Raw genomic sequence first — 56,448 nt, forward strand, 5'->3', positions numbered from 1 at the left:
GAGCCGGAGGTCTCGTCGAAGCGGTACGACACCAGGTCGCCGGGCCCGGCGGAGGTCTCGGCCGCGAGCCGCGGCAACTCCGCCGCGGCTGACGGGACACCGTCATAATGCGGGGGTGACGCACCCCTCCCCCCACCCCAACTCCGCGCCCGAGGAACGCCGTACGGTCGTCGTCGTGGGCGCCGGGCCCGCCGGGCTCACCGTCGGCACGATCCTGCGGGACGCCTCCGTCGACTGTGTGGTCCTGGAGACCGAGAGCAGGCAGTTCATCGAGACCCGGCCGAGAGCCGGCGTGATCGAGGAATGGGCGGTGCGTGAACTCGCCCGGCGCGGCCTGGCCACGAACCTGCTGGAGCGGGCCCAGGTGCACGACACCTGCGAGTTCCGCTTCGGCGGCGAGCGGTTCAGGTTCTCCTACGGCGACCTGACGGGCCGGCACCACTACGTCTACCCACAGCCGTTGCTGGTGACGGACCTGGTGCGGGAGTACGCCGACGTACGTGGCGGCGACATCCGCTTCGGCGTGCGCGACGTACGACTGCACGACCTGGACTCGGACCGGCCCGCGGTGTCGTACCAGTGCCCGGAGACCGGTGAACGGCGGCTGCTGCGCTGCGAGTTCGTCGCGGGCTGCGACGGCGCGCGCGGGGTGACCCGGGACGCGATGCCGCCGGAGCGGGCGCGGATCGCGCGGCAGGACGACGGCATCGGCTGGCTGGCGCTGCTCGCCGAGGCCCCGCCCTCCTCCGACTGCGTCCTGTTCGGCGTCCACCCGAACGGCTTCGCCGGGCACATGGCCCGCAGCCCCGAGGTCACCCGCTACTACCTGCAGTGCCCGCCCGGCGACGACCCCGGGAACTGGCCGCACGAGCGGGTCTGGGCCGAGCTGCGCACCCGGCTCGGCGCGGCCGGCGCGCCGCCACTGACCGAGGGCCGGCTGATCGAGAAGCGCGTGCTGGACATGCACCACTACGTCGTCGAACCCCTCGTCCACGGGCGGCTGTTGCTGGCCGGAGACGCCGGTCATCTCACGGCGCCGATCGCGGCCAAGGGCATGAACCTCGCCCTGCACGACGCGTTCCTGCTCGGCGACGCGCTCGTCGGGCACCTCACCCGGGACGACGGGAGCGGTCTGGACGGCTACTCGGAGGCGTCCTTGCGGCGGGTCTGGGACTACCAGGAGTTCTCGCAGTGGCTGTCGGACGTCTACCACGGGGTCGCCTCCGGAGATCCCTTCCGGGCCGGAACCACGATCGCCCGGCTGCGCCGCCTGTTCACCTCGCCCGCCGCCGCGGCGGCCTTCGCCGAGCAGTACCTGGGCTCAGCCGCCGTGTTCTGAGCACGCGGCGGCCGCATCAGACGGCGACGGCTGGGCGCGGGCGGGCGAGGTAGAGGGCGCCCCCGCGAGAGCCATGGCCAGGTGGAGGCCGGCCGGCGAAGTGGTGCCCCCCGCTCGGTCAGGGCGGTGGCCGCCGCGCTGCCGGCCCTGCTGGACCGGCTCAGCGCTCTGTTGCGGTGACCCTTTCGGCGATGCGGTGGTCGGCCACCTTCAGCGCCTCGTCGACCAGGCGGCGCAGATGGCCGTCGCGCAGCGCGTAGACCACGCGACGGCCCTCCTTGCGGGTGCTCACCAGGCCCGCGAGGCGCAGCCGGGCCAGGTGCTGGCTGACGGCGGGGCGGGCGGCGCCGCACGCCTCGGTGAGCGTGGTGACGTCGGCCTCGCCGGCCGTCAGGGCGTGCAGCAGGGTGAGGCGGGTGCGGTCGCCGAGCAGGGCGAGGAGTTCGGCGGCCACCGCGAACTGCTCATCGCCCGGGGTACGCGGCTGCGCATGGTGCGCAGGTGATAGGTGCATGCGTGCGCTCATACGCACATAATGGCTCCGTGGGCGGCGCGCGTCCATTCCCACCTGCGCGTCCGTCCCCACCCATCGGAAGGGGATCCACGTGAGCGACCAGCACACGCACGGGCACGGCCAGCAGCCCCATGGTCATCACCACGACCATGGTCATCACGACGACCGTGGCCATCACCACGACCAGGGCCATCACCACGACCATGGTCACCGCCATGCCCATCCCCACCCCTCCCCCGGCCTGCGCCACCGCCTCACCCATCTCCTCACTCCGCACTCACACGAGACCGCCGACAAGCTCGACCCCGCCCTGGAGTCCTCGGCGCGGGGGATGCGGGCGCTGTGGGTGTCACTGGCCGTGCTCGGGGCGACCGCGCTGGCGCAGGCCGTGGTGGTGGTCCTCTCCGGGTCCGTGGCGCTGCTCGGGGACACCGTGCACAACGCGGCCGACGCGCTGACGGCCGTACCGCTGGGCATCGCCTTCGTGCTGGGGCGGCGGGCGGCGACCCGGCGGTTCACCTACGGCTACGGGCGTGCCGAGGATCTCGCGGGGCTGGCGATCGTGCTGACCATCGCCGCCTCCGCCGCGTTCGCGGCCTGGGCGGCCGTCGGACGGCTGCTCGACCCACGCCCGGTGGAGCATCTGCCGGCGGTCGCGGTGGCCGCGCTGGCCGGGTTCGTGGGCAACGAATGGGTGGCCCGATACCGGATCCGGGTCGGCCGGGAGATCGGCTCGGCCGCGCTGGTGGCCGACGGGCTGCATGCACGGACGGATGGATTCACCTCACTGGCCGTGCTGCTCGGGGCCGGCGGGTCGGCCCTCGGCTGGCACCTGGCCGACCCGCTCGTGGGGCTGGCGATCACCGTCGCGATCGCGCTGGTGCTGCGGGACGCGGCGCGGGAGGTGTTCCGGCGGGTGATGGACGCCGTCGACCCGGAGCTGGTGGACCGGGCCGAGGGGGCGGTGCGTGCGGTGCCGGGCGTGCGCGAGGTGGGCGAGCTGCGGCTGCGGTGGATCGGGCACCGGCTGCGGGCCGAGCTGGCGGTCGTGGTGAACGGCGAGGTGTCGGTCCGCCAGGCGCACGCGATCGCCGTCGAGGCCGAACACGCCCTGCTGCACGCCGTACCGAGGCTCACGGCCGCCCTGGTGCACGCCGACCCGGCGCCGGTGCCGGGCGAGACGGACCCGCATCTGGCGCTCGCCCATCACCTGACGGCCTGACCTCAGGCGGCCCCGAGCCCTTCGAGCACCACGGCACCGGGCAGCTCCGCGAGCGCCTTGCCCGGGACCAGCAGCTTGCCGCGGCGGCGCCCGCTGCCGACCAGGACGTAGGGCAGGTCGACGACGGCCGCGTCCACCAACACCGGCCAGTCGGCGGGCAGTCCGACCGGGGTGATACCGCCGTACTCCATGCCGGTCTCGCCGGTCGCGGTGTCCATCGCGGCGAACGAGGCCTTGCGGGCGCCGAGTTGGCGGCGCACCACGCCGTTCACGTCGACCCGGGTGGTGGAGAGGACCAGGCACGCCGCGAGGGTGGTCTCGCCGCCCCGCTTGCCCGCGACCACCACGCAGTTCGCCGACCGCTCCAGCAGGTCGCGGCCGTAGTGCTCGACGAAGAGGGCCGTGTCGGCCCAGCGCGGGTCGGTGTCGACGTAGATGATCCGGTCGGCGGGGACGCTGCCCTGCCAGCGGCGTACGGCGTCGGCGACCGGGGCGGTCAGTTCGTCCAGGCAGTCGGGGGCGGGGGTGGCGGTGTCGAAGTCTCCGATGGGTGCGCGCATGGCCGCACGCTAGCAAGGCCCGCCCGCCCGTCGTACGGGCATCTCAGTGCACGGGCGGCACCGAGACCGCCATGACCATCTCCATCGGTACGTCGCCGGTGTTGCCGTACACGTGCGGGAGGTTGGCCTCGAAGGAGGCGCTCGCGCCGGTCGGGACGCGGTACTCCTCGCCGTCCACGGTGAGCGTCAGCTCGCCCGCGGTGACATGGACCAGTTCGACCGTGCCGCCGGGATGCGGTTCGGAGGGGCTGCGCTCGCCCGGCATCAGCCGCCAGTCCCACATCTCCAGCGGTCCGGGCGCCTCGGTGCCGGCGAGGAGCCGGTTGTAGCTGCCGGCGTCGGTGTGCCAGAGCCGTACGGCTCGTTCGGCGGGGACGATGCGGACCTTCGGGCCCTGCTCGTAGTCGAGGAGGGTGGTGATGCTGACGCCGAGCGCGTCGCCGATCTTGACGACGGTGCCGATGCTCGGGTTGGTGCGGGCCTGCTCGATCTGGATGAGCATGCCGCGGCTGACACCAGCCCGGGCGGCGAGCACGTCCAGGGTGAAGCCGCGCACCGCGCGCCAGTGCTTGACGTTGCGCGCCAGGGACTGGGTCAGGAGTTCGAGGTCCGACACGTTCCGTCCAAGGGTTCAATATTCTGGATGACAGAGTTCACTGAATCGAACTACGGTGGGGTGCACCCGCTCGTTCACCAAACTGTACTGCGAGGCATCAGTGACAGCGTTCTTCGCCCTGACCACCAGTCTCCTGTGGGGCCTGGCCGACTTCGGTGGCGGGCTGCTGACACGCCGCACGCCCGCGCTGACGGTGGTGGTCGCCTCCCAGGCGATCGCGGCGGTGGTGCTGGGCGCGATCGTGGTCGCGACCGGCGGCTGGAGCGAGGCCGGGCCACGGCTGTGGTTCGCGGTCGCGGCCGGCCTGGCCGGCCCGCTGGCCGTGTTCGCCTTCTACAAGGCGCTCGCCCTGGGCCCGATGGGCGTGGTCTCCCCGCTGGCCACACTCAGCGTGGCCGTCCCGGTGGGTGTGGGCCTGATTCTCGGCGAACGCCCGGGGGCGCTGCAGGTCGCGGGCATCGCGGTCGCCGTCACCGGTGTCGTCCTCGCGGGCGGCCCCCAGCTGCGCGGAGCGCCCGTGCAGAGGCTGACGATCCTGCTCACCCTGGTCGCGGCGCTGGGCTTCGGGACGGTGTTCGCCCTGATCACGGAGGCCTCGACCAACGTCACCGGCCTGTTCCTCTCCCTGTTCGCGCAGCGCGTGACGAGCGTCGCCGCCGGCGGCGCGGCCCTGTACGCATCGGTCCGGCGGGGCAACCCCGCCCTGCCGGAGGGCGGCCTGCCGCAGGCCTCGCTGCCGGCGCTGGCCTTCGTCGGCCTCGCGGACGTGGCGGCCAACGGCACCTACGCGGTCGCCGCCCAGCACGGACCGGTCACGGTGGCGGCGGTGCTCGCCTCCCTCTACCCCGTGGTCACCGCGCTGGCCGCGCGCGGCTTCCTCAGCGAGCGGCTGCGCGCGATCCAGGCCGCGGGCGCGGGGCTCGCCCTGCTGGGGACGCTGCTGCTGGCGACCGGCTGACTCAGCCCTCGGCCTCCAGGCGGGCCAGCCGTTCCACACCCTCCTCGTCGAGGCCGGCCAGCGCGCGCAGTTGCTCCGGCGTGACCCCTTCCGGGAGCGGCACCGGCGCGGGGCTCCTCAGCGGCGGCTGCCAGCCGCCCTCGGGTGTCCAGCGCCGTACGACCCGGGCGGGCGCCCCCGCCACCACGGCGTGGTCGGGCACGGTCCCGCGCACCACGGCGCCGGCCGCCACGACCACGTTCCGGCCGATCCGCGCCCCCGGCAGGATCACCGCGCCGGTGCCGATCCAGCAGCCCGGACCGATCTCCACCGGCTCCATCCGCGGCCACTGCCTGCCGATGGGCTCGTGCGGGTCGTCGTAGGAGTGGTTGGTGGAGGTGACGTAGACGTACGGCCCGAAGTAGCAGTCGCGGCCGATCGTGACCGTGGTGTCGGCGATGACATGGCTGCCCCGGCCGAGGACGACACCGTCGCCGATGCGCAGGATCGGGTCCGGGCCGAGGTCCAGGTCCGGCATCAGGCCGGCCGTGAGGGTGACCTGCTCGCCGATGATGCAGTGGGATCCGAGGTGGATCCAGGGCTCGCCGAAGACCGTGCCGAGCGGAAAGGCCAGCCGGGTGGCTTCGCCGATCGAGCCGAAGTGGAGGCGGCCGGGGTTCTCGGCCGTCACCGATCCCGTGCGCTGCACCCACGCCCAGCCCGCGTGGACGGCGCGTTGCGCTGTGCGGGCTCGCCAGGATGAGAACGTGTTCTTGCGCTTCGGCACGGGGTCACGTTACTCAGCGGTTGCCATCAGCGAGAGGGCGGGCTGCTGTGATCTTTGCCCCACTCCATGTCGTACCGTGCGTCGTACTACGGACATGAGGAGACGGTGATGACGCAGCAAGCGCTGATCGTGGGTATCGGGGGCAAGGAGCCTCAGGTCGATCCGGGGGCGTTCGTTGCGCCCACGGCCGCCGTGATCGGGGACGTGACGCTGCATGCGGGAGCCAGTGTCTGGTACGGGGCGGTGGTGCGCGGTGATGTCGAGACGATCACCGTGGGGGCGGACGCGAATGTGCAGGACAACGTCACGCTCCATGCGGATCCCGGGTTTCCGGTGAGCGTCGGGGAGCGGGTGTCCATCGGGCACAACGCGGTGGTGCACGGGGCGACCGTGGAGGACGACTGCCTCATCGGGATGGGGGCGACCGTACTCAATGGGGCCGTGATCGGGGCGGGGTCGCTTGTCGCCGCCCAGGCGTTGGTGCCGCAGGGGATGGTCGTGCCGCCGGGGTCTCTTGTGGCGGGGGTGCCGGCGAAGGTTCGGCGGGAGCTGTCGGAGGAGGAGCGGCAAGGGGTCACCCTCAACGGCACCATGTACGCGGAGTTGGCCAAGGCGCACAAGGATGTGCATCGCTAGGAGCATGTGCGAGTGCGGGTGTGCGGGGGTTGCTCGCGCCCACGCGGCGGAGCCGCGGATCGACACAGCGCCCCGCGCCCCTTGGGGAGTTCTACTCCCCGGCGCTCACAGGTTCTGCCTCTTGCTGTGCCGACTGGGCCTTCTTCGCCCTGCGCTTGATGAGCAGCATGGAGGTCAGGCCGATCAGGACCGCTGCCGCCAGGCCCAGGTAGGAGAAGCGCTTGAGCCAGTCCTCGGCCACTACGCCCACGTAGTAGATGACCGCCGTGGTGCCGCCCGCCCAGCAGATGCCGCCGAGGACGTTGGCGGTCAGGAACTTCCAGTACGGCATGTGGAGGACGCCCGCGAGGGGGCCGGCGAAGATGCGCAGGAGGGCGACGAAGCGGCCGAAGAAGACGGCCCACATGCCCCACTTCTCGAAGGAGCGCTCCGCGGTGGCGACGTGGCCCTCGCTGAAGTGTCTGGGGAACTTCTTCCCCAGCCAGGCCAGCATGGGGCGTCCGCCCTTGCGGCCGATCGCGTAGCCGATGGAGTCGCCCATGACGGCACCGGCGGTCGCGCACGCGCCGAGGACGATCGGGTTGATTCCGGAGTGCTGGGAGGACATGAGCGCCGCCGAGACCAGGACGATCTCGCCCGGCAGCGGGATGCCCAGGCTCTCCAGGCCGATCACCAGAGCCACCACCGCGTAGACGGCGGCCGGGGGCACCGTGTCGAGCCATTCCTGGACGTGCACCGCCGGTTCCTCCCGTGTCGCCTGCCTTGCCTGTCGGGGCGTGGCTTGCGCAGCGCGCCCCATGGGAAGGCTACCTGGTCGGCGGTGAACGACGGCTCCCGCGGACACCCGGCGGCACCGTCCCGCCCTCACTCCTTCGGCTTCCGGACATCCAGCTGTCACGCGGGAGGGGAAGGCTCTCGGCGGTTTCGCCGCCCCGCTTCCCCCAGGTCCCCCGCCAGGGGGCCCGATGCGGAAGGACGACGTCCCCGTGTCCTCATTGTCCCCGCTCTCCCCGCTGTCCCCACCTGCCTCGCCTGCTCCGCCTGCTCCGCCTGTCTCTGTCTCGCCTGTCTCTGTCTCGCCATCGTGTCCGGAGTCCGTGGTTCCGGTGCGTCGGGGCTCGCCCATGGCGGCCCGGCTGGTCCGGCTCGCCCTCTGTCTGGCTCCCCTGCTGCTCGCCGTGGGCTGGGCGCTGGCCCACCGGCCCATGGCGTACGACGGTGTCACGCGGCTGCTCGCGGCCGACCCCTGGTGGCTGCTGGCCGGGGTCGGGTTCACGTGTCTGACCTGGGTGGTGGCCTCCTGTGTCCGTCAGGGCGCGCTGCCGGACCGGGTGCCGCCGGGGCTGCTGCTGGCCTCCCAGTTCGCCGCCGGTGCCGCGAACCAGGCGCTGCCCGCCGGCCTCGGCGCACACGCCGTCACACTGCGGTTCCTGCGCACCCGAGGCGTGCCGCTGCATCGGGCGACCGCCTCGATCGGCCTGTACTCGCTGGCCAGGTCCAGCGCGAAGACTCTGGTGCTGCTGGTGTTCCTGGCCGCCTCGCCCGCCTGGCGGCGGCTCGGGGACCTGCTCCCGGACGGTCGGCTGCTGGTGCCGCTGGCCGCCGTCGCGGGCGGGGTGCTCGCCGTGGCCGGGGTGCTGCTGACGGTCGTACGGCCGTTGCGGCGCCCGGTGACCGGGCTGGTGCGCTCCGCCCTCGCCGATGCGCGGGAGGTGCACGGCCGGCCCTGTCGGGTGCTGGCCCTGTGGGGCGGTGCAGCCGCGATGCCGCTGGTGCAGGGAGGCGTGCTGGTCTGTGTGGGTGCGGCGCTCGGCCTCGGGCTGCCCTGGGAGCAGGTGGTGCTCGCCTCTCTGGCCGCCGGTACCGCCGTCGGGGCCGTACCGGCGCCCGGTGGGCTCGCGGTGGACGCGGCACTGGTGTGGACGCTGGTCGCCTTCGGTGCCGAGCCGGCAGCGGCCACTGCGACCGTGATCGGGTACCGGGTGCTGACCGACTTGCTGCCGCTGCTGCCGGGCGCCCTGGTGCTGTCGGCACTGATCCGCGCCAAGGTGTTGTGAACGTGGTGAGTGCCGAAGTGTGCTGAGCCCGGTCACTCGCGGCGGGCCACCAGACGGTACGCGTTGGACAGGCCGAGGCGCTGGGCGAGGGGTCGTACCGCGAAGCGGTCGAGCAGGGTGGCCGCGAGCAGGGCGGGGACGCCTGACAGGAGGAGGGCGGTGCGCAGGGCGCGGCGGAGGGCGCCGGGAGGTTCGGGCAGCCAGGGCGCGTCGTCGCGCGGGGTGGTGTGGTCGAGGGCCAGCCAGACGGCGGCGAGCAGGTCGACCGGGTCGTGCGGCTCGGCGTGCTGCTCGGCGACCACCGTGAAGCCGAGTTCGGTCAGTCGCCGGCGCAGGTTGGCGACCGGCATGAAGTGCAGGTGCTGGGGCTGGAGCCAGGGCAGCCACCAGCGGCCGAGGAGGCGGGCGTACCGGCTCTCCGGGTCCGGTACCTCGATGAGCAGGTGGCCGCCGGGGCGTACGACCTCGTGGGCGGCGCGGAGTTCGCGGTCGGGGTTGGTGCTGTGCTCCAGGTAGTGAAACATGCTCACCACGTCGTAGCGGGCGACGAGTTCGGGTGCGAGGTCGGGGAAGGCGCCGCGGTAGGCGTGCTCCACGCGGCCCTCGCGGGCGGCGAGTTCGACGCCGTCGGTGAAGTCGAGGCCGTCGAAGGAGGTGCCGGGCAGGGCGGTTCGGGCGGCCTCGCAGAAGTGGCCGTGGCCGGTGCCGACGTCCAGCCAGTTCTTCGGGGTGGGGTCGTGCGGTGCCATCGCCTGCGCGCGGTCCCGGTACATCGCGGTGCGGCCGCCGAAGGTGCCGCTCATGCGCTGTTCGCCCAGGCCGTCGTAGAAGTCGCGGTAGTAGAACTCCAGTCCCTCGGAAGTCAGTTGGGGGTTCTGGAAGGTGTGACCGCAGTCGGTGCAGCGGTCCAGGGTGAAGTGGCCTGGCTTGTGCTGGAGCAGGTCGGTGGTGTGCAGGCGGGTCGTCAGGCTGCTCGACGTGCACCAGGGGCAGGTGGTGCGGCGGGGTGCGAAGAAGCGTTCCGTGCCGTCGGCGAGGTCGGCCTGGTAGGCGGGGCGCAGGGCGGCGATGCGCTCGCTCTTGTCATTGGGGTCGCTCATCGGTTCTCCCTTGTCCCTCCGCTGCTCTGCGCTGCCAGTCGTTCGAGGTGCTCTGCTGCCGCGCGGGCGCCGCCCGCGGCGCGGAACGCCGTGCGGACGCGCACGGCGGCGGCCCGGTGGGCGCGATCCTGCAGGACGGTGTCGAGGGCCGCGCCCAGCCGGGGTGCGGTGACCCGGCCGAAGCGGACGCGGACGCCGGCGCCCGCGTCCACGACCTGGGCGGCCACCACGGGCTGGTCGTCGCGGATGGGCGCCACCACGAGCGGCACACCGTGCCAGAGCGCCTCGCACACCGTGTTGTGCCCGGCATGGCAGACGACCGCGTCCATCCTTTCCAGCAATGAGAGTTGGGGCACGGACGGCAGGATCAGCGCGTCCTTGTCGGAGAGGCCGGCGGGCAGGGTGGCGCCCGGGTCCACGAGCACCGCCTGCACCCGGTCGGCGCGTTCGCGCAGCGCGATGCGGCACTCGGCGAGGAAGCGGCCCCCGGCGTCGGCGTTGGCGGTGCCGAGGGTCACCAGGACCTTCGCCCGGCCGGCATCCAGCCAGTCCCAGGGGAAGCCGGGCCCGGCCGGGCGGTCGGCGAGGGACGGGCCGACGTAGTGGATCCGCTGCCCCAACGGCGCCTGCGAGCCGATGAGTTCGGGCGTGCTGAAGACGAGCAGCAAATGGGGCGAGTAGCGCGGGTCGGCGGTGCCGGCCGGGTCGCCGATCCGGGCGCGCAGCTCGGCCAGGCGCTGCCGCAGCCACTCGGCGACCTTGGGCATGCCGTCGTAGGCGCCGGTGAACTCGGCCGAGGTGGTGGCGGAGGTCGCCCAGGGCAGGCCGAGGCGTTCGGCCACCAGGGCACCGGCGAAGGCCTGCTGGTCGGCGACGGCCACGTCGGGGCGGAACCGCTCGACGGCCGCGCCGACGCCCGCCGCCATCGCGTCGGCGAGCGGCACCAGATACGCCTCCCACAGGAACTTCAGCGCCTCCGCACCCCGCAGGTCGGGCGGTCGCACGGCGCCCTCGGCACCCGGCACCGGGCCCGCGCAGGCGAACACCTCCGCGTCCTCGCCCGCGAGCCGGCGGACCAGCGCCGGGTCGGCGCACACCCAGGCCACCCGGTGTCCGCGCGCGGTGAGCCGGGCGGCGACGCCGACGGCCGGGTTGATGTGCCCGACCAGGGGCGGGACGACGAACAGGAACCCGCTCACCGGACCCCCGCCCGCACGCCGCCGACGGAGTGGATCAGGTCCAGGATGTGCCCGCCGACGGCCGGGGCCGCCTCGACCAGCACCGAGTGCTCGTGCCCGGGCAGCACGACCGGCCGGAAGCCGGTGAGCAGCGCTTCCTTCAGCGGCACCAGGTCCACCAGGTCCGAGTCGCCGCCGTACACGCCGAGGACCGGGCAGCGTACGGCCCCGATCTGCTCCTCGGTCAGCACGCGGCTCGCGGGGATGTCCCGGCCGAGGGTGGTCTCGCGGGCGAGCCGGGCCGCGCCCTTGGCCAGGCGGGCGGTGTTGTGGCCGCGGTGGGCGGCGATCCAGGCGAGGGCGTCGGGCTCGTTGTGCGCGAGTTCGGTCAGCACCCGGCGCAGGATGCCGCCCAGTTTCACCGCCCAGGCGGCGGTCGCGGGTTCGGACTCGATCAGGGTGAGGCTGGCCGTGCGGTCGGGGTGGCGGGCCGCGTGGCCGAAGGCGATGGTGCCGCCGTAGGAGTTGCCGACGAGGTGCACGGGCCCGGTGATCCCGAGCCGGTCGAGGAGTGCCTCCAGGTCGTCGATGTTGTGGTCGAGGGTGTACCCGTCCGGTGGGCGTTCGCTGCGGCCGTGTCCGCGCAGGTCGTACATGACGACGTCGAGGCCGGCCGCCGCGAAGGCGGGGGCCACGGTGAAGTAGTAGCTGGCCAGGCTGTCGGTGAGCAGCCCGTGCACGAGCACGACCGTGGCGTGCGGGGTACGGCCGTCCGCGGGCCCCATCCGCTGGACGTGCAGGCGGATTCCGCCGGCGTCGATCATCGCCATGGCTCAGCCCGCCTTCGTGGTCTTCAGGCTCCACACCACGTACTCGACGAGCCGGCCCACGGTCAGCTCGATGATCTCGTCGAACTCCATCCCGGCCAGGAACTCGGCGAGGTTGACCCGCCGGCCGTACCGCTCCTCCAGCAGGCCCGCCAGGGTGACGAGGTCGATGCTCTCCAGTTCCAGGTCGCGGTTGAAGGTGGTGGACATGCCGATCACCACCTCGTCCTCGCCGTACTCCGCGAGGAGGGTGCGGAGCATGCCGGTGATGTCGGCGAGCACGGTGTCGGTGGTGGGCTGCGCCGGCACCGGCTGGGTGGGGTTCATCGGGGGTACTCCTCGGCTGCTTCGTCTACTTGTCGATCGCCTTGTCCGTCGCCGTGTGGATCGCCTTGTCCGTCGCCGGACCCGGGTCCCGTCGTCCAGGCCACCACGTAGGCGCGTCGGGGCAGGGCGGGCGGATTGCCCGCCGGTGCGCAGCGCACGGTGCAGGCGCGTTCCAGCCGCCCGGAGACCTCCAGCCGACTGCCGTCCGGGGCGGCCTCGCGCACGGCGAAGTCCCTGGGGCGGCCGCCGAATCCGACGCCCTCGGCCTTCGCCACGGCCTCCTTGGCGGCCCAGAAGCGGGTGAACCACAGATCCTCGCCGTCGGGGCCGTCCGCGCAGAGCGCGCGCAGAAGCCGCAGTTCGTCCGCGCCGAGGGCGGTGGCGAGCGTCGCCGGGTCACGCGGGGTGACCTCCTCGATGTCGATGCCGAGGCCGGGGTGAGGAGTGTGCGGCCGTACGATCGCCACGCCCGCCTCGGCCCGGTGGGCGAGCGAGACGTCCAGCGGGGGCAGGGTGCGGCCGTGCACGCCGGTGACGTACGGGCGGCCGAGTCCGTCGTTGTGCACGCGGATCTCCGCCGGGAAGACCGGCCCTTCGCCCTGCTGCCACAGCCACTGCCGTACGGCGTCCTTGACCGCGATCCGGCCCAGCAGCCACTGTCTGCGGCCGCGCGGCGGACGCTCCGCGTACTCCGCGCGCTCCGCGCCGCCGAGCGAGTTGCGCATGATCAGCTCGCGCGAGGCCAGGTCGGGCCACCGCTCGTGCACCAGCGCCCAGCCGCCGGGCCGGGCCTCGGAGAGGGTGTGGCGCTCGGGGAAGCGTTCCACGGGGCGGGTCTGCGGGTCGTTGTCGAAACGGCGGTCCTGCCAGCCGCTGAGCACGGCCCACACCTGCCCGTCGATGGTCAATTCCGCGTCCGCCTCCAGGACGGTGTCGGTGAGCGAGGTGATCCGCAGCAGGCAGTCGACCCGCGTCCCGGGGGCCGGCTGGGGCCCGTGGAAGCGCATCTCCCGCATCTGGACCGGGAACACGACCGTCCGCTCGGTGCGCGTCGACATGATCCAGTAGCCCAGCAGCTGGCCGACGTTGTCGAGCAGGGCGCCGGGCGCCGCGGGTGCGGTGATCACTCCGCGGATGTGTCGCGCGCCGATCGCGGTCAGCTCGGTGAGGCCCTGGAAGGCGGGGCCGTGGAACATCCAGCGGTCGCGGTAGATCTGCGCTGCGGTGTGCTCGGGGACGCGTTCGGGGGCGTCCGGGCGTGGGCTCGGCGGGGGCGGTGCGGGGTGGTGCGGGGCGAGTTCGACCACGGCACGCGCCGTGGGGCCGAAGGCGACGGCAACACGGTCCGGGTGCCCGGGGTCGGGGGTGACGGTGACGGGCACGTCGACGGGGGGTGTGGCGGTCAGCCAGCGGTCGAACCGGGCAGCGTGCACGGCGACGGCGCGCAGGCCGGGAGCCGCGTCCTGCGCCGCGTCCATCATGTGCCGGACGATCGTGGTGGCGGGGACCACCGGCCAACGGTCCTCGATGTCCGGCCAGTTGGGGCGTTGAGGGAAGAAGCAGTGGTCGAGGAGGTGGGGCATGGAGTGGGGGGAGATGTGGACGGCTGTGGTGGTGGGGGCGGGGGTGTGGGGTGGTGTGACGGCCGGGTGTGCCGAGGCCGGGACGGCGGCTCGGGTGATGGTGCGGGGCGCGGAAGCGGGGGGCGTCGCGGCGGCGGTGGCATGGCCGGTGGCCCTGAGCGGTCCTGGTGCGCCGTCGCTTCGGCCGCTTCGGCGGCCATGCGCCGCGATCAACTCCGCCGCGGTGTCCGCGGTGTCCCGCAGCAGGGCGGTCAGCTCGGCGGCGGCAGGGAAGCGGGTGGCGAGGTCGTCGAGGGAGGACGAGCCGGGGCGGGGCGGCTGCGAGGGGTGCACTGCCTGTCGGCTCGGCCGCAGCTCCGACCGCAGCGCGTCCAGGTCCGGCCCGGCCAGGGACACCAGGGCAGCGTCCAGATCGAGGCGGACGGCGGGGCGCGCGGGTGCAGCCTCGAACGCGTGGGTGCTGAGTGCGCTCCCGGATGCCCGCGCGCGGGGCACCGGCTCCGGCGCGTCGGGGCGGCCCGCCGCCCCGCGTGCCGGAGCAGGCGGCAGCGCCGGTGCCACCCGCGCCCCCGCCGCCCACAACGCCGTTGCCACACAGCGCAGTTGGGTCATTCCGGAGCGGTGCGGGGAGTTGGCGGCGACGGCCAGGTGATCGCGGTCGCCAAGGGTGTCGTCGATGAGGGAGGCCAGTTGGCCGGGGCCGGTCTGGACGAAGGTGCGATGGCCTGCCGCGTACAGGGACTCGATCAGTTCGCGGAAGCGGACGGGTTCCAGCAGGTGCCGTACGAACAGCTCGCGCACCGCCGCCTCGTCCTGCGGGAAGGGCGCCGCGGTCGTCCCGGACCACACCGGTACGGTCGGCGGGTGGAGCCGGAAGCGGTCGGCGGCCCCCTTGATGGGGGCGAGATACGGTTCGAGCATCGGCGTGTGGAAGCCGGAGCGGAACGGCAGCACCTGGCACAGGACGCCCTGGGCGCGGAAGGACCGTACGAACTCCTGGACCGCCGTGTCCGGACCGCAGACCATCGACTGGCGGGGCGCGTTGTCGTGGGAGAGCACGATCCCGGAGCCGGACCAGGTCTGCGCGAGAGCCGTCCGGACGCGGTCCGCCGAGGCGCCCACCGCGGCGAATGCCAGCCCCGGCACGGTCACCGTGTCCGGGTCGAACTCGGCCATGAAGGCGTCCACTTGGGCGTTCGAGTACAGTCCGGCGGCCGCCATGGCCGTCCACTCGCCGACGCTGTGCCCGGCGACCGCGTCCGGTACGACCCCCATGCGGCGCAGCGCGGTGTCCAGGAGCCGGCCCACGCCCACCACCCCGAAGCCGTGCCGTCCGACGTCGTCGACGCGTACGTCCGTGCCGGTGGCGGCGAGCGGGGGCAGGCCGAAGTGGGTTGCGATGTCGTCGGCGCGGGGCGCGAAGTCGCCTTCCAGGCCGGGGAAGACGAAGGCCAGCTTGCCGGGCCCGAGCAGCGGGGCGGGCCGGAACCAGACGTCGCTGCGGCCCTGCCAGGCGCGGCCCTTGCCGACCGCGCGACGGGCCAGGGCCAGCCGTTTTGCGGTGGGGTCGACGATGCCGAGGCGTACGGGGCCGGCGTCGGGGTGCGGCCACGCGGGGTCGAGGCCGGCGGCGAGGACCGCCGGGTCGTCGGTGGCGAGGCGGGCGGCGAGGTCGTCCGGGGTGTCGGCCGCGAGCAGCAGAACGCGCTCCGGCTCGGCGACCGTGGTCCGGGCGTGCCGGGACCTCGCTCGCTCGCCCGGCGCTTCCTCCAGCACCACGTGGGCGTTGATCCCGCCGAACCCGAAGGCGTTCACGGCGGCCCGCCGGACCGGTTGTTCCGGGCCGGTCTCCCAGGGGCGTGCCCGTTCCAGGGTGCGGAAGCGGGTGGCCGCGAGGGCGGGGTGGGGGTCGTCGCAGTGGAGAGTGGGCAGCAGGGTGCCGTGGTGCAGGGCGAGGGCGGCCTTGACCAGGCCGGCCACGCCGGCGGCCGGCATGGTGTGGCCGATCATCGACTTCACCGAGCCGAGTACCGGCCGCTCCTCGCCGTGGACCGTGCCCGGCCCGAACACCTCGGCCAGGGTGGCGAGTTCGGCGGCGTCACCGGCCGGGGTGGCGGTGCCGTGCGCCTCCAGCAGGCCGACGGAGCGGGGTGCGGCCGGGTCGAGTCCGGCCGCGTGCCAGGCCTGGCGCACGGCTCGGGTCTGGCCGCCGGGGTCGGGCGTGACGAGCCCGGCGGTGCGGCCGTCGCTGGCCACGCCCGTCCCGCGGATCACCGCGTACACACGGTCGCCGTCGCGTTCGGCGTCCGCGAGCCGTTTGAGTACGACGACGCCGGTGCCCTCGCCGATGAGGATGCCGTCGGCGTCACGGTGGAAGGGACGGATGCGCTGGCTCGGAGACAGGGCGCGGAGCTGGGAGAAGACGCTCCAGAGAGTGACGTCGTGGCAGTGGTGCACTCCCCCGGCCAGCATCATGTCGCAGCGGCCGGTGCCGAGTTCGGTGACCGCCTGGTCGACGGCGACCAGCGAGGAGGCGCAGGCCGCGTCCACGGTGTAGGCGGGGCCGCGCAGGTCGAGCCGGTTGGCGATGCGGGAGGCGGCGAGGTTGGGGACCAGGCCGATCGCGGACTCGGGGCGGTCCGGGCCGAGTCGTTCGGTGAACGCCTCGCGCACCCGGTCCAGCTGGGCGGACGAGAGGTCGGGCAGTAACTCGCCCAGCGTGCGAACGAGCTGTCCGGCGGTGCGCACGCGCTGGTCGAGCCGGACCAGGCCTGGGGTCAGGTAGCCGCCGCGGCCCAGGGCCACGCCGATCCGGTCCCGTTCGGGCAGCCGGTCGGTGCCGCCCGCGTCGGCGAGCGCGGCGGCGGCCACGTCGAGGGCGATCAGCTGGTCGGGCTCGGTGCCCGGCACCGAGGCGGGCATGATGCCGTACCGGGTCACCTCCACCTCGGCCGGTCCGTCGACGAATCCGCCGCGCCGGCAGTAGATCCGGTCGGCGACGGCGGGCTCCGCGGCCGAGCCGGGGCGGTAGTAACCGGCGTCCCACCGTCCCTCGGGGACGTCACCGATCGCGTCCACACCGTCGCGCAGGTTGCGCCAGTAGGCGTCGAGCCCTGCGGCACCGGGCAGCAGCACCGCCATCCCGACGATGGCGACGGGAGTCTGAGGCTCCGTCATCTCACCAGCCCGAGGCGGTGTAGACGACGGCGCGGGCCGGGCGGTCGGCCCAGGCGAGTTCCCGGAGCAGGGCCGCGGTGCCCTCGTCCGGGTCGATCAGCTTCACCCCGCGGCGAGCGTACTCCCGGCCCAGTTCCTCACCGACCATGCCGCTGTGGATCCCGGAGGGCGCCCAGGGGCCCCAGTGGACGGTGAGCGCCCGGTGGCCGGTGCGCTCGGCCCAGTCGGCGCCGAGGCGTTCCAGGGCGTCGTTGGCGGCGGCGTAGTCGGCCTGGCCGCGGTTGCCGAGGACGGCGGCGATGCTGCCGAACAGCACCGTGAATCCCGGTCCGTCGGGCAGGTCTTCGAGGGCGCTGAGCAGGGCGGCGGCTCCGGCCGTCTTCGTGCCGTACACGCGCCGGAAGGAGTCGGGGCTCTTCTCGGCGATCAGCCGGTCCTCGATCACCCCGGCGGCGAAGACGACTCCGTCGAGCCTGCCGTGCTCGGCATGGATCTCCTTGACGGCCTGGAGAGCGGCGTCCCGTTCGCGGAAGTCGACCGAGCGGTAGCGGGCCTCGCTGCCGAGGGCGGCGAGTTCCGCGAGGGTGGCGGTGATCTCCCGCTGGGCGAGAACGAGTTCGGCGGCCCGGTTGACCTCCGCCGGTCCGAGCGAGCCGTTCGCGGCGAGAGCGGCACGCAGGTCGACGGCGGTCCGGGCGGCCGCGATCGCCGGGCTCTCGGGCGCGGTGGGCGCGGGAGTGCGGCCGACCAGTTCGATACGGCAGCGGCTCGCGGCGGCCAGCGCGCCGGCGAACCTCGCCGTGATGCCCCGGGCACCGCCGACCAGCAGCACCACGGAGTCCCGGTCCAGGCCGAGCGCGGCGGCCTCGGCGGCGCCGTCCCCGGCGGGTCCCGCGCCGGTGCTGCCGAGCGGGCCCAGGGGCACGGGCACCAGCTCGAAACCGCGGCGCTGCCCGGTGGCTGTACGCACGACGACGGGGGCCGGCTCCGGCGCGAGCAGCTCGGCGAGCAGGGCGTCGGCGACGGCCGCGGGAGCGGTTTCGGGAACGGTGACGATCCGGGCGAGAGTGTCGGGGTACTCCCGGGCGACGGTACGGAAGAGCCCGTGGAGACCGGCCGACCGGGTCGTCGCCCCCTCGGCGTCGGCGGGCTGCACGGCCAGCAGGCTGCGCGGTGCGCGGGCCAGGGCCGCCTGCAGCACGGGGAAGGCCTCGGGCAGCACCGGAAGCTCGGGACCTGGGAGCGCGCCCAGGTACAGGACGCCGTCGACCCTGCCGTCGGCCTCGCCGAGGAGGTGGGCCTGGTCGACGGTCACCGCGTCGGCGCCGTGTGCCCGGAGCCGTGCCGCGACCTCGGCCGCCGCTCCCCCGCCGTCGCCGAGGAGCACGAACCGGGCGCCAAAGAGGGTGGAGGCGGGGTCGGCCGAGGGGGGTGGGAGGGGCACCGGGCGCAGCTCGCAGCGCTTCGGGGCTTCGCCGAGGGGCCTGTGCCCGTGCACCGGTCCGTTGTCGGCTGCTGCGGTGGGCTCCAGACCGGCCCCGGATACCCCGCCGACCCGCGCCATCAGCCAGGCCGTCACCGACGCCGCCGTACGCGCCTTGGCCAGCTCCTCCAGCTCCGCGTCGTCCGGGATCTCCGCCCCGCCCGCGATCCCCAGCCGTCTGGCGAGTTCGCCCGCTATCTCGGCCCGCTTGATCGAGTCGATGCTCAGATCCGCCTCCAGGTCGAGGTCGGGCTCGATCATGTCGGCGGGGTAGCCGGTGCGCTCGCTGATGATCTCCAGGACAACGCGCTCGACGTCGCGCTCCGGTTCGGGCAACGACGGTTCATCGGCGACGGGTTGGGCTGGTTCCGGGAGAGCGGCCTGCGGTGCCGGTGCGGGGGCGGCGGGTGCCAACGGGGTCGCTCCGGGCGCCGCGCCGAAGTAGGTGAGCAGCACGTCGCGCTGGGCGGCGATCATCTCCCGACTGGTGCGCAGGAATTCGGAGATCAGCGCGTCCTGGCCGGCCGGGGCGCCGTACTGCGGGTTCGTCGTCACAGTCGTCTCCACGACTCGTCGGGCCGGTGCGAGGGCACCGGGGAGGAGTGCTCCGTCGGCGGTGCGGACGAGGTGTCCGTCGACCGTCCAGCCGGGCCGCCGCGGCGTCGGCGTCCGGAGCGCGTCGACGGCGTCACGGCCCCGGAAGAGCCAGGCGGTGCGCACCGGCAGCCCCGCGATGGCCAGTTGGGCGAGGGCGTCGAGCCAGCCGATCAGGCCGCTGTCGGCGCGTGGCTCGCAGGCGACGGTGCGATGCGGACGGTCGCCCAGGATCTGGCCGACGAGCCGGGTGAGGACCGTGCCGGGGCCCGCCTCCACGAAGATCCGCGCTCCCGCCTCGTACATCGCCTCGACCTGGGCGGCGAAGGCGACCGGCGCGCCGATCTGTGCGGCGAGTTCACCGCGTACGGCGTCGGCGTCGTGCGGGTACGGGGCCGCGGTGCGATTGGCCCAGACGGGGAACTCGGGGGCCCGTACGGCCTTGTCCGCGAGGACCTTGGCGAACCGCTCCCCGGCCGCGGCCACCACCGGGCTGTGGAAGGCGCAGGCGACCGGTATGCGGCGCGCCCCGAGGCCCGCCTCACGCAACAGGCGTACGGCGGAATCGACTTCGGCCGTGGGACCCGAGATCACCGACTGTTCGGGCGAGTTGTGATTGGCGACGACGACCGACTCGGGCGCCCCCGCGGCGCGCAGGGCGCGTGCGACGTCCTCGGCACCGGCTCCGACGGCGGCCATCGTGCCGGGTTCGTCGCCCGCGGCCGCCAGGATCGCGCTCGCCCGCTCGGTGCTCAGCTCCAGCAGGGTCTCCGGGTCGAGGGCTCCGGCCGCGCTCAGAGCCACCAGTTCACCGTAGCTGTGTCCGGCCGCGAGGTCCGGGTGGACGCCCGCCGCGGTGAGGAAGGCGTGGGCGGCGAGGCCGGTGATGCCGAGCGCGGGCTGCGCGGCCCGGGTGTCGGTGAGGTCGGCCCTGCGGCGTTCGCGGGCGGCCTCGTCGAAGGCGGCGGGCGGGTACAGGGTGTCGGCGTGGGCGCGGCCGAGGTGCAGGTAGTGGCGCAACTCGGGCAGGGCGACCAGCAGGTCGGCGAGCATGCCGGGCCGCTGGCTGCCCTGGCCGGGGAAGAGGAAGGCGACCTTGGCCTCAGCCGCGCCGGGGCTGCCCGCCGCCGGCTCGTGCTCCCCGGCGAGAATGCGTCTCAACTGCCCGATCAGGTCGTCGACATCGCGGGCCACGACCGCCGCCCGCACCGGCTCGTGGGAGATGTCCGCGCGCCGGGCCGCGGCGAGCGCGAGGTCGCGCAGGCGCCAAGGGCGGCCGTCGGACTCGGCGGCCCGCAGGATCTCCTCGACGTCCCGGTGGGCCGCCGCCGCGTCCTTCCCCCGGAACAGGAACAGCTCGGCGGGCCAGCCGTCCAGGGTCTGCTGCGGCGGTACGGCGCCCTCGTAAGCCCCCACCACCACATGGAAGTTGGTCCCGCCGAAGCCGAACGCGCTGACTCCGGCGAGCCGTTTCGCCGCTGGGGCCGCCCAGGGCTGGGCACGGGTGTGGAAGGCGAAGGGACTCTCCTCCTCCGACCAGGCCGGGTTGGGCCGGTCCAGGTGGAGGGTGGGCGGCTTGACGCCGGTGTGGAGGGCGAGTGTGGTCTTGATCAGGCCGGCGAGTCCGGCGGCGCACTTGGTGTGCCCAATCTGCGACTTGACCGAGCCGAGCGCGCAGGTACCGGCTTCGGCGCCCGCCTCGGCGAACACCTCGCTGAGTACGGTGAGTTCGGTACGGTCCCCGACGACCGTGCCGGTGCCGTGCGCCTCGACCAGGCCGACCTCGGCGGGTGAGACGCCGGCGTTGTGGTAGGCGCGCAGCAGCGCGGCCCGCTGTCCTTCGGGGCGGGGTGCGGTCAGGCCGAGGGAGCGGCCGTCGCTGGCGGAGCCGAGGCCCTTGATCACGCCGTAGACGCGGTCGCCGTCGCGCTCGGCGTCCGCGAGCCGTTTGAGGACCACGCAGGCCACGCCCTCGCCGAGGGCGATGCCGTCGGCGGAGCCGTCGAAGGCGCGGGAGCGGCCGGTCGGCGAGAGGGCGTGCACCGAGGAGAACAGGACGAAGTCGTTGATGCCGTTGTGCAGGTCGGCCCCGCCGCACAGCACGACGTCGCTGCTGCCGGAGACGAGTTCCTTGCAGGCCACGTCGAGCGCGGCGAGGGAGGAGGCACAGGCCGCGTCGACGGTGTAGTTGGCGCCGCCGAGGTCCAGCCGGTTCGCTATGCGGCCGGAGATGACGTTGGCGAGCATGCCCGGGAAGGAGTCCTCGGTCAGCCGGGGCAGCTGCTCCTCCAGGCCGTCTGGGACCTTGCCGTAGTACGACGGGAGGACGGCGCGCAGGGTGGCCGCGTTGGACAGGTCGCTGCCCGCCTCGGCACCGAAGACGACGGAGGTGCGCGAGCGGTCGAACGTCCTCCCCCGGTCGCCGTATCCGGCGTCGTCCAGGGCCCTGCGGGCGGCCTCCAGGGACAGCAGCTGGACCGGCTCGATGCTGCCGAGGGAGGCGGGCGGGATACCGTAGCGCAGCGGGTCGAAGGGGATGCGGGGCAGGAAACCGCCCCACTTGGACGCGGTGCTGCCGGCCTCGTGGTGCACAGCGGGGTCCCACCGGTCGGCCGGGACCTCGGTGACGGCGTCGTGTCCGGCGACCACGTTGGCCCAGAAGGTGGCGAGGTCGGGGGCCTGCGGGAACATGCAGGCCATGCCGACCACGGCGATGTCGAGCGGGGCGGGGGGCGCGGGTTCGAAGGCCCGCGAGCCGGTGGGGCGGGGGGCGCGGGCGGCGAGGAGGTCGGCGGCGCCGTCGGTGACGGCGTGATGCAGCTCCGCGAGGGTGGTGGTGGCCGAGCGCAGGACGGCGACCTCGCCGGCCATGAACATCCCGTCGCTGAGCTGCCGTTCCTCGTCCACACCGGTCAACGCGCCCTGGGCCGACCGCTCGACGCCCTTGCTCGCGATGCGCAGCCGCCCGACGTTGAGCCGCTCCAGCGCCTCCCACACCTCCCGGTCGGGCAGACCGGACGCGCGTAGCCCGGCCTCGCGAGCACGGTAGTCCGTCGTGAAGGGGCTGGGCACACAGCGGGTGGCGTGGCCAGGCGCGGTCTCCAGCAGAGCGGTCGTGGCGGCGGTCAGGACCTGCCGTTGGAAGAGCGGCTGGATCGCGCCGTGCGCCACGGCCTCCTCGGTGAACAGGTAGGCGGTGCCCATGAGGACGCCGACGGCGGCGCCCCGGGCGGTCAGCGGAGCGGCCAGGGCAGCGGTCATCGCGGCGGACCGCTCGTCGTGGATCCCGCCCGCGAAGAACACCTCCAGCTGCCGCGCGGTCCCGGCATCGGCTTCGTCGTCCAGGAAGTCTTCCAGTACGGCGAGTTGGGCCTCCCACAACGGGAAGGAGGCGCGCGGTCCGACGTGCCCGCCGCACTCGGAGCCCTCGAACACGAACCTGCGCGCCCCGGCCCGCAGGAACTGCCGCAGCAGCCCGGGCGAGGGCACGTGCAGGAAGGTGCGGATCCCGGCCCGCTCCAGCGCCTCGGCCTGGGCGGGCCGTCCGCCCGCGATGATCGCGTGCGTGGGGCGCAGTTCCCGGACGGCTTCCAGCTGCGCGTTCCTGATGTCCTCGGGCGCGAAGCCGAGCACGCCCACACCCCAGGACCGCCCGTCGAGCACGGCACGCGCCTCGGTCAGCATCGCCCGGGTCCGCTCACCGTCGGCGAGGGCCAGCGCCAGGAAGGGCAGCGCCCCGTCCGCGGCGACGGCGGCGGCGAAGGCCGCCTGATCACTGACCCGCGTCATGGGTCCCTGCGCGACTGGGAGCCGGGTACCGAGGGCGCGACTCATGGGTGAGCCGGGGCGCAGGGCATGAGCGGGGGCGTGGTCGAACCGCTCGGCCGAGGTGGCGTCGAGCGGCTCGGCCGGGCCACCGCCACCCGCCGCCAACCCACCACCAGGAGGCGCGGCCGACCCACCACCGACCGACTCGGCCGACCCGCGTCCGACCACTGCCGACCCACCACCGAGCGACTCGCTCAGGCCACCGCCAGCCGCTGGCAACCCGCCATCAACCGACTCGGCCAAGCCACTGCCGGCCTCCGACACCCCCCGGCCGACCGACTCCACGGACTCGTCGTCGGAAGACGCCACCGCCCCGGCGCCGGCCGGCTCCTCCAGCCCGCTGCGTACCGGCCTACCCGGTTTGCCGCCGACCGGTTTCCCCGGCTCGACGCCCACTGGTTTTTCCGGCTCGGCGCCCACCGGCCTCCCGGGCTCGGCGCCCACCCGCCTCGGCCCGCCGCCGTCCGCCCCCTCGACCTCCGCCGCACCGACGACCTCCCGTATCGCCGCCCTCACCTCGCGCACGGTCCGCCGCACATCCCCCCACCGCTCAGCGAATCGCGCGGCAAGGAATCCGTCCTGGCCCACCGGCAGGAGTTGGCGGCGCAGGTCCCGCGCACCGAGCAGGGAAGCGACCGCCTCGGCGTCGTCCGGGGGCGGAGGCGGGGCGTCCGGGCCGCGTCGGCGCAGGACCCGGTGCTCGGCGACGACCACGGTCTCGGAACCGTCCAGAGACCGCAGCGCGACCCGCACCGCCTCCGGCAGCCGCGATTCGGCCAGCAGGGCCAGTTGGCTGTCGAGGACGACACCGGCCGCCCCGCCGGCCACCGCGGCGGCCGCCGTACGCGGCCCGATGCCGCCGCAGGCCCAGACCGGAACCCCCAAACCACTATCTCCCAGGAGCAGTTGGAGCAGAACGAACGTACTCAGCTCGCCAACCCGGCCACCGCTCTCGGCGCCTCGCGCGACCAGCCCCTGGGCCCCGGCACGCACCGCTTCGCGCGCCTGCGCCAGATCCGAGACCTCCGCCAACACCCGGTACTGCGCGGCTGCTTCGCCCACGTTCCAGGACGCATCCTGCGCGAGGACCAGGGTGTCGGGGGCACCGCCCAGTTCGCCGGGGTCCAGTGCGCAGCGCCCGGTCACCCGTACGCCGAAGGGCCCCGGCGCCGCTCTGCTCAGCCGGTTCAGCTCCTCGCGGGATCGTCGGTCACCGTCGCCGAGGTCGAGGATGCCGAGCGCGCCGGCGCCGCAGGCGGCCACGGCCGGCCCGGCGTCGGGTTCTCCGAAGGGTGTGAGACAAAGGATCAGGTCTTGGGCGCGCACAGGGGAGGTCATGATGCTCCGAAGAATCGGCAAGACAGCACGGTGGGGGGTGTGCGGCAGGACACTCTGGTGCGAGGCCACCGGAACCTAGCGAGGTGCTTACTGGCGGGTCAATAACGCCGCGTCCTTTTCGCGGGCGGTGGCATCGATTCGGCCAGCTCGCCGAATTCCCCCGCAAGCGCTGGAAATCCGTGCAATCCTCTTCCGCCCCACGACCGCACGTCCGCCCCGGCCCTCTCGGCACACCCCCACAAGCCCGCCAAAGCGCCGGGCATATTCACCGCGGACTCACCGGGGGCAACATGGCAGGACACGGGACCGGTATCTGTAAATTCCGCATGCCTTCGGCCCGGTGGCTCGATCCCTGTACGCACCCGAGCCGGGCGGCGAGTTGGCCGGAGGACGGCGGGCGAGGGCCACCACGTGTCCGGGGTGGCCCTCCGATGTCAGCCGAGCAACGAGCCGACCACCGTCGGCGCGGAGACGAGGGTGCCCGCGATCGGCGGGACGACCTCGCGCACCGGGTCCGCGGGAGGGGCGGATTCCGCCGCGCCGGGACCCTCGTGGGCGCCGGCCTGGGCGATCCGGGTCTCGTACTCCGGCCCTGTCGGCTGGTGCTCCCGCCCCTGCCCCTGCCCCTGCCCCTGCTCGCGCTTCTCATCCGGGGCGTCCTCGTCCGGCCGCCCGGGCGGCTGTTCGACGGTCCCCTTCGAGGGTTCGGTCCGCCCGTGGTCCGGCGGCGCGTCGGGCGAAGCGCCCCGTCGCGATGGCGCACCCGCCCCCACCCCTGCCTCCAGGACCCACCGCTGCCCCTTCGAGCCGTCGCGGGCCGCGACCACCACCCGCGTCGGGGAGTCCCCGGAGTCCGGGGCGAGGGCGAGGCCCTCGGGCCGGCGGAGCAGCAGTTCACCCCGGACCGTGAGGTCGTACGACACCTCTCCGGCGTGCACGACACAGCCGGCCATCACGACGCCCCGCGTCCCCGGATCGGCGGCCAGGCACAGGGTGGGATCGGCGGAGCTGCGCAGCAGTCCGTCGTCCTGGTACGACCACTGCTGCGATCCGGCGGACGAACACTCCGCCAGCACGGCACCCGCCCCCGCCTCGGCATTTCCCCCTCTCGCGGCAAGACAGAGCCCGGAGGCGATGCTGCGCAGCCTGCCGTGGGCGACCTCGACGGGATCGCCGACCGAGGCGGCGGACGGGGAGACCGCGGAGGACCGCTCACTGTCGGCGCCGGGACGGGCGGAACTGCCCACCGGAGCACCCCAGGTGGCCTCGGGCCCCGGGACACCGTTGTCATCGGACCAGCCCTTGGCCACGAGCACCGTGGCCAGCAGCGCGAGCGAGGTGAGCCCGACGCCCACCACCAGGGCCGTACGACGCCTGCCCTCGGGCAGCGTGCGATGTCCGCCCTCGGGCAACGTGCGGTGCCGGCCGCCCGCCGTCGAGTCCACCGCGTGGGGGACCGGCGGCTCCTCCGCCAATGCGCCGCGGCCGGGCCGGGAGTCGAGATAGCGGCGGGCGCCCCAGCCGAGCACGGTCTCGGCGAGCAGGACTTCCAGGCCGCCCTCGAAATGGCTGAGCTGTTCGGCGGCGTGCCGGCAGTGGCGGCAGACCGCCAGATGCGCCTGCACATCCGGGAGCAGGGAGCCTCCGCGCCGAATGGGGACGTCCAGGAGGCGGTTGTAGAAGCGGCATTCCCTGGAGGGTGCGAGTTCCCGGTGGGCGCGTACGCAGCCCGCCCGGAATTGCTCGCGGGCCTGCTCCAGGGCGGTCGCGGCGGTGGCCGTGTCCACCCCCGACAGACCAGCGGGTATGTTTATGGGCTCCGCCTCGACCTCGGCATGCCACAGAAGGCATTGGGAGGCGGCGGGCAGGGCCTGGAATGCGCGTTCGGCGAGTTGTCGCCTCTCGGGCGTGCCGGGCATTGTCGCGCGTAGACCACGGCCGCCGGTGGTTTTGCGCAATTCCGGCATGACCACGCAGGCGCCCTCGTCGGCGGCCCAGGTGCGGACGGTCTCGCGGACGGCAGTCAGCAACTGCGGGCGCAGGGCGCCGCCGACCGCCCCGCTCGTGAGCCGGCCGAGTACCTGCTGATAGGCGGCGGTGGCCACCAGTTGTGCCGTGGGCCCGGCGGCGGCCAGGCAGACGATCGCGTAGTCGCGGGTGGCCCGCCAGTGCCGGGCCAGCAGCAGGGCGACGGCGTGATGACGGCCGGCACCGGGGCCGGCCAGCTGGGCGACGAGATCGCGGTCGGACTCCCCCGGCAGCGAACCGGGGCGGGGCGGGAACGGCGGGCGTGGGGGGTAGGGGGACTGCACGGAACACCATTTCCTTTCCAGCCGCAGGGCGGCATCCGAAATGGCGCCCCGTCGGAAAGCAGTGCCTGATTGGTGCATACCTAAGGGGCCTGGCCTTGCCGTTCGGTTGCGACCTTTGCCCCTCTCGCAGGAGGGTTCACCTTCGCACACGCGCCTCGCAGGAAACAAGAAGTTCGAATGACTCGGTTTCAAAGTCAGGGAAATACACAACAGTTACCGATGGTATCCGCACTTCCCCGGGAGGGGCGGTTGCATGACGGTCAACTTGTGTGCGCGGAAAGCCGGATGACACACGGAATCTCCAACTTCCCGCCCGCCGTGTCGGCGGACACCCACAGCCGGTTCCCACGTTCCTCTCGGCGCGCTCTCATCCGCGTGCCCCAGCATGGCCGCATGATCGCCCCCCACTCCACAGCGACCCCCGCCCCTCCCCGCCCGGTGCGCAAGGCGGTCGTCCCGGCCGCCGGGCTCGGCACCCGGTTCCTGCCCGCGACCAAGGCGACGCCGAAGGAGATGCTCCCCGTCGTCGACAAGCCGGCCATCCAGTACGTCGTCGAGGAGGCCGCGGCGGCCGGCCTCAACGACATCCTGATGGTCACCGGCCGGCACAAGCGCGCCATCGAGGACCACTTCGACAGCGCCTTCGAGCTGGAGCAGGCCCTCGCGGCCAAGGGCGACACCGTGCGCCTGGACGCCGTACGCGATCCCGCGCGGCTGGCCGACATCCACCACATCCGTCAGGGCGACCCGCTCGGCCTCGGCCACGCCGTGCTGTGCGCCCGCCACCACGTCGGGAACCAGCCCTTCGCCGTCCTGCTCGGCGACGACCTGATCGACCCGCGCGAAACCCTGCTCAGCCGCATGCTGGACGTCCGCGACCGGTACGCGGGCACCGTGGTGGCACTGATGAAGGTCGACCCGGCGCAGATCCACCTCTACGGCTGCGCGGCGGTGGAACCCACCGGCGAGGAGGGTGTCGTACGCGTCACCGGCCTCATCGAGAAGCCGTCACCCGAGAAGGCGCCGAGCCGCTATGCGGTCATCGGCCGCTATGTCCTCGACCCCGCCGTCTTCGACGCCCTGGAATGCACTCCGCCGGGCCGCGGCGGCGAGATCCAGCTGACGGACGCCCTCCAGGACCTGGCCGCGGGCGGCACGGTGCACGGGGTCGTCTTCGACGGCCTGCGCTACGACACCGGCGACAAGGCGGACTATCTGCGCACGGTGGTCCGCCTGGCCTGCGCCCGCCCGGACCTGGGCCCCGAATTCAGGGGCTGGCTCAGGGAGTTCGTGGCGGGACTGGAGGACGACGAGACGGGCGGCCGGGAGCGGCGCCGGGCGGCCTGAAACGGCATGGAGGAAGGCAGGGACCCGGTCGGACCCCTGCCTCAACTCCTACCTCAGCCTCAGTTGTTGGGACGCAGCGTCCACACGACCTGCATCTCGCCCGTGACGGCTCCGTCCGCGCGCCGGATCTCGATCGTCACGGGGAACTCCGGGCGCTGCCCCGCGTCCAGTTCGGCCACGACCTCGGCGGCCGGGCGGCCCAGCTTCGCGGTCGCGGTGACGGCGCCCATCGCCAGCTTCTTGTAGGCGATCTCGGCCTTCACGGCGAGCGGCACGGCGCGCGAGAGCTGGTCCCCGAACGCGGCCAGCACGATGGCACCGCTGGCCGACTCCCCGAGCGTGAACATCGCGCCGGCGTGCGGCCCGCCCACGTGATTGTGGTAGTCACCCTGGTCCGGCAGGGACACCACGGCCTGCTCCGGAGAGGTCTCCAGGAACTCCAGGTTCAGGGTCCGGGCCATCGGCACGGTGGCGGCGAGCATGTCGCCGATCGACATCTGGTCTGCGCTCATGCCGCCATGTTACTCACGAGTAGCAGCCGCTGGCCAGAGAGGATTCCGCTTCGCTACAGCCCTGGCGAGGGGTAGTGACCGAATCGTGTCCCTGGCGCCGCTAGGGTGGGCCCCCATGTGGCCAGGACAGCAGCAGCCGCCCGGGGGCGAGCAGAACCCGCAGAACAACCCGTATCAGCAGCCGGGTTACCAGCAACCGAATCCGTACCAGCAGCCCGACTACCAACAGCCCAGCCCCTATGCACAGCAGCCGCAGTGGGGGGCTCCGGCACCCGCTGGTGTCCCGCAGCCCTCACCGGGCGGCGGTGGCGGTGTTGGCGGCGGGAACCGGACGAAGGTCGTCGCGATCGTGGCGGCCGCGGCCGTGGTGGTGACCGCCGGCGTGACCGCGTTCCTGGTCCTGGGCGACAAGGACAAGAAGGACGTGGCCGACAAGCCGAGCAGCCCGGCCACGTCGTCGCCCTCCGGGTCGAGCGCGTCCCCGTCGACGGACGACGACCCGCGCGGCAACGAGACCGAGAAGCCGACGATCGCCGGCTGGAAGGTCGTGGTGAACCCCAAGTGGGGTGTCGCCTTCGACGTGCCGTCGGACTGGGAGGTCCAGGCCACCGGTCTCGCGGTCGGCTTCGACTTCCCGAAGTCCGAGAAGGACAAGGGCATCACCATGTCGGGCCTCGCCGAGTACCAGTCCAAGTGGTGCACGTCCGACGACGACAAGGACGGCCGCACCGAGGACACCCCGCTGGCGGTCGTGGGCTCCAAGGGCGCCAGCGGTGCGAAGAACGCGGACGAGATCGCGATCAACACACCGCCCTGGTGGGTCTACGGCGGCTACACGATGCCGGACAAGAAGAGCATCTCGTGGGACAAGAAGCCCACCCCCTTCACGTCCGCTTCGGGTGTGAAGGGCAGCTACGCGTGGGCCCAGTCGACTCACACGCCCCGCAAGGGCAAGTGCGTGACCGACGGCAAGGCGCTCACGTTCGGCTTCAAGAACGCCGCCGACGACTATGTGTCGTTCAACTTCTACGGGGCCACGGGTACGAAGGGCGAGATCCCCAAGGCGACCGTCCTGAAGATCCTCAGCACGATCCGGCTGCACGGAACCCCGACGTCCGACTGAGCCCGCACGGTGTTCCGGCCACCGCGGCGCGGCGGGCCGGAACACCGTGGAGCCTCAGCCCTCGCCCAGGTAGCCGCGGTAGATCCAGTGGCCGTACAGCGTCGGCGTGCCGTCGTCGGAGACCTGGCAGTCCTTGATGCACTCCCAGGTGCTGCTGTTGGTGCACTCGTAGTGGGATATCACGTGGTGGCCCTTGGCCGCGTGGCCGATCACCTTGCCACGGCCGCTCGGCGTCTTGTGGATGGCGGCCTCGTCCTTGGTCACGACGTAGCGGTGGGCGGCTGGCCGACAGCTGATCGTCGAGGCCGAGGCGGGCGCCGCGACAACGGCGGGCACGGCGGCACCGATGAGCGCAGCCGTGGCGATCAGGGCTGCAGCATGCTTGCGCATGAAGGTCCTTTCTTCTCTTTCGAAGCAATTAGGCCATCGCCATGACAAATAGTCATGGACATGACTTGATCATCTTAAAAAGCTCCTCCGCCAGAGTCAAAGACGCGCCATGCACGGCGAGTTGGCCGGATCGCCGACGCCGCCGGAAACCGGTTTGAAACCGCGAGTCACGCGAGCGATAGTCACCCGGTGAAGCCAGTCGTCCCCCGCCACCCGCCCAGACCCGCCTGGGCGGGCCGCAACTACTCGTTGCTGACCGCCGCGGCGGTCGTGACCGGCCTCGGCGCCAACGGCTCGCTCATCGCCGCCGCGTTCGCCGTGCTGGACTCGGGCGGCGACGGCGGCGACGTGGGACTGGTGGCCGCCTCCCGCACCCTGCCGCTGGTGGTGTTCCTCCTCATCGGCGGCGCGGTCGCGGACCGGCTGCCCCGGCACCGGGTGATGGTCGCCGCGAACGCCCTCAACTTCCTCTCCCAAGGGGCCTTCGCGCTGCTCGTGCTGACCGGCGAGCCCCGGCTGTGGCAGATGATGCTGCTCACCGCGCTCGGCGGTACCGGGCAGGCGTTCTTCGGCCCGGCGGCCGAGGGCATGCTGATGTCCTCCGTGAAGGGTGAGCAGGCGGGCCGGGCGTTCGCCCTCTTCCGCATGGCCACCCAGGGAGCGGCCCTCGGCGGCGCCGCGCTCGGCGGCGCGCTGGTCGCGGCGGTCGGCCCCGGCTGGGTCCTCGCGTTCGACGCGGCGGCCTTCGCCGTCGCCGGAGCCCTGCGCTCCTTCCTCGACGTCAGCCACATCCCGCCGCGCGCGCCCGGAGAGGGCATGCTGGCCGATCTCCGGGAGGGCTGGCAGGAGTTCACCAGCCGCCCCTGGCTGTGGGGCATCGTCGTCCAGTTCTCGATCGCCAACGCGGTGGTCGGCGCGGCCGACGCGGTGTACGGCCCGCTCGTCGCCCGCGACAGCCTGGGCGGGGCGGGCCCCTGGGGCCTGGCGCTGGGCGCGTTCGGCGCGGGCACGGTGGCCGGCGCCCTGCTGATGACCCGCTGGAGACCCCGCCGCCTGCTCCTCGCCGGCACCCTGTGCGTCTTCCCACTGGCCCTCCCCTCGGCCGCCCTCGCCGTGCCGGTGCCGGTGGGCGTCCTCTACGTGGTCATGTTCGTCGCGGGTACGACGGTGGAGGTGTTCGGCGTCTCCTGGATGACCGCGCTGCACCAGGAGATCCCCGAGGACAAGCTCTCCCGGGTCTCGGCCTACGACTGGTTCGGCTCGGTCTCGCTCATCCCCCTCGCCACGGCCCTGGCCGGTCCCACCGAGTCCGCCGTCGGCCGCACGGCCGCCCTGTGGGGCTGCGCGGGCCTGGTCGTCCTGGTCACCGCCCTGGTCCTGCTGGTCCGGGACGTCCGCACACTGACCCGCGGCACGGAACGGCCGACAACCGCTTCGCTCCCCTCAGCCGATACCGAAAGCCCCGTCGGGGGGCTCGGGTGAGGGTACGGCGTCGCTGTCGCCGACCGGCTGCGCGCCACCGATCAAGTCCCGCAGCGCCGGACCGTGTTCGACACGGGCCGGGAAGACGTCGGCGGCGGTGAGACGGGCCACGGCAGCCGTGTCGACGGGCCGGTGCGAGGCGACGAGAACCGCGTTGCCGAACCGCCGGCCGCGCAGCACGCCCGGCTCGGCGATCAGCGCCAGCTCCTCGAACACGGCCGCGAAATTGGCCAGTTGGGAACGGAGGAACCCGAACGGCGCCGCGTCGGCGAGGTTGGCCAGATAGACCCCGTCGGGCCGCAGCACGCGCTCGGCCTCGCGGGCGTAGGCGAGCGAGGTGAGGTGTGCCGGGACTCGTGAGCCGCCGAACACGTCGGCGATCAGCACGTCGGCCGAGTTGTCCGGGGCGGCCTCGACCCAGGCCCGGGCGTCGGCGCTGTGCAGCGCGACACCCGAGCCCTCCGGAAGCGGCAGATGCTCGACGACCAGTTCCAGCAGCCCCCGGTCGGCCTCGACCACGTCCTGCCGGGAGCCGGGCCGGGTGGCGGCGAGGTACCGGGGAAGCGTGAGCGCTCCCCCGCCCAGGTGCACCACGTCCAGCGCGAGCCCCTCCTCGGCCACGGTGTCCAGCACGTACCCGAGCCGCCGCGCGTACTCGAACTCCAGATACGTCGGCTCGTCCAGATCGACGTACGACTGCGGCGCCCCGTCGACGGTGAGCAGCCAGGCCCGCTCCCGATCGACATCGGGCATCAGCTTGGCGGTGCCGTGATCGACGGCCCGGGTCACAGGTATGGCTTCACTCACGAAACCATTGTCTCCGGCCCTGGAGAGCACCGGGCGCGCGGACCCACCCAGGGACGTGCGGCTGCATCGATATGCGGCTCCGCCGCGTGGGCGCGACCAGCCACAACGGCCCCGCAGTCCCCCAGCACCTCAGCCCCTACGGACCCACGGAGATGACCGTCCCGGCCCCGACGGTCCTGCCACCCTCCCGGATGGCGAACCCGAGCCCAGGCTCGACCGGCACCTCCCGCCCCAGCTCAACAGTCATCTCAACCGTCTCCCCGGGCCGCGCGACCGCCACCTCCCCCAGGTCGACGTCCCCCACGACATCCGCCGTACGGATGTAGAACTGCGGCCGATACCCCGTGGACACCGGCGTCGTACGACCGCCCTCACGCCCGGACAACACGTAGACCCGCGCGGTGAAGCGCCGGCTCGGCGCCACACTCCCCGGCGCAGCCACCACGTGCCCCCGCCGCACGGCGTCCCGCGGCACACCGCGCAACAGCACGGCCACGTTGTCCCCGGCCTGCGCCTCCTCCATCGGCTTGCCGAAGGTCTCCAGCCCGGTGACGACGCTCTCCACGCCGGCGCCGAGCACCGAGACCCGGTCCCCCAGGCGGAGCCTCCCCCGCTCCACGGCGCCCGTGACGACCGTGCCCCGCCCGGTGATGGTGAGCACGTTCTCCACCGGCAGCAGGAACGGCGCGTCCAGATACCGCTCGGGCGTCGGCACATAGGTGTCGACCGCGTCGAGCAGCGCCTCGATCGACGCCGTCCAGCGCGGGTCGCCCTCCAGCGCCTTCAGCCCGGAGACCCGTACGACGGGCACGGCGTCCCCCGGGTAACCCTGCGCGGTGAGCAGGTCGCGGACCTCCAGCTCGACCAGGTCGGTCAGCTCCTCGTCGCCCGCGTCGGCCTTGTTGAGGGCGACGACGATGTGGTCGACGCCCACCTGCCGGGCGAGCAGCACGTGCTCCGCGGTCTGCGGCATGATCCCGTCGAGCGCGGAGACGACGAGGATCGCCCCGTCGAGCTGTGCGGCGCCGGTGACCATGTTCTTGACGTAGTCGGCGTGGCCCGGCATGTCGACATGGGCGTAGTGCCGGGTGTCGGTCTCGTACTCGACGTGCGCGATGTTGATGGTGATGCCGCGGGCGGCCTCCTCCGGGGCCCGGTCGATGCGGTCGAACGAAACGTATTGGGTGGTGCTGCCGGTGCCGCGCTCGGCCAGGACCTTGGTGATGGCGGCGGTCAGGGTGGTCTTGCCGTGGTCGACGTGGCCCATCGTGCCGATGTTCAGGTGCGGCTTGGTGCGCACGTATGCCGTTTTGGACATGGCTGTACCTCGAAGCCTCTCAGGCGTGCGGAAGAGCGGGGACCCCGAGGAGTGGCCGACCCTCCCCCTGCGGGGTCCGCCGGACAATCCGGAGAGGGTCAGCTTCGGGCGCCGTCGACAGCGGCCACGAGGATCGGGACGGCAGCCTTCGGCGCATCCGCGACGGCGGATGCTGCGAGGAGGAAGGCGTACCGGAACATGTCGACGATCATCGCCGACGGTTTGTCCGGCGTCGAATGGTTTTTCGCGGTAAGCGAGTTGTGGCACCGGGCCGAGGACCGGCTGAGGGCCGGCCGAGGGCCGGGCGAGGACCCTCAGGAGCCGATGTTCTTCAGGGCCTCGCGCACGGTCAGCGGCGCGAAGCGGCTCCGCTCGTGCGCCAGGAAACCGCGTACGGCCTCGGGATCGGTCTTGGCGTACTCGCGCAGGCACCAGCCGATGGCCTTGCGGACGAAGAAGTCGGGGTGGCCGGACTGGAGCAGGCAGTAGGCGAACAGCCGGTCGGTGTCGGTGCGTTCCTTGTAGCGGAGCTGATGCAGCAGGGCCGTACGCGCCACCCAGAGGTTGTCGTCGGTGATCCAGGCGTCCATGTCGGCCGTGAGCCCGGGGTCGGCCGCGACCAGGGCGCCGACGACGTGCGCGGCGAGCAGGTCGACGGTGTCCCACCAGGAGGCGGTGGTGATGAGGTGCCGGGCGACGGGCAGGAACGCGGAGGAACAGCGGGCCGCGTGGCGGCGCAGGTAGTCCACGGCGAAGTAGTGGTACTCGCGCTCGGGCAGCAGCCAGCAGCGCAGGGCGATCGCGGTGCAGTCGGCCTCGTCCGGCCGGGGTCTGCCGGCCAGGACGGAGCGGGACAGGGCGCGCCGGTCCGGGGTCGGGATCCCGAGGAAGGGCGCCACGTCCTTCATGTACGCCCGCATCGGCGCGGCCCTGCCCGGATCGGCCGCGGCGGTGTACGTGGCGGTCAGCCGCTCCAGCACGGCGTCGGCGAGGGCGCTGGGCGGCACGTCCGGCGGGGCCGCGCCTGTGACGGTCATGGGACGAACGATACGGCGATCACACGGTCAGAGGCCGTTCTGCTGCGCGACGATCAGGCGGTAGCCGTAGTCCATGGACTCCCGGCCGAGCAGGTCCGCGTGGCGGCGCTGCCAGGCTCCCGTGGCCAGGTCCTCTCGCAGTCGCGCGCGATCGCCGGCTCGACCACGGACGGGGGAAGTTGGGCGAACGTGGAACTCGCCTGCCGGATGAGCGGGTCGAGGTAGAACTCCGGGCGCCGCCAGTACGCGATCTGGAAGCCGTCGGTGAAGTCGTGCGGGACGGCGAAGGGAAGGACGGTGTGCGCACCGAGAGCTTCCACCACATCGGACAGGGGCGTGAAGCGAGCATGCTCGAGCTGCCGGATCTCGGGGAGGTACTCCTCGATCAGCCACAGTTCGGGCAGATGCTGCGGGTCCCAGGTGAAGACGACCTGCCGACGGGAGACGCGCCGCAGTTCACGAAGACCGCGGTGCGGGTCCGGCCAGTGATGCACCGTCATCACCGCCATCGCGGCGTCGAACGCGCCGTCCTCGAAGGGGAGTTCCTCCGCGCCGGCCAGAACCTTCCGGTGGCCGGGGTGCTGGTCGAGCATGACCTGTGAGGGGTCCACCGCGGTGACGTCCGCGTCCGCCGGCTCGTAGGAACCGGAGCCCGCCCCGACGTTGACGACCGTGCGCGCCCCGGCCAGGGCGTCCTGGATCAGCGCGGCCAGGCGCGGATCGGGGCGCCGGACCTGCCGGTAACCGATGCCGATGCGGTCGTACGTCGCCGACGCCGGGCTCGCCCCGGCAGCAGAAGCAGTCATGGCCGCATCCCACCAGGAGACCTGGACGATCTCGCCGCGGTCCGGTTCGTGTGTTCCCCTCTGCAGGAGACGGTCCAGAGCCTGCGGGCCTGGCGCAGCCCCGTCCGCTACGCCGTGCACCAGCCGCTGCTGCGTCGGTCCGCCCCGCTGCTACGGCACCTCGACTGGCCCCTGCTGCAGGCACTGGTCGGCCCGAGCCGGCTGATCCCCGACTTCCTGACCCCTCATCCGCCGATGCCCGGCACCGACATCGACGACGAGTTCGCCGCCCTGCGCTCGACACCGGCCGAGCGCGTGACGCGCGAAGTGCTCCAGGCCGCCGACGGCCGTCCACTGCACCCGCTGCTCCAAGAGGCCGTCACAGACCCCCTCGCCCTGCTGAAGCGAACAGCCGACGCCCTCCAGACCTACTGGCTCCTGGTGATCGCACCGCACTGGCCGCGCATGCACGCCGTACTGCGCGCCGACGTCCTGCACCGGGCACGCCGCCTCGCCGAGGGTGGAGCGGCCGAGCTGTTCGCGGACATCGACCCGGGCCTGAGCCGGCAGTCCGGTACCGGCGCGCTGGGCCTCGACGCCTTCCCCGCCGAGCACCGCGACCTCGCCGCCGACGGACGCGGCGTGACGTTCACGCCCTCCCTGTTCTGCGACCACGCGGTCACCGTCGTGGACCTCGAACTGCCGCCCCGGATCTGGTATCCGGCCCGGGGCCCCGCCACGGTCTGGCACACCGGCGCACCGGCTACGCCGACAGCTCTGGCCGACCTGCTCGGCCGCACCCGCGCCCGCATCCTCGCGCTCCTCGCGGAACCCGCGAGCACGACCGGACTGGCCCACCGGCTGGGTGTCAGCCGCGGCACGGTGAACCAGCACCTCGGCGTCCTGCCACCGCGCCGGACTGGTCACCCGCGCCCGGCACGGCCACCACGTCCTGTACCTGCGCAGCCCCTTGGGTGATCAGCTGTCGACGTAAGGACCTCGATCAACACTGGGTCGCATGGCTAGATTGAGCCGGTGGAGACAGCACACCGGCCCGCAGCGCGGGTCATCTGCCTGGACGCCGCCCACCGCGTACTCCTGCTGCGCTGGCGCGACCCGTTCGACGGAACATGGCTGTGGGAACCGCCTGGTGGCGGCATAGAGCCCGGTGAGACACCACTGGAGGCGGCACGGCGCGAACTGGCCGAGGAGACCGGCCTGGACCCGGCCGCGGTCACCGACCGGTCCGTATCCGTCGAACGAGACGTGCGGTGGAACGGCAAGCGCTACACCGGCTCGGAGCAGTTCTTCCTGGCCCGTTTCGCCGAGGAACAACCGCCGCTGGTACGGACCGGCCTCCTCCCAGACGAACAGATCAACCTCGACACCCACGCCTGGATCCCCTGGCCGGATCTGACCTCGCTCCCGGACCGCCTCGAGCCACCCCAGCTGCCGACCGTACTCGCGGCTCTGGTCTCTCGCTGAACAGCGGCCCGTCTCTCATGAGACCGGTTCATCCGGGAGTTCACGATCTTGCCCGCTCGGTGCTCTTACTTGACGACAGGCCTGCCCCCGGCAGGCGACCGCGCCAGGGCACCGAGAAGGAACAGACATGGACTCGGCCACGATCATCGCTCTCGCCTCGTTCGTCACGGCCAAGGTGTGCGCCCTGCTGGCCCTGTGGCTGCGCTTACGCTGGCGCACCCGTGGTGAGCGGCTTCGAAGGCAGTGTGTCCTCGATATCACCAAAGCGGTGATCCCCGGCGCTCGGCTGGAGTTGGATGACCGGATCGGAAACGGACACCGGCTCCGTCTGAAGATCGTCCATGCTTCGGCGCACGAGGGGGACCCCGCAGAATGAGCGACCAGGATCCACTGGACGGTCTGGACATGCCGACGGCCGCATCCGCCGCTCAGCACAGCGGATTCGAGGAGCTGGGCCACGCCGCACGCCTGCTGAAGGACGAGCAGTTCTCGACGTTCTATCGGAGCGTCGTCCGCCAGCTCGTGGGCTTTCTGATCAATCAGGGCGCCACCGTTCCCGCCGCTGCCGACATCGCCCAGGACAGCATGATCAAGGCGTATCAGCGCTGGGCCGACCTTCACGAGCCGAGGGCCTGGGTACACACCGTGGCCTCGCGCGAACTCGCCCGCAGGATCGCCTCGCTCAAAGAGGACCCGGTCGAGTCGGTCCCCGAACCGACATCGCTGCTGCCCCGCCCGGACGCGCTCAGAGAATGGGAGAGCCGCTACGCCCTGCTGCCGGTGCTACGCCGGCTGCCGCCTCGGCAACGCCAGGTCCTGGCCTGGACTCTCGACGGTTACACGCCCGATGACATCGCCGAACAGCTCCACATCAGCTCCGAGGCGGTGCGAAGCAACCTGAAGAAGGCGCGGCGCGCTGCCGCGGAGCATCTCAAGAAGCGGGAGGAGGAACTGTGACCGACCGTCCTGAGTCCGATTCCCTTCAGGAAACCGCAGTTCGCCGCCTCGACGAGTACCAGCACCACCTCATCGAGGGCCTGGACGACATCCTCGACGTCGAAGCCGGCCTGCACGAGGTGCTGCTGCAATCCCGGTACAGCGCGGCGGTGGACGACCTCGGCACCGTCCTGGCCGTGGAGGCGGGACTGAAGTCCGTCCTTCCCCCCATGCCCCCGCCCCCGCGGCCGAGCACACCCGCAACAGGCCCGGCCCGCAGGGCGACCGAGGAAACGCGGTGGTCCGTCACCACATCCGACCGCTGGGCCCTGCGCATGAATCCTCATGTCGCCGAGGCCTATCGAGCGCTCAGAAGCGACGCTGTCATCGCTCACGATCACGGGTCTGTTCCTGGCCAGGTGCGCAGCATCGCTCTCGAGATCACGCACGCGCTCGGTCGCGACCTCGAACTCGCGCAGAACAGCGTTCTCGAAAGCTACAGCGCCCGTGTTCGCGTACCCGACCTCGAACTTGAACGCGTTTTCGAGCGCGCCCGCTCCTTGAACCGCGCTCTCTCGCTGGACCTCGAAAGAGGAGGGGGCAACGCCACCTCCGCCCGCGCGCGCGACCTCGACCGTGCCCGCGCCCTGGTGATGGTCCTGAAACGCGCCGGCAGGTACGCCAACTTCACCCCCTCCCTGGCTCTCATCCTCCGCCGTGCCCTCGACCGCGCCGACGACGTCGTCCGCGTTCTCGAACTCGCCGGCTCAACCGGTGGGCTGCTCGGCTCCCTCATCGTCACCATCCGGGTCACCGAGGTCGCCCGAGCCGTCGGAATGGTGCTCCACCGCGAGCCACCCGCGCTCGACGGCACATCCGTGCACACATTCGTCAACGACTTCACCACCTCTGATCTCCGGGCCGTTCCGTTGGACGGCGTGGACCTCGACGGAGTGCGGTGGTCCGAAACGGGAACTCGGTGGCCGCCCGTGGTGGACGTCGAAGATCTCAAGGCACGCTCGGAAGAATCCCCCGCGCACAGCGGCATCTGGGTGGTCCGGTCAGGAACGGCCCCCATGCGCGATTTCGCCGACATGGGATAGCCGGGACGGGCCGACATGGGACAGCCCGGCACACCCTGCGCTCCGGGACGGTGATGAGAGGGACCATACGGCGATCACACGCATGCGTCGGTTAGTGTCACCGGATGCTCGATGCCAACCGCTCTGGCACCGCCACGGCCTCTCCCCGGGCCGCCGCCATGGAGCCGGCCGTCCCCGCGGCCGTTCCCGTCCCGCGCCTGCCGCGCACGGGGTTCGCCGCCCGCTGCACGCGCGTGGTGCTGTCGCCGTACGCACGGCTGTCCCTGCTGCTCGCCCTGCTCGCGGGCGCCGCGTCCTGCGTGCTCGCCTTCGAGCCGCAGCGGCTGCTGACGCACGGCTGGCCGCCGCAGCTCGGTGGGGCCGCGGCGGCCGTCGTGTTCGCGGTGGCGTACGGGCTGTGCACGGTGGCGTTCGTGCCGCGCCCCCTGTTGAATCTGGGGGCGGGTGCGCTGTTCGGCTCCCAGCTCGGGCTGACGACGGCGCTGGCCGGCACGGTGCTCGGCGCCGGGGTGGCCTTCGGGCTCGGCCGGATGCTGGGGCAGGACGCGCTGCGGCCGTTGCTGCGCGGCCGCTGGCTGAGGGCGGCCGACGGGCAGCTCAGCCGGCACGGGTTCCGTTCGATGCTGGCGGCGCGGCTCTTCCCGGGTGTGCCGTTCTGGGCGGCGAACTACTGCGCCGCCGTCTCCCGGATGGGCTGGCTGCCGTTCCTGCTGGCCACAGCGCTCGGTTCGATCCCGAACACGGCCGCCTACGCGGTCGCCGGCGCCCGTGCCTCGGCGCCGACCTCGCCCGCCTTCCTGATCGCGATGGCCTGCATCGCCGTACCGGCGCTCGCGGGCACGGTGGTGGCCTGGCGCAAGCGCCACCACCTGCGCGGCCAGTGATCAGCCGTTGATCAGCCAGTGATCCTTCAGACGCCTTCCAGGATCATCGCGTTGGCGAGCCCGCCCGCCTCGCACATGGTCTGCAGGGCGTAGCGCGCCCCGCGTTCGCGCATGGCGTGGACCAGGGTGGTGGTCAGGCGGGTGCCGCTGGCACCCAGGGGGTGGCCGAGGGCGATGGCGCCGCCGTGCACGTTGACCTTGGCGAGGTCGGCGCCGGTCTCCTGCTGCCAGGAGAGGACCACGCTGGAGAAGGCCTCGTTGATCTCGAACAGGTCGATGTCGGCCAGACTCAGCGAGGCCCGGCGCAGCACCTTCTCCGTCGCCGGGATGACGCCGGTGAGCATCAGCAGCGGGTCGGAGCCGGTGACGGCGAAGCTGTGCAGACGGGCGAGCGGGCGCAGGCCGAGGCGGGCCGCGGTCTCGCTGGAGGTGATCAGGACGGCGGAGGCGCCGTCGTTGACGGGGCTCGCGTTGCCCGCGGTGACGTTCCACTCGATCTGCGGGAAGCGCTCGGCGAAGCCGGGGTCGTGGTAGGCGGGCTTGAGGCCGCCGAGGATCTCCGGGGTGCTGCCGGGCCGTACGCACTCGTCGCGGGTGACGCCCTCCAGCGGCGCGACCTCGGCGTCGAACAGCCCGGCCTCCCACGCGGCGGCGGCCTTGTGGTGCGAGGAGACCGCGAACTCGTCCATCCGCGCGCGCGTGAGGGACCACTTGGCGGCGATGAGTTCGGCGCTGATGCCCTGCGGGACGAGGCCCTCCGGGTAGCGCTCGGCGATGCCCGGACCGAAGGGGTCCTTGCCGGCCGGCACGTTGGACCACATCGGCACCCGGCTCATCGACTCCACGCCGCAGGCGACGACGAGGTCGTAGGCGCCCGAGATGACGCCCTGCGCGGCGAAGTGCACGGCCTGCTGGGAGGAGCCGCACTGGCGGTCCACGGTGGTCGCCGGGACCGTCTCGGGGAATCCGGCCGCGAGGACGGCGTACCGGGTGGTGTTCATGGCCTGCTCGCCGACCTGGTCGACGGTGCCGCCGATGACGTCGTCGATCAGCGTCGGGTCGACGCCGGAGCGTTCGACCAGGGTGCGCAGGGTGTGGGCGAGGAGCTGCACGGGGTGGACGTGGGCGAGGGAGCCGTTCGGCTTGCCCTTGCCGATGGGGGTGCGTACGGCTTCGACGATGACTGCGTCTCGCATGGTGCGGGCCTCCTTGGCCGCCTGGCTACCCGAAGGGAGCTACCAGTGAGTAGGAAATCCAAACTCACGATAGCTCGCCAGGTTGGAAAATCAAACCCTCCTCTAGACTGGCCACCATGGCCGCCACGAAAGACCCGCGCCCCTGTTCCATCGCCGACGCCCTCGCCCTGGTCGGCGAGAAGTACTCCCTGCTCGTCCTGCGGGAGGTGTGCCTCGGCAACGGCCGCTTCGACCAGCTGGTGCGCAACATCGGCGCCCCGCGCGACATCCTGGCCACCCGGCTGCGCCGGCTCGTGGACGCGGGGATCCTCACCAAGCGCGCCTACAGCGAACGCCCACAGCGCTTCGAGTACCGGCCCACACCGGCAGGCCTGGAGCTGGAGCCGGTCCTGATGACCCTCAAGGAGTGGGGCGACCGCCACCTGCGCAAGGGAGCCGACCTCCCCATGGTCATCGAGCACAGCTGCGGCAGCGAACTGGTCCCCCAGGTCACCTGCCGGGCCTGCGGCGAGCCCGTCCACCACGACGACCTGACGGCCCGCCCACAGGCCCCGGGCTGGACGGTCGCCGGCCCGACGGCCGCCTAGTACGGCGACGGTGCCCGCGGCAACGGCGTAGAGCGACTCATCGACCGGTCGCAGATCTACCGGGCCGTGACACAGAACCTAGTCGCCCGCCTCGGCGCCGGCGACGCTCTCCGCCAGGCCGAACACCGTCTCGCACTCCGGGCACGTCACCCGGCCGAAGAGCCGGGCCAGCCAGTCGGCCACCGCTTCCTGCCCGGCATCGACGGCCATCGCGTGCAGACGGGCGCCGGTGCCCGTCAGGTTTGCGGGGTGCGCGGGGTGCAGTTCGGCCTCACAGTGGTCGACGTACTCGCCCACCTGAACGACGGTGAGGGCCTCGCAGTGCGGGCACTCGGCCTCGAACTCCTCCAGCAGCATCTCCAGTTCCCGCGACCAGAACGGCACGCCCTCGAACGCGAGCAGGAACTGCGTGTGGTACACGAACTTCGTCGGATCACCCGTCGGGATCTCCGCCAGACAGGCGCGGGCCACCGGAAGCAACTCGGCGATCTGGTCCTCGTACCGGGGTCGCTCCGCCGGCTCCGCCTCGGCCACGACGAAGCCGGCCAGCGCCACCGCCTCGTCCCGGTCGCCGGCCGCGCGGCCCGTGGCGATGTCCGTGAGCAGCGGCAACGCGGCGAAACTCGCGCTGTACACGCTGCCCTGGTGACACAGAGCCGACCAGAGCGCGCGCCAGACCTGCTCGTCGCCCGGCCCGCCGTCGAGCCGGGCGAAGAGTCCGGGTATGTCGTCGGCCGGCCCGTAGGCGTGCGTGAGCTGCGACCAGTCGATCGTGAGGCGCGTCATGCGACGCATTGTGTCCTGCCCCTACGACAACGCCTCCGACCGGTACACGTCCAGCCGCCCGCACATCCCGAACTTCCCCAGTTCTGACGGCTGTTCGGACCGCACGGTGGCAGCGGCGAGGTGGGAGACGTCACCGCGTTCGAGGCGGGTCAGGTGGTCGCCGGTGGTCTCGGCGGCCGCTCGCGCCCCCTGCCGCCACCGCTCGCGCCACTCCGCCAGCCGGGGCCGCACGAGGGCGGTGGCGGCTCGGTGGAAGGCGGCCAGGGGCTCGGGGCCGGTGGCCTCGCGCAGGGTGCGGTAGCCCTCCAGGGCGAGGTCGCGGCGGGCGCGGGCGAGCCGCTCCCGTTCCTTCTCCGGCGTGTCGGCCGGGATCGTGGTCGCGGCGGCGTACGTGTCCGGGTCGGTCAGGTACTCCGGGGGCAGGGTGAGCACCGCGTCGCCGGCCTCCGGCAGGCCGCTGTTCTGCATCAGGACGGTGATGCGCAGGTCGCCCTCGTTGACCAGCCGGTGGACGGTGCCCGGGGTGAACCAGGCGACCGTGCCCGCCTCCAGGCGTGTGACCTCGTAACCGGACACCGTCAGCGTCTGCACGGCACCGGTCCCGCCCGTGACCATGTACCCCTCCGAACAGGCCAGGTGCAGATGGGGTGTCCCGCCGTGCAGGCCGTCGGCGGCGGGCCAGTCGTAGACGCACAGGCGCGAGACGGCGACTCCGCCGGGCAGCCCGCCGTACACGTTCACCACGGATGTGCCTCCAGATACTTGGCGATCTCCTCCCGCTCCCAGGCGCCGTCGGCGACGACGACGCGGTAGCGGCGGGTGAGGGTGTCGCAGGGGGCCAGCTCCAGCTCCTCGTGGAAGGCCCAGGACGGGGCGACGCCCGCGAAGGGGTCGTTGCGGACGAACCAGTGGGCGGGGTGGGCGCCCCCGGCGCCGGAGTGATCGTTCTCCGGAGCGTGAGCGAAGACGACGGTGGCGTGGCCGTCGGCGCCGTCGTGCTCGCCGGACAGGGCCAGCCAGGGGCCCTGCGTGCCCATCAGCTCCGGGCCCTCCCCGCCGGGGCCGATGATCCGGCCGTCACGGAAGCCGCGCGGGCCGCGCCAGAACAGGCCCGTGTAGCCGGCCATCGCGCGCCCGGCGGTGGTCGGACTGCCGAAGCGGAGCAGCTCGTCGCGGCGGTTGGTCACCGCGGACGACCAGGTCAGCGCCCAGGAGCCGCAAGCCGGGTCGATATCGTGCACCTCGATGCGGCGGACCTCCTCGGCCCACAGCTCGCCGCTGTGCGGGTGCCAGGTCAGCCGCTCGGCGATGACGGCCCGGTCCTCGTCGGCGGCGACCTCGTCGAAGCCGACGTGCGTCATCGAGCCGACCCGCTCCGGGAGTTCGAGATAGCCCCGTCCATGGACGTACGTGTTGCCGCCCCACAGGTTCGCCCCGGACAGGTGTGAGGCCGTCAGGGACAGGCCCTTGTGCCAGCGGTGGTCGTTGGGCCGGTAGTCCGTGACGACGTCGCCCGCCAGGGTCCGCACCGGGTGGAGGTACGGCTTCGGCGCTTCCCAGGCCGCCTCCGGGCGGTAGACGTAGGCGAACAGCTCGACGCCGGTGAGCGGTTCGGTCACCGTGATCCGGTCGCCGTGGGCGTGGACGAGGCGCAGTCCGCCGCTCATGCCGGAACCTCCTCGGCCGCCTCGGGCGCCCAGCCGGGCGCGTCGCCGTGCAGGGCCGTGTAGTACGGGTCGCCGGGCCCGATCTCGCCCCGTCGTACGGTCGTGTCGGTGAACGCCGACTTGTACAGGGCGGTGATCAGCTCCAGGCTGGTGCGCCCGTCCGCCCCGCTGCTGCGCGGCCGCTCGCCCGCGCGCATGCTCGCGACCAGCTCCCGCAGCTGGGCGAGGTGCGAACTGGGCACGTCGGGCCCGAAGTCCCGCCAGGCGGTGGCCTGTTCGGACGGCACGTCGGGAGCCGGGGTGATGCGCCAGTTGTCGTTGGCGTGCCCGTAGAGGTGGGTCAGTTCGACGGTGGCGCGTGCGCAGTCGATGCGGATGCGGCTGACCTCGTCGGGGCTGAGCACGCTGTTGACGACGGTCGCCAGCGCGCCGTTCTCGAAGCGGACGAGCGCGGTGGAGACGTCCTCGGTCTCCACGTCGTGCACCAGCCGGCCGGCCATGGCCCGCACCTCGCTCCACGGCCCGAGCAGGTCCAGCAGCAGATCCATCTGATGGATGCCGTGCCCCATGGCCGGGCCGCCGCCCTCGGTGTGCCAGCGCCCCCGCCAGGGCACGGCGTAGTAGGCGGTGTCCCGGTACCAGGTGGTCTGGCAGTGCGCCACCAGCGGGCGCCCCATCGCCTGCTCGGCGAGCAGCTGCCGTACATGCCGGGATCCGGAGCCGAAGCGGTGCTGGAAGACGATCGACGCGTACGGCCCGCCGTCGGTGCCCTCCTCCGCCTCGATCGCGTCGAAGTCGGCGAGCGAGGGCACCGGGGGCTTCTCGCACCACACCCAGGCCCCGGCGCGCAGCGCAGCCACCGTCTGTGCGCGGTGCAGCGTGGGCGGGGTGCCGATGGTGACCAGGTCGGGCCGCTGTTCCGCGAGCATCAGGTCGAGGTCGGTGTAGGCGTGCGGGATGCCGGCCTCGGCGCAGAACGCCTCCACGGCGTCCTTGTCGATGTCGACGGCGGCCACGACCTCCGTCTCGCCCTCGTCGGCGAGTCGGCCGAGCGCGGGCAGATGCGATCCGCGCCCGATGGCACCGGTGCCGATGACGGCGGCCCGGATGCGCCGGCCGGCGAAGGGGGATGTCGAGCGAGGCATGGGCGGTTTCAGCACTCCTCCGGGGACGGCGGCGGGCGCGGTGCGGCGGGTGCAGCAAGCGCTTTCTCCTGCGCTGCAACGTAAGCGGAGGCGCCGGGGCCGGTCAACACCCGGTACTTCCTGCGCATCTTCGTGTCCCGCCTCTCACCGCGGGCCGACGGCGAACCCCTGTTCCCATGCGGCCCCGGGAGCCCGATACGCTGCTCCAGTCACATGATCACCACGCATCCCATCAGCACTTGGACGTCGTACTTCATGTCTTGGTTTGAATCGCTCGTCCTCGGACTCGTCCAGGGGCTGACCGAGTTCCTGCCCGTCTCCTCCAGTGCGCATCTGCGGCTGACCGCGGCCTTCTCGGGCTGGAAGGACCCGGGAGCGGCCTTCACCGCGATCACCCAGATCGGTACGGAGGCGGCGGTACTGATCTACTTCCGCAAGGACATCGGTCGGATCGTCTCGGCCTGGTTCCGGTCGCTGTCCGACAAGGCGATGCGGCAGAACCACGACGCCCAGATGGGCTGGCTGGTGATCGTCGGCTCGATCCCGATCGGCGTGCTCGGTGTGACGCTCAAGGACCAGATCGAGGGGCCGTTCCGTGATCTGCGGATCACCGCGACGATGCTCATCGTCGTCGGCGTGGTGATCGGCATCGCCGACCGCCTGGCGGCCCGTGACGAGACCGGGGGGCGGCACCGCGCGCCCAAGCAGCGCAAGACGCTGGAGAACCTCGGCGTCAAGGACGGCCTGATCTTCGGTCTCTGTCAGGCGTGCGCCCTCATCCCCGGCGTCTCCCGCTCCGGAGCGACCATCAGCGGCGGCCTGTTCATGGGCTACAAGCGCGAGGCGGCGGCCCGTTACTCCTTCCTGCTGGCCATCCCGGCGGTGCTGGCGTCCGGACTGTTCGAGGTGAAGGACTCGGTGGGCAGCGGCGATGTCGACTGGGGCCCGACCCTGTTCGCGACGTTGATCGCGTTCGGGTCGGGATACGCGGTGATCGCCTGGTTCATGAAGTGGATCTCCAACAAGAGCTTCATGCCGTTCGTCTGGTACCGCATCGCCCTCGGCATCGTCATCATCGCGCTGGTGACGGCGGGCGCCCTGAGCCCCCACGCGGCGGAATCCGCGAGCTGACGGCGTCGGCGACCCACCCCGACTCCTCGCCTCCCGCCACCGTTTCGGACATCTCCCGTGCGCTGGACGGGGCGGACCCGAACGAGTCCTGTCCAACCTGCCCGCGCACTCCGCCGAAGTAGCCATGGCCTGCGGATTCAGTGGCCGCCCGGGGGACGAACAGGCGTATCCGGACCGGTAGTTCACCGCCACCCGCGGCCTCTTGCGCGCGGCGACCTGCGGGGCATATGCCTTCTGGGCTGGCGCGACCGAGAACGCGGACGCGGTCGCCGGTGACCAACCCCATACGTTCTGAGTAGCCGGGCGGTAGCGCAGTGTCAGTGCTTGCCCCTACGCTTGTCCGCATGTCCCCCGATTCCCTACACCCTGGTTCCGTGCGGTCTGCTGCCGAGGTGAACGAGCAGATCCGGGCGCTGTGGCTGCGTGCGGGCGGCACCCTGTCGGCCCAGGAGCGCGCGGAGTACGAGCTGTTGGTGGTCGAGTGGGCGGAGGCCATCCGCGGAAAGATCATCGAGGCGGCCTGAGACCGGAGTCCGGAGCCGGTGTCGGTGTCGGACCGGCGACGCTACCCGCGCAGATGCGCGAGCACCTCGTCGGCCACGGCATACGGCCGCTCCTCCGGCAGCAGCTGCGCCGCCCGGTCGAGGTCGCCGGCCCGTACCAGCGCGTGGATCTCCGTCGCCAGCGGTGTCACGTCCTCGATACCGACGATCCACTCGTCGGCGTACCGGGCGGCCGCCTCGCCCGCGAGCCCGAGCTGCAGCGAGCGGTGCGGCAGCGGGTTGAGATGCAGGTCCCGCTCCGGGCCCCACTGGACGCGGGCCGGCGACTGCCTCAACTCCCTTTTCCAGGCGGCCTGGTTCTCGTGCAGGCCGGAGACGTAGTGCGACAGGCAGGAGTGCCGCAGAGCCCACTCGAAGCCGTCGCGGGCGATCTCGACGGCGAGGACCGTCTCCTGGCCCTCCTTGGTGCCCCAACCGCAGCGGTACATCATCCACAGGAAGGACGGTTTGATCCAGGTCATCCGGTCCCGCTTCCAGGAGGCCGGAAAGCGGCCGGTGCGGGCCGCGGGGCCGCCGATCTCCGGGCGGTACGCCTGGTAGACGGTGACCGTGGAATCCGTGTGGCGGGCCCGGATCCGGAACTTCGGCTCGGGTTCAACTACTTGTTCGACTGACTGATCGTTCACGAGGACAGGTTCGGTCGCCCACCCTCCCCCGCACCACCGAATATTCGGCGCGCCTCTTGGCACCTCGCCTCCGGTGCCCAACACTGTGCCGATGACGCAGCGTGTGGAGCTCGCTACCGTGATGGACCGGCTGGCCGTGGACGAGTTGGTCACCGAGTACGCGGTGGCGGTGGACGACGGTGACTGGGCGGCGTACCGAGGGTTGTTCACGCCGGACGGGCGGGCCGACTACCGTTCCGCCGGCGGCATCGAGGGCGAGGCCGGCCGGGTGGCCGGATGGCTCGCCGAGAGCCTGGACCTGTTCGCGATGCGGCAGCATCTGATCGTCAACCGGCGGCTGCGGTTCGGGATCCTGGAGCACGACACCGGAGACACCGCCCGGGTGCGCGCCGACTACGTCAACCCGATGCGCTTCGCCGGCGACGGCGGCTCCGGCGCGCCGGACCTGGTGTGCGGCGGCCGGTACGACTTCGGGCTGCTGCGCACGCGGGAGGGCTGGCGGCTGCGCGAGGTCGTCGTGCACGAGAAGTGGCGCCGGCTGCCCGAGCGCAGCCCGGCGGCCCTGCCCGAGTGAGCCGCTGAGCCGCCTCGACGCCCTCTGTCGGAGATCGCTTCCGGCGCGCACACTGGAGGCAGCCCTTGGTAGGGAGACTCCGTATGAGGACGTTCGACCGCTGGCTGACCACCCCCTGGCGGCGCTCCGTCGCCGCCGCTCTCGCGGGCGCTCTGCCTGTGCTCGCGTTCCCGGCGCCCTCGCTGTGGTGGTTCGCGTACGTCGCCCTGGTGCCCTGGATCCTGCTGGTGCGCTCGGCACCGACCGGGCGGCGGGCGGCGTACGACGGCTGGTGCGGCGGCTTCGGGTTGATGCTGGCCGTGCACCACTGGCTGCTGCCGAGCCTGCACGTGTTCCTGTTCCTGATAGCCGGGCTGCTGAGTCTGCTGTGGGCGCCCTGGGGCTGGCTGGTCCGCAGGTTCCTGGGCGGGGTGCCGTCGCCGGGGCGGGGCGTGGCCGCGCTGCTGGTGCTGCCGTCCGCGTGGCTGGCGGTGGAGTTGGTCCGCTCCTGGCAAGGCCTCGGCGGGCCCTGGGGCATGCTCGGCTCCAGCCAGTGGCAGGTGGGCCCGGCGCTGCGGCTGGCCTCGGTGGGCGGGGTGTGGCTGCTCAGTTTCCTGGTGGTGGCCGTCAACGTCGCGGTCGCCATGCTGGTGGCCGTGCGTGAGTTCCGGATACCCGCCCTCGCCTCGCTCCTCGCCACGGCCGCCGCCACCTCGGCGGCCTGGGCGTGGTCACCCCGCCCGGACATCGACGGACGCGTGCGGATCGCCGTCGTACAGCCCGGCGTCATGGACGGCGGCGACCGGCGCTTCGACCACGAGGAGCAGCTGACCCGGCAGTTGGCCGGACAGCACGTCGACCTGGTCGTCTGGGGCGAGAGCAGCGTCGGCTTCGATCTGAGCCGCCGGCCCGACCTGGCGCGGCGGATCGCGGCGCTGTCCCGGCAGACCGGTGCGGACATCCTGGTCAACGTGGACGCACGCCGCTCGGACCGGCCCGGCATCTACAAGAGCTCGGTGCTGATCGGCCCGGACGGTCCGACCGGCGCCCGGTACGACAAGATGCGCCTCGTTCCCTTCGGGGAGTACATCCCGGCCCGCTCCCTGCTCGGCTGGGCCACCTCCGTCGGCAAGGCGGCGGGCGAGGACCGGCGGCGCGGCACCGAGCAGGTCGTGATGGACGTCGGGCACGGGCTGCGCATCGGCCCGATGATCTGCTTCGAGACCGCGTTCCCCGACATGAGCAGGCATCTCGCGCAGGACGGTGCCGACGTGCTCCTCGGCCAGTCCGCGACCTCGACCTTCCAGCGCAGCTGGGCTCCGGAGCAGCACGCCTCGCTGGCCGCGCTGCGCGCCGCCGAGACCGGCCGCCCGATGGTGCACGCCACCCTGACCGGGGTCTCCGCCGTCTACGGCCCCAGCGGCGAGCGCCTCGGTCCGTGGCTCGGCACCGGCGCGAGCACCGCCCGGGTGTACGAGGTGCCGCTCGCGCACGGCGTCACGCCGTACGTCCGCTACGGCGACTGGCCGGTGCTCGGCGCGCTGCTCGTGCTGGCCGCGCTGTGCGGCACCGAGGGCGTGCGGGCGCTCAGGCAGCGCCGGACGGGTCGAGAACCGCTCGTACGACCCGCTCGCACAGCTCATGGGTCGCCAGTGCGTCACGGGCGCTGAGCACCTTGCCGGCGCGCACCGCCTCCAGGAAGGCGAGGACCGCCTGCTCGATGCCGCGCTGCCGGGCCACCGGCACCCAGTCGCCGCGCCGGCGCACCGTCGGCTGTCCCTTGTGGTCGACGACCTCGGCGAGGTTGAGCACCTGGCGCTTGGTGTCCTGGCCGGAGACCTCCAGGATCTCCTCGGCCGAGCCGCTGAGCCGGTTCATCACGCCCAGCGCGGTGAAGCCGTCCCCGGCCAGCTGGAGCACGATGTGGTGGAGCAGCCCGGCCCCGGTGCGGGCGCGGACGGTGACGTCGTCGACCGGGCCCGGCACCAGGAACCGCAGGGTGTCGACGACGTGGATGAAGTCGTCCAGGATCATCGAGCGCGGTTCCTCGGGCAGCCCGATCCGGTTCTTCTGCATGAGGATCAGCTCGCGCGGGTGGTCCTGGCACTGCGCGTACGCGGGGGCGTAGCGCCGGTTGAAGCCGACGAAGAGCGAGACCTCGCACTCCTCGGCGAGGGCCACCAGCCGTTCGGAGTCGGCGAGTTCGTAGGCGAGGGGCTTGTCCACGTAGGTGGGCACGCCCGCTTCGAGCAGCCGGGTGACGATCTCCGGGTGGGCGACGGTGGGCGCGTGCACGAAGGCCGCGTCGAGGCCCGCCTCCAGCAGGGAGTCCAGGGCCGTGTGCCGCCGGTCCCCGGGCAGGTGGAGCGAGTCCGCGACCCGGGTGAGGGTGTCGGGCGTGCGCGTCTGCAGGTGGAGGTCGATCTCCGGCTGGGCGCCCAGCACCGGCAGGTACGCCTTCTGCGCGATGTCCCCGAGACCGATGCAGCCGACCTTCACGTGCGCTCCCCTACCGCTTGCCTGCGTGTGCCTCCTCGGAAGCATACGGCGGCCGCCAGTCGGCGATGCCGTCGAAGCTCCGCAGGAACAGTGCTGGACCGGCCTTCGACAGGGCGGCGACCGCGGTGTCGCGTACGGCGACGACGGCGCGACCCTCGGCCATGTTGAGGCGGGCCACCTTCACGGCCTGCCGGGCGATAGCGGTCGTACGCGGCAGCCGGGCGGCCGTGTACGCGGCCAGGTCGTCGCAGTGGTGGGCCAGGACGACCGCGTCCTCGACGGCCTGGTTGCCGCCCTGGCCCAGGGTCGGCGGCATGGCGTGGGCGGCGTCGCCGAGGAGGGCGACCCGGCCCAGGTGGTGGGCGGGCAGGGGCCGGGCGATGTGGTGGACGTCGTGGCGCAGGACGTCCTCGGGGCGGGCGGCGCCGATGACGGCGGGGATCGGGTCGTGCCAGTTCCCGAACCGGCGCAGCAGTTCGGCCCTCTCGTCGTCGGGAGCCCGCTCCCCGGCCGGGGTCACGGCGGCCGCGTAGGCGTAGACCCGGCCGTCCTTGAGCGGGTGGGTGCCCCAGATGCGGCCCCGGCCCCAGGTCTCGTGCGAGGCGAACTCGACACCGGGCACCGGGATCAGCACCCGCCAGGTGGTGAACCCGGCGTACACCGGCCCCGGGTGGGCGGGGAACAGCGCGCTGCGGACACGGGAGTTGACGCCGTCCGCGCCGACCACCAGGTCGGCCTCCAGTTCCTCGCCGGCCACGGCCACCCGGGCCGGGCGGGCCCTGTCCCCCGGGTCGGCGAGGGCCGCGGCGGCCGCCGTACGGACGGCGCCGGGCGGGAGCAGCGCGGCGAGGCGGTCGACGAGGGTGGTGCGGGGCAGCAGGACCAGCGGGCCGCCGAAGCGGGCGGCGGCGGCCTCGGCGCTGGAGCGGGACAGCCACCGCCCGCCCGGGGTTCGCAGGCCTCCGTCCCCCTGCCAGGCGGCCAGGTCGCGGATCTCGTCGCCGACGCCGATGACGTCCAGGGCGCGCAGGGCGTTCGGGGCGAGCGAGATGGCCGCGCCCACCGGCTCCAGCGAGCGGGCCCGCTCCAGCACGGTGACCTCCCAGCCCCGCCGGAGCAGGGCCGCGGCCGTGGTCAGGCCTCCGATTCCGCCGCCGATGACGATCGCGCGGGCCGACTGTGCCATGACTCCTCCTGAGAACTACAGTTGTAGTGTGCGCGACTTTACTACAGCCGTAGTGAAGCGGGTAGGGTCGGCTCATGTCCGTACGCACCCCGAGCGCGTCCCGCGCCGATCTCGTGGCCGACACCGCCCTCGCCCTGCTCGCCGAGCGCGGGATGCGCGGGCTGACGCACCGCGCGGTGGACGAGGCGGCCGGGCTGCCGCAGGGCTCGACCTCGAACGTGGCGCGCACCCGGCAGGCGCTGCTGGAGCTCGCGGTGCGGCGGCACGCCGAGCGGGAGGCCCGGGTGCTCGCACTGGAGGAGATGCCGGACCCGCGGGGCGGGCTCGACGCACTGGCCGAGGGACTGGCCCTGGCGGTGCACCGCTCCCTGACCCGGGGCCGCGAGCTGCTGATCGCCCGCTACGAACTGGCCCTGGAAGCCTCCCGCCGCCCCGAGCTGCGCGCCTACTACGACGCGACCGGCGCCGTCTTCAAGGAGCAGCTGGCGGCGCTGCTCACCGCCGTCGGCTCGACCGACCCGGCCCGGCACGTGCTGTCGGTGATCGCCTGGGCGGACGGGCTGATGTTCTCGTGCGCGGCCGGCTCCTTCAGCGCCGAGGTGCCGAGCCTGGAGGAGGTCCGCAAGGGGTTGCGGGAGCTGCTGGCGGGGATGCTGGGCACCTGAAAACTCTCTGGTGGCGCCCTGCGTGGTCTTGCGAGGATGCGGGCATGACGACCGAACGCCATGAGCCCGCCCAGAACGCCGGTGAACGCGCCATGCTGGAAGGCTGGTTGGACTACCACCGCCAGACGCTGGCCTGGAAGTGCGAGGGCCTGACCGACGAGCAACTGCGGACCGCGTCCGTGCCGCCGTCCGAGCTGTCCCTGATGGGCCTGGTACGGCACATGGCCGAGGTGGAGCGGGGCTGGTTCCGCAAGGTCCTGGTGGGCGACGACCCCGGGCCGGTCTACTTCACCGAGGAGGACCGGGACGGCGAGTTCCACCTCACCGCGGCGGACACCTGGGAGGAGGCGTACGGCACCTGGCAGGCGGAGATCGAGACGGCCCGGCGCAACGCGGCCGGCTTCGCGCTCGACGACCTCTCCCGGGGCAAGAGCCGGTTCACCGAGGAGCCGTTCAACCTCCGCTGGATCTACACGCACATGATCGAGGAGTACGCCCGGCACAACGGCCACGCCGACCTCGTCCGCGAGCGGATCGACGGCGCCACCGGCGACTGAACGTCACCCTCGGCACTCCGGGACCCTCCGTACGGGGCACGAGATCACCCGTGCGGGGGGCTCAACCTCCGGTGTGCGGTGCCAATCCGGGGGCCGACCCACCAGAGTTGCCCGGGTGCATCGAACGACGTCCACCGCAGCGCTCCTGGTCACCGTGGCCGCCTCGGCCCTCTCCGGCTGTGTGACGGTACCGCCATCGGCGACATCGGCGCGCCCGCCCGACACCGCGCCCTCGCATCCGACCGCGCCCCGGCCGGACGGCAGTGCCGAGCCGCGGGTGGTGCAGGCTCCGGCGCGGGAGGCACTGGAGATGGCCGGCCCGTCCAAGCACCGGCGCCCCGGCCACCCGGCCGCCACCCCGCACCGGGCACCGACCACACCGCCGGTCACCCACCGCCCGCCGTCCCCACCCGCACACCCTGGGCCGCACCCGCGCCCGGACCACCCCGGCGAGCCGCGCGTCGACCCCCCGGACGTGTCACAGCCGGCCCCGAAGACCCCGGACGTGTGCGCCCTCGGCAAGCAGTACGGCGGCTGGCGAGGGGACAGTCCCGAGACGGTGATCTGCGAGCAGGCGTACGGCCATTGACCTGGCGGTACAGGGATACAGCCGCTAGGGGGTGGGTCGCTGTCGCGGTGGGCCCCAGGAGTCGCCGCCCGGGGAGTCGTCCTCCCCCAGGCGCAGCTCCAGGCGGCTGATCGCCGCCCGTACGCCGTTGCCGTAGCCGTCGTCGGTCAGGGAGCCCGCGGCGCGGCGGGCCCGGCGCAGCTGGCTGCGGGCCGCCTCGGCGCGGCCCAGCTTGACGTAGTCGGCGGCCAGGTTGAGGTGGAGCGAGGGGAGGAAGGCGCGGACGCTCAGCGGGGCACCGGCGCCGCGGCCGTCCGCCAGCTCCTCCGCCGCCGACAATGCCCTGAGGTCCCAGGCCAGTTCGTCGGACGGGTCGTCCTGGGTGTCGGCCAGGTAGTGGGCCAGGGTGCAGCGGTGCAGCGGGGCGCCGTCCTCGCCGATCTCCGCCCACAGCTGGAGGAAGCGGTGCCGGGCCTCCTCGCGATCGCCGCCGTGATGCAGCATCACGACCTGCCCGATCCGCGTCAGCACGGCATCCGGCGCCGCCTGCTCCTGTCGCTCCGCCACCACGTCCTCCGGGGCCGTCGTCGGCTGTCTGGTCAGCTGTCCGGACATCTGTCCGTCCCGACGCTAACCGGCGGGGACGGCAATCCCGGGCAGGCGGCCCCGTACGACACGGGGCCGCCCGCGGGGCGCGTCAGCCCAGGTTCGGGATGGTCCAGTCGATGGCCTCGTGACCCTGCGCGGCGATCGCCTCGTTGATCTGCGTGAACGGGTGGGAGCCGAAGAACTTCTTCGCGGACAGCGGCGAGGGGTGCGCGCCCTTGACCACGACGTGCCGACTCTCGTCGATCAGCGGGAGCTTCTTCTGCGCGTAGTTGCCCCACAGCACGAAGACCGCCGGGTCGGGCCGGGAGACGACCGCCCGGATGACGGCGTCGGTGAACTTCTCCCAGCCCTTGCCCTTGTGCGAGTTGGCCTCGCCGGCCCGGACGGTGAGCACCGCGTTGAGCAGCAGCACGCCCTGCTCGGCCCACGGCATCAGATAGCCGTTGTCCGGGACGGGCAGGCCCAGCTCCTCCTGCATCTCCTTGTAGATGTTCCGGAGGGAGGGCGGGGTCTTCACCCCCGGGCGGACGGAGAAGCACAGGCCGTGCCCCTGGCCCTCGCCGTGGTACGGGTCCTGGCCGAGGACGAGGACCTTGACCTTCTCGTACGGCGTCGCCTCCAGCGCGGCGAAGACCTCTTCGCGCGGCGGGTAGACGGGACCGTTCGCCCGCTCCTCCTCGACGAACTCGGTCAGCTCCTTGAAGTAGGGCTGCTGCAGCTCGTCGCCCAGAACCCCGCGCCAGGACTCGGGCAGCATGGCGATGTCGGTCACGTCAACGTCCTCACGATGTGCGGTCACTTGCCGACTCAAGAACCTACAGGCGACCACTGACAACCGGTGCCGCAAGCCGGATTCACCAGCTGGTCTTGCGGTGCAGCTCCCACATCATCATGATCGTCGACGGGTCGAGGGCGCGCTCGCCGCCGGACATGTCGTCGGTCGCCGCCACGTACTGCCGCCCCTGCCACAGCGGGATCAGCCGGGCGTCGTTCACCATGATCTGCTGGGCCTCCTTGAGGTCCTTGACCACCCTGGCGCGGTCGCTCTGGGCGCGCGAGCGGGGCAGCAGCACCGAGGTGATCTGCTTGGAGTCGTAGGGCGTACCGAGCGCGTTCTTCTCGCCGACGAACGGCGCGATGAAGTTGTCCGCGTCGGGGAAGTCCGGGAACCAGCCGCGGCCGAACACCGGGTACTCGCCCTTCTGGTAGCCGACCACGTAGGTCTTCCAGGGGCGGCTCTTGAGGGTGATCGAGAACAGGCCGGAGTCGTCCAGCTGCCGCTTGAGCTCCTGGAACATCAGGGCCGTCTCGGAGCCGTAGCGGTCGGTGGTGTACCAGAGGGTGAGCGGGACGCGCTGGGTGATGCCCGCGTTCTGGAGGATCTTGCGGGCCTTGGAGACGCTCGGGTCGCCGAAGTCGTCGAAGAAAGCCGTGGTGTGGCCGGTGAGGCCCCTGGGGACCATGGAGTACAGCGGGTCCACGGTGTCCTTGTAGACCTTGTGCGCGATGGCGCCCCGGTCGACGACCTGGGCGACGGCCTTGCGGACGGCGGGCTGCTTGGCCCACTGGTCCTTGGGGTTGAACACCAGGTAGCTGATGTCCGTGCCCGCGCCGTCGACCAGCTGGAGATCGGTGTTGCCGTGCCGCTGCAGGGCGATGATGTCGTCGGCGGCCAGACCGCGGTAGGTGACGTCGATCTGCTTGTCGTGCAGCGCCTTGACCATGCTGGCCGAGTCCTGGAAGTAGCGGATGGTCACCGCGTCGTTCTGCCGCTTGGCGAAGCCGTCGTACCGGTCGTTGCGGACCAGTACGGCCTTCTTGCCCTCCTCGTAGGACTGCAGCTCGTACGGTCCGGAGCCGTAGACCTTGCTGTCCTTGCGCAGGGAGTTCGCGGGGTAGTCGTCGGGGTCGACGATCGACATGGCCGGGGTGGCCAGCACGAACGGGAACGTGGCGTCCGACTGGTTGAGGTGGAAGACCACCTCGCGGTCGCCGACCGTGTCCACGCTCTCCAGGCTGCCGAGCAGTCCGGCGGGGCCGCCGGGGGCGTTGATGGTGCGGATGCGGTTGATGGAGTGCTGGACGGCCTTGGCGTCCAGCTGGTCTCCGTCGGCGAACTTCATGCCCTCGCGCAGCTTGCAGCGGTAGGTGCGGCTGCTGGCGTCGGTGAAGGAGCAGCTCTCGGCGGCGTCGGGCTGGGGGGTCGTGGCACCGTTCGGGTAGGCCAGAAGCGTCTGGAAGATGTTCCGGTACAGCTCCCAGGAGCCGTCCCAGGCACCGGCCGGGTCGAGCGTGCTGGGGGCACTGGTGGTGCCCACGACGATGGGGCCCTTGCTGTCGGGATCGCCGTCGGACAGCAGACCGCAGCCGGCCACCAGGGATATGGACGCGATCGCCGCGACTCTCCGCAGGAATCGGTTCCGGTTGAACACGCGCACGCTCCTCGATCTGCCATACCAAGGGTCGGCAGACCATACCGCAGCGGC

General features: G+C 72.6%; 51 protein-coding genes. 22 read left to right on the forward strand and 29 right to left on the reverse strand.

Features of this window, described 5'->3' with window-relative positions; translation table 11 throughout:
- Positions 1–115: 115 nt before the first annotated feature.
- Complete coding sequence (locus tag ACWC5O_RS33435; protein WP_450583382.1) at positions 116–1,339, forward strand: 4-hydroxybenzoate 3-monooxygenase; 1,224 nt, start codon at positions 116–118, stop codon at positions 1,337–1,339.
- A gap of 160 nt (positions 1,340–1,499) precedes the next feature.
- Here the strand turns inward: ACWC5O_RS33435 and ACWC5O_RS33440 are convergent, their stop codons facing one another.
- Positions 1,500–1,865: an ArsR/SmtB family transcription factor gene (locus ACWC5O_RS33440; RefSeq protein ID WP_450583380.1), complete on the reverse strand. Its 366-nt coding sequence runs from the start codon at positions 1,863–1,865 to the stop codon at positions 1,500–1,502.
- A 79-nt stretch (positions 1,866–1,944) separates the two neighbouring features.
- Here ACWC5O_RS33440 and ACWC5O_RS33445 point away from each other — a divergent pair, with 79 nt between their 5' ends.
- Entirely contained in the window at positions 1,945–3,075 is a 1,131-nt protein-coding gene (locus ACWC5O_RS33445) for a cation diffusion facilitator family transporter (protein ID WP_450583378.1), read from the forward strand.
- 2 nt (positions 3,076–3,077) lie between these two features.
- Here ACWC5O_RS33445 and ACWC5O_RS33450 read toward each other — a convergent pair whose 3' ends face one another.
- Positions 3,078–3,635: a YbaK/EbsC family protein gene (locus ACWC5O_RS33450; RefSeq protein WP_450583376.1), complete on the reverse strand. Its 558-nt coding sequence runs from the start codon at positions 3,633–3,635 to the stop codon at positions 3,078–3,080.
- A 43-nt stretch (positions 3,636–3,678) separates the two neighbouring features.
- Positions 3,679–4,251, reverse strand: coding sequence for a helix-turn-helix domain-containing protein (locus tag ACWC5O_RS33455; RefSeq protein WP_390774280.1), 573 nt, complete (start codon positions 4,249–4,251; stop codon positions 3,679–3,681).
- A 100-nt stretch (positions 4,252–4,351) separates the two neighbouring features.
- Between ACWC5O_RS33455 and ACWC5O_RS33460 the strand changes: the two genes are divergently transcribed.
- Positions 4,352–5,209, forward strand: a complete 858-nt coding sequence (locus ACWC5O_RS33460) for an EamA family transporter (protein WP_450583374.1) — start codon at positions 4,352–4,354, stop codon at positions 5,207–5,209.
- Position 5,210: 1 nt separating this feature from the next.
- On the opposite strand, the gene ACWC5O_RS33465 is transcribed toward ACWC5O_RS33460, so the two are convergent.
- A complete protein-coding gene (locus ACWC5O_RS33465; RefSeq protein WP_450583372.1) occupies positions 5,211–5,975 on the reverse strand; it encodes an acyltransferase in 765 nt (254 codons plus the stop codon).
- Between the two features lie 108 nt (positions 5,976–6,083).
- On the opposite strand from ACWC5O_RS33465, the gene ACWC5O_RS33470 reads away from it, so the two are divergent.
- Positions 6,084–6,611, forward strand: coding sequence for a gamma carbonic anhydrase family protein (locus tag ACWC5O_RS33470; protein ID WP_450583370.1), 528 nt, complete (start codon positions 6,084–6,086; stop codon positions 6,609–6,611).
- Positions 6,612–6,702: 91 nt separating this feature from the next.
- Here ACWC5O_RS33470 and ACWC5O_RS33475 read toward each other — a convergent pair whose 3' ends face one another.
- Entirely contained in the window at positions 6,703–7,347 is a 645-nt protein-coding gene (locus ACWC5O_RS33475) for a DedA family protein (RefSeq protein WP_450583368.1), read from the reverse strand.
- Positions 7,348–7,576: 229 nt separating this feature from the next.
- Here ACWC5O_RS33475 and ACWC5O_RS33480 point away from each other — a divergent pair, with 229 nt between their 5' ends.
- Entirely contained in the window at positions 7,577–8,668 is a 1,092-nt protein-coding gene (locus tag ACWC5O_RS33480; RefSeq protein ID WP_450583366.1) for a lysylphosphatidylglycerol synthase transmembrane domain-containing protein, read from the forward strand.
- A gap of 32 nt (positions 8,669–8,700) precedes the next feature.
- On the opposite strand, the gene ACWC5O_RS33485 is transcribed toward ACWC5O_RS33480, so the two are convergent.
- From ACWC5O_RS33485 to ACWC5O_RS33515, 7 genes are all read right to left on the reverse strand, one after another.
- Positions 8,701–9,768: a class I SAM-dependent methyltransferase gene (locus tag ACWC5O_RS33485; protein ID WP_450583364.1), complete on the reverse strand. Its 1,068-nt coding sequence runs from the start codon at positions 9,766–9,768 to the stop codon at positions 8,701–8,703.
- Entirely contained in the window at positions 9,765–10,967 is a 1,203-nt protein-coding gene (locus tag ACWC5O_RS33490; protein WP_450583362.1) for a glycosyltransferase, read from the reverse strand. Before ACWC5O_RS33490 ends, ACWC5O_RS33485 begins: the two co-directional genes overlap by 4 nt.
- On the reverse strand, positions 10,964–11,776 hold the full coding sequence (locus ACWC5O_RS33495) for an alpha/beta fold hydrolase (RefSeq protein ID WP_450583360.1): 813 nt from the start codon (positions 11,774–11,776) through the stop codon (positions 10,964–10,966). The genes ACWC5O_RS33490 and ACWC5O_RS33495 overlap by 4 nt, the downstream gene beginning before the upstream one ends.
- A gap of 3 nt (positions 11,777–11,779) precedes the next feature.
- Positions 11,780–12,100, reverse strand: coding sequence for an acyl carrier protein (locus tag ACWC5O_RS33500; protein WP_450583358.1), 321 nt, complete (start codon positions 12,098–12,100; stop codon positions 11,780–11,782).
- Complete coding sequence (locus ACWC5O_RS33505) at positions 12,097–16,860, reverse strand: beta-ketoacyl synthase N-terminal-like domain-containing protein (RefSeq protein WP_450583356.1); 4,764 nt, start codon at positions 16,858–16,860, stop codon at positions 12,097–12,099. The genes ACWC5O_RS33500 and ACWC5O_RS33505 overlap by 4 nt, the downstream gene beginning before the upstream one ends.
- A 1-nt stretch (position 16,861) precedes the next feature.
- Positions 16,862–24,103: an SDR family oxidoreductase gene (locus ACWC5O_RS33510; protein ID WP_450583354.1), complete on the reverse strand. Its 7,242-nt coding sequence runs from the start codon at positions 24,101–24,103 to the stop codon at positions 16,862–16,864.
- Between the two features lie 434 nt (positions 24,104–24,537).
- The gene (locus ACWC5O_RS33515; protein ID WP_450583352.1) at positions 24,538–26,415 is read right to left on the reverse strand and encodes an RICIN domain-containing protein; all 1,878 of its coding nucleotides are present in this window, start codon (positions 26,413–26,415) and stop codon (positions 24,538–24,540) included.
- Between the two features lie 393 nt (positions 26,416–26,808).
- On the opposite strand from ACWC5O_RS33515, the gene galU reads away from it, so the two are divergent.
- Positions 26,809–27,762: a UTP--glucose-1-phosphate uridylyltransferase GalU gene (gene galU / locus ACWC5O_RS33520; protein WP_450583350.1), complete on the forward strand. Its 954-nt coding sequence runs from the start codon at positions 26,809–26,811 to the stop codon at positions 27,760–27,762.
- Positions 27,763–27,821: 59 nt separating this feature from the next.
- Here galU and ACWC5O_RS33525 read toward each other — a convergent pair whose 3' ends face one another.
- Positions 27,822–28,274, reverse strand: coding sequence for a DUF4442 domain-containing protein (locus ACWC5O_RS33525; RefSeq protein WP_450583348.1), 453 nt, complete (start codon positions 28,272–28,274; stop codon positions 27,822–27,824).
- 115 nt (positions 28,275–28,389) lie between these two features.
- Between ACWC5O_RS33525 and ACWC5O_RS33530 the strand changes: the two genes are divergently transcribed.
- On the forward strand, positions 28,390–29,397 hold the full coding sequence (locus tag ACWC5O_RS33530) for a hypothetical protein (RefSeq protein WP_450583346.1): 1,008 nt from the start codon (positions 28,390–28,392) through the stop codon (positions 29,395–29,397).
- 54 nt (positions 29,398–29,451) lie between these two features.
- Here ACWC5O_RS33530 and ACWC5O_RS33535 read toward each other — a convergent pair whose 3' ends face one another.
- Positions 29,452–29,787, reverse strand: coding sequence for a hypothetical protein (locus ACWC5O_RS33535; protein WP_393482466.1), 336 nt, complete (start codon positions 29,785–29,787; stop codon positions 29,452–29,454).
- Positions 29,788–29,976: 189 nt separating this feature from the next.
- On the opposite strand from ACWC5O_RS33535, the gene ACWC5O_RS33540 reads away from it, so the two are divergent.
- Positions 29,977–31,269, forward strand: a complete 1,293-nt coding sequence (locus ACWC5O_RS33540; RefSeq protein WP_450583344.1) for an MFS transporter — start codon at positions 29,977–29,979, stop codon at positions 31,267–31,269.
- Here the strand turns inward: ACWC5O_RS33540 and ACWC5O_RS33545 are convergent.
- The 4 genes from ACWC5O_RS33545 to ACWC5O_RS33560 all read right to left on the reverse strand — a co-directional run bounded on the left by ACWC5O_RS33545 (position 31,231) and on the right by ACWC5O_RS33560 (position 35,237).
- Complete coding sequence (locus ACWC5O_RS33545) at positions 31,231–32,076, reverse strand: spermidine synthase (RefSeq protein ID WP_450583342.1); 846 nt, start codon at positions 32,074–32,076, stop codon at positions 31,231–31,233. The genes ACWC5O_RS33540 and ACWC5O_RS33545 overlap by 39 nt on opposite strands.
- 136 nt (positions 32,077–32,212) lie before the next feature.
- A complete protein-coding gene (gene tuf / locus ACWC5O_RS33550) occupies positions 32,213–33,394 on the reverse strand; it encodes an elongation factor Tu (RefSeq protein WP_450583340.1) in 1,182 nt (393 codons plus the stop codon).
- A 314-nt stretch (positions 33,395–33,708) separates the two neighbouring features.
- Positions 33,709–34,431, reverse strand: a complete 723-nt coding sequence (locus ACWC5O_RS33555; protein ID WP_450583338.1) for a DNA alkylation repair protein — start codon at positions 34,429–34,431, stop codon at positions 33,709–33,711.
- Positions 34,432–34,484: 53 nt separating this feature from the next.
- A complete protein-coding gene (locus ACWC5O_RS33560) occupies positions 34,485–35,237 on the reverse strand; it encodes a class I SAM-dependent methyltransferase (protein WP_450583336.1) in 753 nt (250 codons plus the stop codon).
- Between the two features lie 48 nt (positions 35,238–35,285).
- On the opposite strand from ACWC5O_RS33560, the gene ACWC5O_RS33565 reads away from it, so the two are divergent.
- From ACWC5O_RS33565 to ACWC5O_RS33590, 6 genes are all read left to right on the forward strand, one after another.
- Entirely contained in the window at positions 35,286–36,194 is a 909-nt protein-coding gene (locus ACWC5O_RS33565) for a DUF5937 family protein (protein ID WP_450583334.1), read from the forward strand.
- Positions 36,195–36,251: 57 nt separating this feature from the next.
- Entirely contained in the window at positions 36,252–36,701 is a 450-nt protein-coding gene (locus tag ACWC5O_RS33570; RefSeq protein WP_450583332.1) for an NUDIX hydrolase, read from the forward strand.
- Positions 36,702–36,828: 127 nt separating this feature from the next.
- A complete protein-coding gene (locus ACWC5O_RS33575; RefSeq protein WP_450583331.1) occupies positions 36,829–37,077 on the forward strand; it encodes a hypothetical protein in 249 nt (82 codons plus the stop codon).
- Complete coding sequence (locus tag ACWC5O_RS33580; protein WP_450583329.1) at positions 37,074–37,658, forward strand: RNA polymerase sigma factor; 585 nt, start codon at positions 37,074–37,076, stop codon at positions 37,656–37,658. Before ACWC5O_RS33575 ends, ACWC5O_RS33580 begins: the two co-directional genes overlap by 4 nt.
- Positions 37,655–38,740, forward strand: coding sequence for a hypothetical protein (locus ACWC5O_RS33585; protein WP_450583327.1), 1,086 nt, complete (start codon positions 37,655–37,657; stop codon positions 38,738–38,740). The genes ACWC5O_RS33580 and ACWC5O_RS33585 overlap by 4 nt, the downstream gene beginning before the upstream one ends.
- Positions 38,741–38,844: 104 nt before the next feature.
- Positions 38,845–39,624, forward strand: coding sequence for a TVP38/TMEM64 family protein (locus ACWC5O_RS33590; protein WP_450583325.1), 780 nt, complete (start codon positions 38,845–38,847; stop codon positions 39,622–39,624).
- Between the two features lie 26 nt (positions 39,625–39,650).
- On the opposite strand, the gene ACWC5O_RS33595 is transcribed toward ACWC5O_RS33590, so the two are convergent.
- Entirely contained in the window at positions 39,651–40,820 is a 1,170-nt protein-coding gene (locus ACWC5O_RS33595) for a thiolase family protein (RefSeq protein ID WP_450583323.1), read from the reverse strand.
- Between the two features lie 116 nt (positions 40,821–40,936).
- On the opposite strand from ACWC5O_RS33595, the gene ACWC5O_RS33600 reads away from it, so the two are divergent.
- The gene (locus ACWC5O_RS33600; RefSeq protein WP_450583321.1) at positions 40,937–41,407 is read left to right on the forward strand and encodes a winged helix-turn-helix transcriptional regulator; all 471 of its coding nucleotides are present in this window, start codon (positions 40,937–40,939) and stop codon (positions 41,405–41,407) included.
- A gap of 78 nt (positions 41,408–41,485) precedes the next feature.
- On the opposite strand, the gene ACWC5O_RS33605 is transcribed toward ACWC5O_RS33600, so the two are convergent.
- From ACWC5O_RS33605 to ACWC5O_RS33620, 4 genes are read right to left on the reverse strand one after another with little or no spacing between them, the layout of a single operon-like run.
- Positions 41,486–42,193: a hypothetical protein gene (locus tag ACWC5O_RS33605; RefSeq protein ID WP_450583319.1), complete on the reverse strand. Its 708-nt coding sequence runs from the start codon at positions 42,191–42,193 to the stop codon at positions 41,486–41,488.
- A 21-nt stretch (positions 42,194–42,214) separates the two neighbouring features.
- Positions 42,215–42,937, reverse strand: a complete 723-nt coding sequence (locus tag ACWC5O_RS33610; protein WP_450583317.1) for a cupin domain-containing protein — start codon at positions 42,935–42,937, stop codon at positions 42,215–42,217.
- Positions 42,931–43,860 carry a DUF6807 domain-containing protein gene (locus ACWC5O_RS33615; RefSeq protein WP_450583315.1) on the reverse strand — a complete coding sequence of 310 codons (930 nt, stop codon included), beginning with the start codon at positions 43,858–43,860 and terminating at the stop codon, positions 42,931–42,933. The genes ACWC5O_RS33610 and ACWC5O_RS33615 overlap by 7 nt, the downstream gene beginning before the upstream one ends.
- Complete coding sequence (locus ACWC5O_RS33620) at positions 43,857–45,005, reverse strand: Gfo/Idh/MocA family protein (protein WP_450583313.1); 1,149 nt, start codon at positions 45,003–45,005, stop codon at positions 43,857–43,859. Before ACWC5O_RS33620 ends, ACWC5O_RS33615 begins: the two co-directional genes overlap by 4 nt.
- Before the next feature lie 255 nt (positions 45,006–45,260).
- On the opposite strand from ACWC5O_RS33620, the gene ACWC5O_RS33625 reads away from it, so the two are divergent.
- Positions 45,261–46,136 (forward strand): undecaprenyl-diphosphate phosphatase, encoded by an 876-nt coding sequence (locus ACWC5O_RS33625; RefSeq protein ID WP_450583311.1) that lies wholly within the window; start codon positions 45,261–45,263, stop codon positions 46,134–46,136.
- Positions 46,137–46,480: 344 nt separating this feature from the next.
- Positions 46,481–46,660: a hypothetical protein gene (locus tag ACWC5O_RS33630; protein WP_450583309.1), complete on the forward strand. Its 180-nt coding sequence runs from the start codon at positions 46,481–46,483 to the stop codon at positions 46,658–46,660.
- A 41-nt stretch (positions 46,661–46,701) separates the two neighbouring features.
- On the opposite strand, the gene ACWC5O_RS33635 is transcribed toward ACWC5O_RS33630, so the two are convergent.
- The gene (locus tag ACWC5O_RS33635; RefSeq protein WP_450583307.1) at positions 46,702–47,325 is read right to left on the reverse strand and encodes a DUF4291 domain-containing protein; all 624 of its coding nucleotides are present in this window, start codon (positions 47,323–47,325) and stop codon (positions 46,702–46,704) included.
- A gap of 91 nt (positions 47,326–47,416) precedes the next feature.
- Between ACWC5O_RS33635 and ACWC5O_RS33640 the strand changes: the two genes are divergently transcribed.
- Together ACWC5O_RS33640 and lnt are read left to right on the forward strand one after the other, a co-directional pair.
- Positions 47,417–47,899, forward strand: coding sequence for a nuclear transport factor 2 family protein (locus ACWC5O_RS33640; protein WP_450583305.1), 483 nt, complete (start codon positions 47,417–47,419; stop codon positions 47,897–47,899).
- An 83-nt stretch (positions 47,900–47,982) separates the two neighbouring features.
- Positions 47,983–49,548 (forward strand): apolipoprotein N-acyltransferase, encoded by a 1,566-nt coding sequence (gene lnt / locus ACWC5O_RS33645; RefSeq protein WP_450583303.1) that lies wholly within the window; start codon positions 47,983–47,985, stop codon positions 49,546–49,548.
- Here lnt and ACWC5O_RS33650 read toward each other — a convergent pair.
- Complete coding sequence (locus ACWC5O_RS33650) at positions 49,466–50,377, reverse strand: Gfo/Idh/MocA family protein (RefSeq protein WP_450583301.1); 912 nt, start codon at positions 50,375–50,377, stop codon at positions 49,466–49,468. The genes lnt and ACWC5O_RS33650 overlap by 83 nt on opposite strands.
- A gap of 10 nt (positions 50,378–50,387) precedes the next feature.
- Positions 50,388–51,563: an FAD-dependent monooxygenase gene (locus ACWC5O_RS33655; protein WP_450583299.1), complete on the reverse strand. Its 1,176-nt coding sequence runs from the start codon at positions 51,561–51,563 to the stop codon at positions 50,388–50,390.
- 74 nt (positions 51,564–51,637) lie between these two features.
- Here ACWC5O_RS33655 and ACWC5O_RS33660 point away from each other — a divergent pair, with 74 nt between their 5' ends.
- The 3 genes from ACWC5O_RS33660 (at position 51,638) to ACWC5O_RS33670 (ending at position 53,374) form a co-directional block, all read left to right on the forward strand.
- Complete coding sequence (locus ACWC5O_RS33660; RefSeq protein ID WP_450583297.1) at positions 51,638–52,228, forward strand: TetR/AcrR family transcriptional regulator; 591 nt, start codon at positions 51,638–51,640, stop codon at positions 52,226–52,228.
- A gap of 44 nt (positions 52,229–52,272) precedes the next feature.
- Entirely contained in the window at positions 52,273–52,785 is a 513-nt protein-coding gene (locus ACWC5O_RS33665; protein WP_450583295.1) for a DinB family protein, read from the forward strand.
- Between the two features lie 115 nt (positions 52,786–52,900).
- Positions 52,901–53,374 carry a hypothetical protein gene (locus ACWC5O_RS33670; protein WP_450583293.1) on the forward strand — a complete coding sequence of 158 codons (474 nt, stop codon included), beginning with the start codon at positions 52,901–52,903 and terminating at the stop codon, positions 53,372–53,374.
- 24 nt (positions 53,375–53,398) lie between these two features.
- On the opposite strand, the gene ACWC5O_RS33675 is transcribed toward ACWC5O_RS33670, so the two are convergent.
- From ACWC5O_RS33675 to ACWC5O_RS33685, 3 genes are all read right to left on the reverse strand, one after another.
- On the reverse strand, positions 53,399–53,920 hold the full coding sequence (locus ACWC5O_RS33675) for a hypothetical protein (protein WP_450583703.1): 522 nt from the start codon (positions 53,918–53,920) through the stop codon (positions 53,399–53,401).
- A 130-nt stretch (positions 53,921–54,050) separates the two neighbouring features.
- Positions 54,051–54,734, reverse strand: a complete 684-nt coding sequence (locus ACWC5O_RS33680; protein ID WP_450583291.1) for a uracil-DNA glycosylase — start codon at positions 54,732–54,734, stop codon at positions 54,051–54,053.
- 82 nt (positions 54,735–54,816) lie between these two features.
- A complete protein-coding gene (locus ACWC5O_RS33685; protein ID WP_450583290.1) occupies positions 54,817–56,394 on the reverse strand; it encodes an ABC transporter substrate-binding protein in 1,578 nt (525 codons plus the stop codon).
- Positions 56,395–56,448 lie beyond the last annotated feature (54 nt).

Source organism: Streptomyces sp. NPDC001450 (assembly GCF_053597295.1).

Excerpts from the sequence above, each read along its gene's own strand:
- ACWC5O_RS33620 (WP_450583313.1), bottom strand. The coding sequence starts at position 45,005 with ATGCCTCGCTCGACATCCCCCTTCGCCGGCCGGCGCATCCGGGCCGCC.
- ACWC5O_RS33555 (WP_450583338.1), bottom strand. The coding sequence starts at position 34,431 with ATGACCGTCACAGGCGCGGCCCCGCCGGACGTGCCGCCCAGCGCCCTC.
- ACWC5O_RS33495 (WP_450583360.1), bottom strand. The coding sequence starts at position 11,776 with ATGGCGATGATCGACGCCGGCGGAATCCGCCTGCACGTCCAGCGGATG.
- ACWC5O_RS33625 (WP_450583311.1), top strand. The coding sequence starts at position 45,261 with ATGTCTTGGTTTGAATCGCTCGTCCTCGGACTCGTCCAGGGGCTGACC.
- ACWC5O_RS33575 (WP_450583331.1), top strand. The coding sequence starts at position 36,829 with ATGGACTCGGCCACGATCATCGCTCTCGCCTCGTTCGTCACGGCCAAG.
- ACWC5O_RS33440 (WP_450583380.1), bottom strand. The coding sequence starts at position 1,865 with ATGAGCGCACGCATGCACCTATCACCTGCGCACCATGCGCAGCCGCGT.
- ACWC5O_RS33580 (WP_450583329.1), top strand. The coding sequence starts at position 37,074 with ATGAGCGACCAGGATCCACTGGACGGTCTGGACATGCCGACGGCCGCA.
- ACWC5O_RS33630 (WP_450583309.1), top strand. The coding sequence starts at position 46,481 with ATGTCCCCCGATTCCCTACACCCTGGTTCCGTGCGGTCTGCTGCCGAG.
- tuf (WP_450583340.1), bottom strand. The coding sequence starts at position 33,394 with ATGTCCAAAACGGCATACGTGCGCACCAAGCCGCACCTGAACATCGGC.
- ACWC5O_RS33470 (WP_450583370.1), top strand. The coding sequence starts at position 6,084 with ATGACGCAGCAAGCGCTGATCGTGGGTATCGGGGGCAAGGAGCCTCAG.
- ACWC5O_RS33665 (WP_450583295.1), top strand. The coding sequence starts at position 52,273 with ATGACGACCGAACGCCATGAGCCCGCCCAGAACGCCGGTGAACGCGCC.
- ACWC5O_RS33600 (WP_450583321.1), top strand. The coding sequence starts at position 40,937 with ATGGCCGCCACGAAAGACCCGCGCCCCTGTTCCATCGCCGACGCCCTC.
- ACWC5O_RS33605 (WP_450583319.1), bottom strand. The coding sequence starts at position 42,193 with ATGACGCGCCTCACGATCGACTGGTCGCAGCTCACGCACGCCTACGGG.
- ACWC5O_RS33655 (WP_450583299.1), bottom strand. The coding sequence starts at position 51,563 with ATGGCACAGTCGGCCCGCGCGATCGTCATCGGCGGCGGAATCGGAGGC.
- ACWC5O_RS33560 (WP_450583336.1), bottom strand. The coding sequence starts at position 35,237 with ATGACTGCTTCTGCTGCCGGGGCGAGCCCGGCGTCGGCGACGTACGAC.
- ACWC5O_RS33505 (WP_450583356.1), bottom strand. The coding sequence starts at position 16,860 with ATGACGGAGCCTCAGACTCCCGTCGCCATCGTCGGGATGGCGGTGCTG.
- ACWC5O_RS33530 (WP_450583346.1), top strand. The coding sequence starts at position 28,390 with ATGTGGCCAGGACAGCAGCAGCCGCCCGGGGGCGAGCAGAACCCGCAG.
- ACWC5O_RS33485 (WP_450583364.1), bottom strand. The coding sequence starts at position 9,768 with ATGAGCGACCCCAATGACAAGAGCGAGCGCATCGCCGCCCTGCGCCCC.
- ACWC5O_RS33640 (WP_450583305.1), top strand. The coding sequence starts at position 47,417 with ATGACGCAGCGTGTGGAGCTCGCTACCGTGATGGACCGGCTGGCCGTG.
- ACWC5O_RS33615 (WP_450583315.1), bottom strand. The coding sequence starts at position 43,860 with ATGAGCGGCGGACTGCGCCTCGTCCACGCCCACGGCGACCGGATCACG.
- ACWC5O_RS33510 (WP_450583354.1), bottom strand. The coding sequence starts at position 24,103 with ATGACCTCCCCTGTGCGCGCCCAAGACCTGATCCTTTGTCTCACACCC.
- galU (WP_450583350.1), top strand. The coding sequence starts at position 26,809 with ATGATCGCCCCCCACTCCACAGCGACCCCCGCCCCTCCCCGCCCGGTG.
- ACWC5O_RS33480 (WP_450583366.1), top strand. The coding sequence starts at position 7,577 with ATGCGGAAGGACGACGTCCCCGTGTCCTCATTGTCCCCGCTCTCCCCG.
- ACWC5O_RS33450 (WP_450583376.1), bottom strand. The coding sequence starts at position 3,635 with ATGCGCGCACCCATCGGAGACTTCGACACCGCCACCCCCGCCCCCGAC.
- lnt (WP_450583303.1), top strand. The coding sequence starts at position 47,983 with ATGAGGACGTTCGACCGCTGGCTGACCACCCCCTGGCGGCGCTCCGTC.
- ACWC5O_RS33500 (WP_450583358.1), bottom strand. The coding sequence starts at position 12,100 with ATGAACCCCACCCAGCCGGTGCCGGCGCAGCCCACCACCGACACCGTG.
- ACWC5O_RS33525 (WP_450583348.1), bottom strand. The coding sequence starts at position 28,274 with ATGAGCGCAGACCAGATGTCGATCGGCGACATGCTCGCCGCCACCGTG.
- ACWC5O_RS33535 (WP_393482466.1), bottom strand. The coding sequence starts at position 29,787 with ATGCGCAAGCATGCTGCAGCCCTGATCGCCACGGCTGCGCTCATCGGT.
- ACWC5O_RS33660 (WP_450583297.1), top strand. The coding sequence starts at position 51,638 with ATGTCCGTACGCACCCCGAGCGCGTCCCGCGCCGATCTCGTGGCCGAC.
- ACWC5O_RS33595 (WP_450583323.1), bottom strand. The coding sequence starts at position 40,820 with ATGCGAGACGCAGTCATCGTCGAAGCCGTACGCACCCCCATCGGCAAG.
- ACWC5O_RS33590 (WP_450583325.1), top strand. The coding sequence starts at position 38,845 with ATGCTCGATGCCAACCGCTCTGGCACCGCCACGGCCTCTCCCCGGGCC.